The organism is Pseudomonas sp. 11/12A (assembly GCF_000800055.1).
GTDB lineage: Bacteria > Pseudomonadota > Gammaproteobacteria > Pseudomonadales > Pseudomonadaceae > Aquipseudomonas > Aquipseudomonas mohnii.
Genome location: NZ_JUGV01000001.1, coordinates 2,336,963 through 2,393,277, shown reverse-complemented (window position 1 = coordinate 2,393,277; position 56,315 = coordinate 2,336,963). Strand labels below are relative to the sequence as shown.

Genomic DNA, 56,315 nt, shown 5'->3' with positions numbered 1-56,315 from the left:
TTCAGCGTCGGGCTCAGCGGCTGGCAGCCTTCGAACAAGTGACTTTCGATCATCATGCCGATCAGCGAGCGATCGCCTTGCAGGCGCTGTTCGAGCACATCGTTGAACACCGCCGGTTGGCGCAGCGGATCTTTGCCGCTGTTGGCGTGGCTGCAGTCGACCATGATCCGTGCCGGGATCTTCAGTCTGGTCAAATCGCCGTGCACTTTGGCGACGCTGGCCCGGTCGTAGTTCGGCCCGCCATGACCGCCGCGCAACACCAGGTGAGTGTCCGCGTTACCCGGGGTCTGGATGATCGCCGGATGCCCCTGGCTATCGACGCCGAAATGACGGTGCGGATGCGCGGCCGAGCGCATGGCGTCACTGGCGACCCCGACCCCGCCGTCGGTGCCGTTCTTGAAACCGACCGGCATGCCCAGGCCGCTGGCCATTTCGCGATGGATCTGCGATTCGGTGGTCCGGGCGCCGATGGCCACCCAACTCAGCAGGTCGTCGAAGTAACCGGCGGCCATGGGTTGCAGCAACTCGGTGGCAACCGGCAACCCCATGAGGAGCATTTCACGCATCAGTTCACGGGACAGGGTCAGGCCGCCTGCCATGTCGTCGCTGCCGTCCAGGTGCGGATCATAGGCCAGGCCTTTCCAGCCGACGGTGGTGCGAGGTTTTTCGACGTAGGCGCGCATGACCAAGAGCATTTCGTCGCTGACTTCGGCGGCGAGTTGGGCCAGGTTGCCGGCGTATTCGAGCGCGGACTTAGGATCGTGGATCGAGCAGGGGCCGACGATGACCAGCAGACGGGAGTCTTCACCGTTGAGGATCGCCCGAACCGCCTGGCGATGAGCAGCGACTTGCTGGCTCAGGGCGTTGGTCAGTGGCAATTGCTGTTTGAGTTGCAACGAGCTTGGCAGACGCAGGGTCAGCGCTTCGTTGGCAGGACTGAGGGTGGACAGTGGCAGAGCAGAGACGGACGAGTTCATGTTCAGGCTTCCTGGGCAGGTGGCGGGTTCGTTCCCGCGCACTCGGCCCTACTGGGGTGTTCGACAATTGGCCGGATTGGCTACGTGTGTGTGCTTGCCACCTGTGGGTGACCGATCGGAGGCGGCAGGCTGTCCCGAGCGGAGGGTGGTAAATCGCCAGGCGGTAAAACTGTCGTAACGGTAATAAGTGGCGTAGTTCATTGTGTTGATCCTCAAGATGTCTGGTGTGTTGCAGAAAATGTCAGGTGCTGAAAAAACAAAACCCCCGGTCGGGAGGCCGACCGGGGGTTGAGAATTCTCTGGTGGCGACCCGTCTAAAGTGGGCGCCGGGTGGGTATCAGGCGCGCCAGTGGCTAAACCAATACCCAAAATAAAAGCTGACCGGAGCACAAATGTCGTTCACCCGGGCAGCCGCAACCGAGCGCGGGGCGCTGGCGGTACGAAGCGGTGAGAGGGCGTTGATCATGGTGTATCTCCGATGGATGGTCCGAGCTTACTAGAGCCAGGTACAAGGATTCAATCAGAAATTGCTATCGATGATTCAGGGCATTCTCAATCAGTTGAGCGCCTTGGAGGTTGTGACACACTCTGCGTTTCCGAATACATCAAGTCACAAGGACGGAACATGCCGCCTCTGATCATCGCCGCCGCCCAATCGTCTTCCATTGCCGGCGACCTTGCCGGCAATATCGCCCGGCATCAACGCTTCATACAGATAGCAGCCGAGCATGGCGTGCAATTGCTGGTGTTCCCTGAGTTGTCGTTGACCGGTTACGAGCGCGGACTCGCAGCACAGTTGGCGCTCGCGCCGGAGGCTGCCGTGCTGCAACCGCTGCGTGATTTTGCGCAGGAAGTCGGGGTGACGACGGTGGTCGGGATGCCGATCCGTCTGTCGGACGCTGCTCCCGTATTGATCGGAGCGCTTGTGCTGGGCGCCGACGGCTCACTCGGGGTCTATAGCAAACAGCATTTGCACCCGGGAGAGGAGGTCGCATTTGCACCCGGATATGGCGGCAAGACGCTGCTTGTCGGTGCCGATACTGTCGCCCTGGCGGTGTGTGCAGACTTTACCCATGCCTCCCATGCCGCTGCGGCTGCGCAGCAAGGGGCTGACGTGTACGCGGCCGGAGTGTTGATCACCGAAAAGGGCTTTGGCCCGGATACGGCGTTGTTGAAAGGTTATGCGCAAACCCATTCGATGGTCGTGCTGATGGCGAACCATGGAGGCGCCACGGGAGGTTGGGAGTCGGCGGGGCGCAGCGCAATTTGGTCGGCGGGCGGCGCCTTGATTGCAGCTGCACCGGGTGCCGGTGACTTGATGGTCGTTGCTCGACGCGATACTGACGGATGGAACGGACAAATCGTACCGGTCAGGGAGGTTTGATGGGCTTCGAATGGTGCGCGGCGACGGAGGGTGATCTCGATTTCTCGCGCGAACTGACTCGCAGGAACATGCTGCGCTATTACATTCGATACGACCTGTTATGGCTGGACGAGGCGTTCGACGCCGCCTGGATGGGGCGTGAAAACCGGATCATCATGCGTGATGACAGTCGAGTGGGGTATGTCAGTCTGAGTCGGGATCCCCGGGCGCTTTACATCCGCGAACTGCACATCGTCGAAGCATGCCGAGGGCAGGGGGCCGGTTCCTGGGTGATCGATCAGGTATTTGCCATGGTTCGCCAGGAACGACGCCCGGCATTGCGTTTGACCGTGTTTGAAAATAATCCGGCGCGAGCCTTGTATGAAAGAAAGGGCCTACAGTTGGTGGGCGCGGACGAGTGTTTCCTGAGAATGCAGCGCGATGTCGAGGGTTAGCATCGCTGAAACACGCTTGCCACAAGCCTTTCAAGATGTATTGAAACTTTTTATATGGCGCTTGCCGCTAGGTCTGCCAGTTGCTTTTTGCTAAGGTGTCGGCAACCCAATAAGACCATATCGCGAGGTGTCTGCTTGATTAGGGTTCTAGTAGTCGATGACCATGATCTCGTTCGTACAGGCATTACTCGAATGCTGGCTGACATCGATGGCCTGCAAGTGGTTGGCCAGGCTGAATCGGGTGAGGAATCCCTGCTCAAGGCGCGTGAGCTGAAACCTGATGTGGTATTGATGGATGTCAAAATGCCCGGTATCGGTGGCCTTGAAGCCACGCGCAAATTATTGCGCAGTCATCCGGACATCAAAGTCGTAGCCGTGACCGTGTGTGAGGACGATCCGTTCCCTACACGGCTGTTGCAGGCCGGTGCTGCCGGGTACCTGACCAAGGGCGCCGGGCTGCCGGAAATGGTCCAGGCCATCCGCCTGGTGTTCGCCGGGCAGCGCTATATCAGTCCTCAGATTGCCCAGCAATTGGCGATCAAATCCTTCCAGCCGACCAACGATTCTCCATTCGATGCCTTGTCGGAGCGGGAGATACAGATCGCGCTAATGATCGTCGGCTGCCAGAAAGTCCAAATCATCTCCGACAAGTTGTGCCTGTCGCCGAAGACCGTGAACACGTACCGTTACCGCATTTTCGAAAAGCTTTCGATCAGCAGTGATGTCGAGTTGACGCTATTGGCGGTTCGTCACGGCATGGTCGATGCCAGCCTCTGAAATGACTGATAATTTTGATCCAGGCGCCTTTCTGTCGACCGTCAGCGGGCGTCCCGGTGTGTATCGCATGTTCGACAGCGATGCGCGCCTGCTCTACGTCGGCAAGGCCAAGAACCTCAAGAATCGCCTGTCGAGCTACTTCAGAAAAAGCGGCCTGGCGCCCAAGACCGCTGCGTTGGTGGCGCGAATCGCTCAAGTCGAAACGACCATTACGGCCAACGAAACCGAAGCCCTGTTGCTTGAGCAGACGCTGATCAAGGAATGGCGTCCGCCCTACAACATCCTGCTGCGTGACGACAAATCCTACCCCTACGTTTTCCTTTCAGACGGCCAGTTTCCGCGCTTGAGCATCCATCGCGGCGCGAAAAAGGCCAAGGGCAAATATTTTGGTCCGTACCCCAGTGCCGGCGCGATTCGGGAAAGCCTGAGCCTGTTGCAAAAGACCTTTTTCGTCCGGCAGTGTGAAGACAGCTACTACAAGAACCGTACGCGCCCTTGCCTGCAATACCAGATCAAGCGCTGCAAGGCGCCTTGTGTCGGTCTGGTGGAGCCTGAGGTGTACGCCGAAGACGTACGACACTCGGTGATGTTCCTCGAAGGTCGCAGCAATGCACTGAGCGACGAGTTGTCCGCTGCAATGGAAGAGGCGGCGATCAATCTCGAGTTCGAGCGCGCCGCGGAGTTGCGCGACCAGATCTCGCTGCTGCGTCGGGTTCAGGATCAGCAGAGCATGGAAGGCGGGACGGGCGATGTTGATGTCATCGCGGCGTTCGTCAATCCGGGCGGTGCCTGCGTTCACTTGATCAGCGTTCGTGGTGGGCGAGTACTGGGAAGCAAGAACTTCTTTCCGCAGGTCGGTATCGAAGAGGACGTTTCCGAGGTCATGGCGGCGTTTCTCGGTCAGTATTTCATCAGCAATCCTGAGCGCGACTTGCCGAGCGAGTTGATCGTCAACGTGGTTCATGACGACTTTCCGACACTTATTGCGGCCATTCACGAGCTGCGTGGTCGCGAATTGACCATCAGCCACCGGGTGCGTGGCACGCGAGCACGCTGGCAGCAATTGGCTGTGACCAATGCCGAACAGGCACTGGGCGCGCGCCTTGCCAACCGCCAACACGTTGCCGAGCGCTTTGAAGCCCTGGCGCAGGTGCTGAAACTGGACGAGCCGCCCCAGCGCCTTGAATGCTATGACATCAGCCACTCCAGCGGCGAGGCAACCGTCGCCTCTTGCGTGGTATTCGGCCCTGAAGGCCCGATCAAGTCCGATTACCGCCGCTACAACATCGAAGGCGTTACGGCGGGTGATGACTACGCGGCGATGCACCAGGCGCTGACCCGGCGCTTCAGCAAGCTGAAGGACGGGGAGGGCAAACTGCCGGACATTCTGCTGGTGGATGGCGGCAAGGGGCAGTTGTCCATGGCGCGAGATGTGCTGAATGAGCTGGCGGTACCGGATCTGATCCTGCTCGGTGTGGCCAAGGGGGCAACGCGTAAAGCCGGTTTCGAAACCCTGTACCTCAATGACGCCGCTCACGAGTTCACGTTGCGCGGTGATTCCCCCGCACTGCATTTGATCCAGCAGATTCGCGACGAAGCTCACCGCTTTGCTATTACCGGGCATCGCGCCCGTCGTGGCAAAACCCGACGTACGTCTACACTGGAGGGCGTTGCCGGCGTTGGACCGACACGTCGCCGCGATTTGTTGAAACATTTTGGTGGATTGCAGGAGCTGTCTCGTGCCAGCATCGACGAGATCGCCAAAGCCCCCGGGATCAGTAAAAAGCTCGCAGAGTTGATTTATGCAAATCTGCACAGCGAGTAGAATGCCACCTCACCTCGTAGCCAGTTGTGCCGATGAATATCCCTAATCTGATTACCGTTCTACGCGTCCTGCTCATCCCGATCTTTATTTTACTGTTCTACCTGCCTTACCAATGGAGCTACGTGGCGTCAGCCTCTGTCTTCGCATTTGCCGCTGCCACGGACTGGCTGGACGGGTATCTGGCCCGCCGTCTTGAGCAAAGTACCCCGTTCGGTGCTTTTCTCGATCCCGTTGCCGACAAGTTGATGGTTGCCGTTGCCCTGGTGCTGTTGGTGCAGGAACACGGCAACCTCTGGCTCACGTTGCCGGCTGCCGTCATCATCGGTCGAGAAATCGTTGTATCTGCCCTGCGGGAGTGGATGGCCGAACTCGGTGCCCGCGCGCACGTCGCGGTGTCCAACCTGGGCAAATGGAAAACCGCCGCGCAAATGCTGGCGCTGGTGATCCTGCTGGCCAATCCGTCGGATTTCAGCTTCTGGGTCCTGATGGGGTATGCCTTGCTGATGGTGTCTGCCGGTCTGACATTGTGGTCCATGGTCCAGTACTTGCGGGCTGCCTGGCCGCATCTGAAGACCGACGTGGAAAAAAAATAAAACTTTTTTGAATCAAGGGGTTGACGGGGCTTCTGAATTCTATAGAATGCGCCACACCAAGACGCGGGAATAGCTCAGTTGGTAGAGCACGACCTTGCCAAGGTCGGGGTCGCGAGTTCGAGTCTCGTTTCCCGCTCCAAACATAGCGCTGCATATTTCAACTGAAGTGTGCGGCGATCGAAAAAAGGACCTTCGGGTCCTTTTTTCGTTTCTGCAGGAATCACTCAAGTCCAGCACCACCCAGTGTTTTAAGTCCCGACTTGAATTCGGACGCGCACTGAATCGGTTTGTTGCTGGAGCAGCCTGGATAGTGAGATGAGCATCTCGCGCTGAAGCCCTGCAGACTGGGCCTGAGGGCAGGGCGCCATGGAGCGCACTCGAGATCTTGGCCTTAGAGCGTTGTCGCAAGGCAAGCCCGAGGCCGCCCGGTCCACGAACCCCGGGCGGACCTGGGTTTTTTCGCACGATCAGTGGCGAATCATCACCGGCTTCAGCTCGGTGCAATCCTCAATAAAGGCGCGACCAAGCGCTCGGCCACCATGTTGATCAAGCTGATCATCGAGCAGGTGCAGTGTTGGTGTCCGAGGGGTTCTGTTACGCCTGTTCTAGGCTTCGGTGTGTCGGGCAGCGCCAAGCTTGGATGGGCTCGGCGGCGCCGTCCGAATCATGACGCTGATGATGGTCAGCGCGGCGATCACCACCCCGGGGGAAGTCGCCAGCAGTACTCCGGTGGTGCCCGCGCCTGCCGCGAGAAGTTGCCCGGCCGCGAGCGGTCCGGCCACCGAGCCCAGTCGACCGACGGCCACGGCCGCACCGACACCGGTGGCGCGTACAGCGGTTGGATAGGAGGGCGGTGCCGAAGCATAGAGCACCAGTTGCGCGGCCATGACGAACAATCCGGCGGCGAAACCCGCGATGGCCATGGGCACGATGCCCGCCGACAGCCCGACCCCAGCCAGCGCCGCTAACAATCCCGCGTACACGAACAACACCACTTTGAGGGCATTGCAACGGTCCAGCAGCACGCCGCCGAGCAGCGACCCAAGTGCACCGCCGATGTTGAATAGCATCTGCACGATGCCCGCCTGGGGTTTGCTGAAACCTTGTTCCAGCAACAGTGAAGGCAGCCAATTAAGCAGCATGTACATCACGGTCAGGGTGAAGAAGTAGCTGAGCCACAACGCCAGCGTAGTTCGCGCACGCCCTTCACCGAACAGCGCCTGGCCGGTAGAGGAGCGCGCGCTGAGGGGGCTTTCGAGCTGCTGGCGAAAGGCATTGGATTCAGGCAGCAGCAGGATCATTAACGGCACGGCCAGCAAGGGCGCCAGGCCGCCGATGACAAACGTTGTCTGCCAGTGTTCACTGGAAAACATCGCCACCACCGCCGCCATTGCGCCACCCAGTGGCACGCCACAGTACATGACGCTGATGGCGGTGCCTCGGTTGCGTTCGCTTACCGCTTCGGCGCACAGGGCGATCAGGTTGGGCAGCGCGGCGCCCAGTCCCAGGCCGGTCAGAAAACGCACCAACAGAAGGCTTGAGTAGGTCTCGACAAACGCGGTGCTGAGGGAAAACAGCCCGAACAACAGCACGGCGAGCACCAGGATTTTCTTGCGTCCGATTCGGTCGGCGACCCAGCCGCCGAAGAACGCTCCTGGCAGCAGGCCAATGATTCCGATGCTGAATACCCAGCCGAGCATCTTCGGGTCCAGCGCAAAACTCTGGCGCAACCCTGCGGCGGCCGTTCCGGCGGCTTGCAGATCGAACCCCTCGATCAGCGCAACGATAAAGCACAACGCAATAGTCAGCGTCGAACGACGAGATGGACTGTCCATGGGCAAACCTCATTGTTGTTTTTGTTGTGGTGGCGAGCGCGATTGGCTGCTGGCAATTAAGATAACAAAGATAACTAAAAAATGAATGTCGTATAGAAAAATAAAAAAACATCAAAAAAACACAATAAATTCAAATGTTTATTGTAGGTTTCAATATGGAACAGAAAAATAGATATGAATATTAATGTTCGATTATCGGCTATTGGCTGTTGACGAGAACCGTCGGCTGTTTCCATTCTTTGTCCGCGAAGCCGAGAGAGCCGAGTGTGTGTCACCCCAAAAACAACAACAAAAAATGGACATCGAATATGCCAGAACTCCCTTTGAAGGCCGCCGTTACAGTGGCGTCCACCCCCAGTGTGTCGAACCGCACTCCACACCTGATCAGCGCGTTGCTGATGTTGAGTGTCCTGCCCGCCCCGTTGTGGGCGGCGGGATTTATCGATGACAGCCACGGTACCTTGACCTTGCGCAATTACTACTTGGACCGTGACTACAAGGACGACGGTGCGAAGACCGCCGCGCGGGAATGGGCCCAGGGATTCATCCTCAACCTGGAATCGGGCTATACCCCAGGCCCAGTGGGTTTTGGCCTGGATGTACGAGGGCTGATGGGGGTCAAGCTCGACTCTTCACCGGACCGCAGCGGTACCGAGTTGTTGCCGGTTTCGGCCAGCGACAAGCGTGCCGCCGATGAATATTCGCGCCTGGCGCCAACCGCCAAGCTGCGGTTTGCACAAACCACTGTGAAGACCGGTGACGTGTCGATCTTCCTGCCGTTCGCCTTTGCCAGCCCGTCGCGTCTGTTGCCGCAAACCTTTCGCGGCACCACCTTGAGCTCCAGGGACATCGACGGCCTGACCCTCAATACCGGCTACATCGACCGCATCAACAAACGTGACTCCACCAACTACCAGGCCATGACCATCGCCGCGCCCAACCGGCGCTTCAACGCGACCGCAACGACCTCACACCTGGCTTACGTCGGCGGTGACTACCAGGTCAATAAAGACCTCAGCCTACGCGCCTATCACTCGGAGGTGGCGGACCTCTACCAGCAGGACACCCTCGCGTTGCTGCACAATTTGCCCTTGGGCGATGGCGTCCTCACCAGCGACTTGCGCAGTTTCTTCAGTCGAGAGGACGGCAGTGCCAAAGCGGGGAACGTGGACAACCGCAATCTCTCGGCGCTGTTTGGCTACCGCCTGGGCGGTCACCGGTTCAGCCTTGGCTATATGCATTCCAGTGGGGAAACGGCCACGCCTTACATCTCCGGGACTGAGCTGATGGGCATGAGCGAACTGACCATGAGTTCGGACTTTCTCAACGCCAAGGAGCACACCTGGCAGGCGATCTACGACTATGACTTCGCGGCATCAGGTGTGCCGGGCCTGAGGAGCCGGCTGCGTTATGTACGCGGTGACAACATCGAGCTGGCGGCTTTCAATGCCGAGGATCGCAAGGAGCGCGAGTTCCAGATGGAGCTGGGCTATGTGATCCAGAGCGGCCCGTTGAAGGACGTCGGGCTGGTGGCGCGCAAGTCGATCTACCGCAACGACTTCCCGGGCGGCGCGGCTTTTCGCGATGAAAACCAGACCCGTTTCCTGGTGCTCTATACCCTGGCGCTCTGGTAAGCCTGTCAGTCCTGATACACCTTCTTCAGCAAGCGCAGCAGCTCTTCACGTTCCTGACCGTCAAGGGCTGCGGTGGCGTCAAGGTCACTCTGTGCGGCGATCTCTTTGAGCTCTTTGAGCAGGGTTTCGCCGGTCTTGCTGAGGAAGATTCCGTAGGAGCGCTTGTCCGGCTTGCAGCGCACGCGCACCGCAAGGGCGCGGCTTTCCAGCTTGTTTAGCAGGGGCACCACCTGGGGTGGCTCGATCGCCAGGGCCCGAGCGAGGTCCGCCTGCATCAGGCCGGGGTTCTGCTCGATGATCGCCAGGGCCGAGAACTGAGCGGGGCGCAGGTCGTGATCGGACAGTCGAGCGATCAGGTTCTGGAACAGCTTGAGCTGGGCGCGACGCATGGCGTAACCGATCAGGTCGTCCAGAGCCGAATCCAGCGGCACACGCTCCTTGGTGATGTCCGGTGGGGCCTGGTTGGCGTCGGCGATGTGGGAAGGCTTGGCCATTAACAGTGCAATCCTCAAAGATGGAAATTAAGAAGGCTATCTAGTTTGACGAGATTGGCGAGATCTGGCTATGCCGTCTTTTCAAAGCGCCTGAAAAGCTTAGGTCTTACAACGTGAAAAAAATGGTTATCGAGCATAATAGTTAATTGACATAACTAAATTTGCGGTTTAATTTCGAATCATCTTCACACCAAGAACAAGAGCGTACCGCCATGAGCAATTACGAAGGCCGTTGGACCACCGTCAAGGTTGAGATCGAGGAAGGCATCGCCTGGGTCATTCTCAATCGCCCGGAAAAACGCAACGCCATGAGCCCGACCCTGAACCGGGAAATGATCGACGTGCTGGAAACCCTGGAGCAGGATCCGGCCGCCGGCGTGCTGGTATTGACCGGTGCCGGCGAAGCCTGGACCGCCGGCATGGACCTCAAGGAATACTTTCGCGAGGTGGATGCCGGCCCGGAAATCCTCCAGGAGAAAATCCGCCGCGAAGCTTCGCAATGGCAGTGGAAACTGCTGCGCATGTACGCCAAGCCCACCATTGCCATGGTCAACGGCTGGTGCTTCGGCGGCGGCTTCAGCCCCCTGGTGGCGTGCGACCTGGCGATCTGCGCCGATGAAGCCACCTTTGGCCTCTCGGAAATCAACTGGGGCATCCCGCCGGGCAACCTGGTGAGCAAGGCCATGGCCGACACCGTGGGCCATCGCCAATCGCTGTACTACATCATGACCGGCAAGACCTTTGGCGGGCAGAAAGCCGCCGAAATGGGCCTGGTCAATGAAAGCGTGCCCCTGGCTCAACTGCGTGCAGTGACCATCGAACTGGCGCGTAACCTGCTGGAGAAAAATCCGGTGGTGCTGCGCGCCGCCAAGCACGGCTTCAAACGTTGCCGCGAGCTGACCTGGGAGCAGAACGAAGATTACCTCTACGCCAAGCTCGATCAGTCGCGCTTGCTCGACACCGAAGGCGGTCGTGAGCAGGGCATGAAGCAGTTCCTCGACGACAAGAGCATCAAGCCCGGCCTGCAGTCGTACAAACGCTGAGGCCTGTCAGCGAACGGCGGGGGTTTCTCGCTGTTCGCTGCCGCGCCCTGACGCTACGGTGACACCGTTTCAATGCATTCCCGATAAAGACAATAAAGAGGAATCACCATGCTGGACGTGCCCCTGTTGATCGGCGGCCAGTCGTGCCCCGCCCGCGACGGTCGAACCTTCGAGCGTCGCAACCCGGTGACCGGCGAGGTCGTCTCGCGGGTTGCCGCCGCGACCCTGGAAGATGCCGACGCAGCCGTCGCGGCTGCCCAGGCAGCGTTCCCCGTCTGGGCCACGCTGGCCCCCAACGAACGTCGCACCCGGTTGCTCAACGCTGCCGAGCAACTGCAGGCGCGCAGCGCCGAATTCATCGCCGCCGCCGGCGAGACCGGCGCCATGGCCAACTGGTATGGCTTCAACGTTCGCCTGGCGGCCAATATGCTGCGCGAAGCGGCGTCGATGACCACCCAGATCACGGGTGAAGTCATTCCTTCCGATGTGCCTGGCAGTTTTGCCATGGCCCTGCGTCAGCCTTGCGGCGTGGTGCTGGGTATCGCGCCCTGGAACGCTCCGGTCATCCTTGCCACTCGCGCCATAGCGATGCCTCTGGCCTGCGGCAATACCGTGGTACTCAAAGCCTCGGAATTAAGCCCGGCGGTGCACCGCCTGATTGGCCAGGTATTGCAGGACGCCGGTCTGGGCGATGGCGTGGTCAACGTCATCAGCAATGCCCCGGCGGATGCCGCCGCGATTGTCGAACGGCTGATAGCCAACCCGGCTGTGCGGCGGGTCAACTTCACCGGTTCCACCCACGTTGGGCGGATTGTCGGCGAACTCTCGGCGCGTCACCTCAAGCCGGCCTTGCTGGAACTGGGCGGCAAGGCGCCGTTGCTGGTGCTGGACGACGCGGACCTGGACGCGGCGGTTGCTGCGGCGGCGTTTGGTGCCTACTTCAACCAGGGGCAGATATGCATGTCCACCGAACGCTTGATCGTCGACACCAAGGTCGCCGATGCGTTTATCGCCAAGCTGACCGCCAAGGTCGCGACCCTGCGCGCGGGCGATCCTGCTGCGCCGGATTCGGTCTTGGGATCGCTGGTGGACGCCAGTGCCGGTACGCGCATCAAAGTCCTGATCGACGATGCCCTGGCCAAGGGGGCGCGGCGGGTGGTGGGCGGTCAACTGGACGGCAGCATCCTGCAGCCGACCCTCATCGATGGCGTCACCGAAGACATGCGTTTGTACCGAGAAGAGTCCTTCGGTCCAGTGGCGGTTTTGCTGCGTGGAGACGGTGATGAAGCACTGCTGCGCCTGGCCAACGACTCCGAATTCGGGCTGTCGGCGGCGATCTTCAGTCGCGACACCGGGCGTGCGCTGGCCCTGGCGCAGCGGGTAGAGTCGGGCATTTGCCATATCAATGGCCCGACCGTTCATGACGAGGCGCAGATGCCCTTTGGCGGGGTCAAGTCCAGTGGTTACGGCAGCTTTGGCGGCAAGGCCTCGATTGAGCATTTCACCCAATTGCGTTGGGTGACCTTGCAGAACGGACCACGGCATTACCCGATCTGAGCCAGCGTGCCCGCTTCGTGCAGGTCATACATAACAATAACAACGCGGCATCCACGATTCGCCCCAGCGGCGTCCGTAGGCATGCCCTTTGGAGGACATCCCTGTGAGTTCCGAATTCAGATCGCAACCCCAGCCCGAGCAACCTGCGCCGAGATACCGCGAGGTGTCCATCGGCCGTGCGCCGGTGGAGGTTACTGAAGAGCAGGGCGTGCTGCATATGCGTTCCCTGGAGCCGCTGGCCGCGTTGCCGGCGCGCTTGCTCGATCGTCTGGTGCATTGGGCCCGGGTGCGTCCCGAACAGACATTTATTGCCGCACGCCAGGCCGGTGGCGATTGGCGCCGTGTCACCTATAGGGAAATGTTGGAGAGCGTGCGGGCGATTGCTCAGAGCCTGCTGAGTTATGGGCTCTCGGCGAATAAACCGCTGGCGCTGCTGTCGGGCAACGACATCGAGCATTTGCAGGTGGCCCTCGGTGCCATGTACGCCGGTATTCCTTACTGCCCGGTGTCGCCGGCGTATTCGTTGTTGTCCCTGGATTTCGCCAAGCTGCGGCATGTATGCGACCTGCTGCAACCGGGGCTGGTGTTTGTCAGCGATGGCGCGGCCTACCAGCGCGCGATCGACGCCGTATTGCCTGCCGAGACGCCGCTGATCACCGTGCGCGGTCAAGTGTCCGGGCGCGCCCAGGTCAGCTTCGCCAGCCTGCTGCAAACCCCGGGCGGCAGTGCCGCCGACCAGGCATTCAATGCCACCGGCCCGGACAGCATCGCCAAGTTTCTTTTCACCTCGGGCTCGACCCAATTACCCAAGGCGGTCATCACCACCCAACGCATGCTCTGCGCCAACCAGCAAATGCTCTTGCAGACATTTCCGGTGTTCGGTGAAGAGCCCCCGGTGTTGGTGGACTGGCTGCCGTGGAATCACACCTTCGGCGGCAGCCATAACGTGGGCATCGTGCTCTATAACGGTGGCACCTTTTACCTCGACGATGGCAAACCCACGGCCCAGGGGTTTGCCGAAACCCTGCGCAACCTCAAGGAAGTGTCGCCCACGGCCTATTTGACGGTGCCTAAGGGCTGGGAAGAATTGGTCAACGCCCTGGAACAAGACGCCGAGTTGCGCGAACGCTTTTTTGCGCGAATGAAATTGTTTTTCTTCGCCGCCGCCGGCCTGTCGCAAAGTGTCTGGGACCGCCTCGACCGTGTGGCCGAGCTGCACTGTGCAGAGCGCATTCGCATGATGGCCGGGTTGGGCATGACCGAAGCCGCACCGTCCTGCACCTTCACCACCGGGCCATTGTCCATGGCCGGCTATATCGGTTTGCCGGCGCCAGGCTGCGAGGTGCGCCTGGTGCCGGTGGACGGCAAGTTAGAAGGGCGCTTTCGCGGGCCGCACATCATGCCGGGGTATTGGCAGGCGCCCGAGCAAACCGCCGAGGCGTTCGACGAACAGGGCTTCTATCGTTCGGGCGACGCGCTCAAGCTCGCCGACCCCCATCAGCCGCAACTGGGGCTGATGTTCGACGGGCGAATCGCTGAGGATTTCAAGCTGTCTTCAGGGGTGTTTGTCAGTGTCGGTCCGCTGCGCAATCGCGCAGTGCTCGAAGGCTCTCCCTATGTGCAGGACTTGGTGATTACCGCGCCGGACCGTGAGTGCCTGGGAGCCCTGGTGTTCCCCAGGCTCTACGAGTGCCGCCGGCTGGCGGGCTTGAACGCTGACGCCAGCGACGCCGAAGTGCTGGCAAGTGCCCCGGTGCGCCAGTGGTTTGTCGACTGGTTGCAGCGGCTCAATCGCGTGGCAACCGGCAATGCCAGTCGCCTGGAATGGATTGCCTTGCTCGACGAGCCAGCGTCCATCGATCGCGGAGAAATTACCGACAAAGGTTCGATCAACCAGCGCGCGGTATTGCAATGGCGCGCGGCCAGGGTCGAGGCGTTGTATCGCGGTGAAGATGCCACGATTCTGCGTGCCGGGCCCAAGCCTTGATCGGTGTGGGGCAGTATTCGGCGTTTGCCGATGCGGCGATTTTCGAGGCGGTGCGCACACCTTGGGTCGATCTTGGCGGCTCCTTGTCCCAGGTGTCGCCCATCGACCTGGGGATCAAGGTTGGCCGTGAGGTGTTGGCCAGGGCTGGGATTGACCCCCTGGCGGTGGACAGCGTACTGGCCGGCTCCATGGCCCAGGCCAGCTTTGATGCCTACTTGTTGCCTCGGCATATCGGGTTGTACGCCGGTGTGGCGCAATCGGTTCCTGCTCTCGGGGTGCAGCGCATCTGCGCCACCGGGTTCGAGCTGTTGCGCCAGGCCGCTGAACAGCTGCGCGATGAGGTGCAACTGGCCCTTTGCGTGGCCAGTGAATCCATGTCACGCAACCCGATTGCGGCCTACACCCACCGGGATGGGTTTCGTCTCGGCGGCGAGGTGCAATTCAAGGACTTTCTCTGGGAGGCTCTATACGACCCGGCCCCGGGACTGGACATGATCGCCACCGCCGACAACCTTGCGCGTCGCTATGGCCTGAGTCGCGAGGCCGTGGACCGTTACGCCTGCGATAGCCATCAGCGCGCGTTGCAGGCGCAGCGTGACGGCGCCTGGGTTGAAGAGATCGTGGCGGTAGATAACCAGGTGTTCGAGCTCGAGGGGTATCGGCCGAGGGGCATCAGCCTGGCGCGTCGGGCCAGTGCCGTCACCCAGGACAGCCACCCACGGCCCACCGACCTTGCGGCCCTGGCGCGCTTGCGTGCCGTGCATGCCGATGGAGTGCAAACCGCCGGCAACAGTTGCGCGGTGGTCGATGGTGCGGCGGCAGCGCTGGTGGGGCGTGCTTCGGCCTGCACGCGTCCGGCGTTGGCCCGGCTGCTGGCCAGCGCGGTGGTCGGGGTGGCTCCGGAGTTCATGGGGATCGGCCCGGCGCCGGCGATCCGTCTACTGCTGCAGCGCAGCGGGTTGAACCTGGGTGACATCGACCGTTTCGAGATCAACGAAGCGCAGGCTGCCCAGGTACTGGCGGTGGCCCAGGAACTGGAGCTGGACAGCGCCCGGCTCAACGTCCAGGGCGGCGCACTGGCAGTGGGGCATCCACTGGCCGCCACCGGCCTGCGTTTGGTCATGACGCTGGCCCGGCAGTTACGTCAGCACAACCTGCGCTACGGGATTGCCGCTGCGTGTGTGGGCGGTGGACAGGGCATGGCGTTGTTGATCGAGAACCCGGCGTATCGCGCCTGACCTTTTAAGCGGCATTACTTCTTCTTATCCGATGAGGTTTCCCATGTGGAACTATCAGGCGCCCCTGCGCGACATGCAATTTGTGCTTGAACACTGGCTGCAAGCACCCCGGGCGTGGAATCGTAGTCCAGCGTTCGAGGCGTTGGACATGTCATTGGCCGTTCAGGTATTGGCGGAAGCCAGTCGGTTCAGCCAGGGCGTACTGGCGCCCTTGAACAGCAGCGGTGATCGTCAAGGTTGCCGCTGGGTCGCAGGCCAAGTCAGCACGCCAGAGGGTTTTGCCGAGGCCTATCGGGCTTATGTAGACGGTGGCTGGCCCGCGTTGGCATGCGCCGAAGGGCTGGGTGGCCAAGGCTTGCCGCAACTGCTCGACGCGGCGCTGCAAGAGATGCTGTACGCCAGTAATCACGCTTGGGCCATGTACACCGGGATTGCCCACGGCGCCTATCTCTGTCTCAAGACCCACGCCGCGCCCTGGTTGCAGGCGCGCTACTTGCCCGAGATCGTCAGTGGTCATGTCTTGCCCACCATGTGCCTGACCGAGCCGCAGGCCGGCAGCGATGTCGGGCTGCTGCGTTGTCGCGCGATCCCCGAAGGCGACGACAGTTATCGCCTGCATGGCAACAAACTGTTTATTTCCGGCGGTGAGCACGACCTCACGGCCAATATCCTGCACCTGGTGCTGGCGCGTCTGCCAGATGCGCCGCCGGGCAGTCGCGGCATTTCACTGTTTCTGGTACCCAAGCGACTGGACGATGGTCAAGCCAATGGTGTGCGGTGTGACGGCATTGAGCACAAGATGGGCATCAAGGGCAGTGCCACGTGCTCCCTGGTGTTCGACGGCGCCCAGGGCTGGCTGATCGGAGATGCCCATCGCGGCCTGGCGGCGATGTTCGTGATGATGAACTCGGCGCGCCTGCATGTCGGCCTGCAAGGCCTGGGGCATGTCGAGGCGGCGTGGCAGAACGCCCGGCAGTACGCCGCCGAGCGCTTGCAAATGCGTGCGCCGTTAAGGCCGCAAGGGGTGCCGGTCCAAGCGGCTGACCCCATCCGCTATCACCCGGCCATGCGCCGCGTGTTGCTGGAGTTGCGTACTACCAGCGAGGGTATGCGAGCCATCGGCTATTGGGCCGCGCATTTGCTGGACCAGGCCGAGCATGACCCTGACCCGCAGGCGCGGGAGTGCGCCGGCCAACTGGCGCAGTTGCTGACGCCAATCATCAAGGCGTTTTTCACCGACCAGGGTTTTCGTCAGGCGAGCAATGCGTTGCAAGTCTTCGGCGGTTATGGCTACGTTGCCGAGTTCGCCATTGAGCAAACGCTGCGCGACAGTCGCATCGCGATGATCTATGAGGGCAGCAACGAGATTCAGGCCAATGACCTGCTGCTACGCAAGGTGCTGGGGGATGACGGCCGCGCCTTCGGCCTGCTGCTGGCAGAATTGCGCGCCGAGGCCGAGCACGCTGGCCAATGCGCCGAGGGTGCGGGTTTTGCACGCGCCCTGGGCAGCCTGTGCGACTCGCTGGCCAGTGTGGTCAAGGCCATACGTGAACGGTCGCTGGAGGACATTGAGTACCCCTATCGGGCTGCACCGGACTTTCTCCAGTTATGTGGTGTCGCCCTGTTGGCCATGGCATGGACGCGTGCCGCGCGGGTGTCCAGGGCGTTGCCCGAAGACGATCCGTTGCGTGCCGCCAAGCTGCAAAGCGCCGGGTTCTTTTTCGATTACCTGCCCTCCCGGGTGACTCAGCACCTGAGCGCGATAGACGGTGCGCGCGCAGCGCTGGCGTTCATCTGACGGGGGCAGTCGCTTGCGGTACTATGGCGGCCCACGTTTCTGGAAGCCGCCCGGATGAGTAAACCCGGTCAATTGGTGCTGGTTGCACTGCGCAAAATGATCGCCAGCGGGGAGCTGGCAGCCGGCGAGCGCCTGATGGAAATCCCCACGGCGCAGCTGTTTGGTGTGTCGCGCATGCCCGTGCGCATGGCATTCCGTACCCTCGAACAGGAAGGACTGCTTGTGCCGTTTGGCGGGCGCGGGTATCAGGTTCGCTCAGTCAGCCCAGACGACATCGCCGGCGCCGTCGAAGTGCGTGGCGTGCTCGAAGGCCTGGCTGCGCGTCAAACCGCCGAGCGCGGTTTATCCGATGAAGCGCGTGCGGCCCTTGAGCGCTGTCTGGTTGAAGGCGATCAACTGTTCGAAAAGGGCTATGTGACCGAGGACGACCTCGAGGTCTATCACGATCTGAATATGCGTTTTCATCAGGTCATCGTTGAAGGTAGCCACAACCCGGCGATTGCCGATGCACTGGCACGCAATGATCATCTACCGTTCGCGTCGGTGACCGCGCTGGCGGTGGATCGCGAGGACATGGTTCGCGAATACCGCCGTTTCAACTATGCCCATATGCAACATCACTCGGTGTTTGATGCCCTGATCAACCGCCAGGGCGCGCGGGCCGAAGCCATCATGCGCGAGCACGCCAACGCGACCTTGCGTTATGCCGAGATCTTTAGCGCAGCCACCGCCAGCGCGCGAATGAAGGTCATTTTGCCCACGCCGTGAGGCATTTCAGATATCGAGCACCAGCAGCGGGGTTTTCGCGCGTGAGCAGCAGGGCGTGAACTGGTCGTTGAGGGCTTGCTCCTGCTCGGTGAGGAACAGGTCGCGGTGTTCCGGTATGCCTTCGAGCACGCGGGTCATGCAGGTACCGCATACCCCTTGTTCGCACGACACGGCGATCTCGATACCGTGGCGTTCAAGGACCTGGACCACCGTCTTGTCGGCGGGTATGTCGAAGACCTGACCGCTGCTGGCGACCTTCACCGAAAAAAACCCGTCGAGGCTGCTGTCCACCGGCACCGCCGCGAAGTACTCGCGATGCAGGCAGTCCTCCTGCCAGCCCTGGGCTCGGGCGCTATCGAGCACATGTTGCATGAAACCGCCAGGGCCGCAGACATACAGGTGCACGTTGTCTTCGGGCGCCGCCAGCACCTGGGCGGCTTTCAAGGCCGTGTGGGGTTGCTCATCGAAATGCAGGAATACCCGCTCGGCAAATGCCGACGCCTTGAGGCGCTGTACAAACGCCGCGCGTTCTTCGGCGCGGGCGCAATAATGCAAGTGGAAGTCGGCACCGGCATGCGCCAGCCGTTCGGCCATGCACAGGATCGGGGTGATGCCGATGCCGCCGGCAAACAGCAGGCTGCGTCGGGCGTCGTGTGCCAGGGGGAACAGGTTGCGCGGTTCGCTGATCTGCAGGCGGGCACCCTCATGAATCTGTTCATGCAGGCTTTGCGAACCTCCTCGCGAGGCCGGATCCTTGAGCACGCCGATCAGGTAGCGATGCCGTTCTTCAGGGCGATTGCACAGGGAGTATTGCCGGATCAGCCCGTTCGGCAGGTGCACGTCGATATGCGCGCCGGCACTGAAGGCCGGCAGCGGGTGGCCATCGACGCTGGCCAGTTCAAAGCTGCAAATGTCCCGGGCTTCGTTGTTACGGGAAACCACCACCACTTCGATCATGTTAAGTCCTCGCAGAGTTGTCGCGCTGTTCAGGCGGTGGTCGTGGTGATCAGTTGCGGTTCGACGGCGCGTTCCTTGGCGATCAGTCGCTCCAGAATCTTGCGTGACTGTACGCCGCCGGCATCGATATTCAGCTTGAGCAGGTTACGTGTCGGGTGGGCCAGCAGATTCTGTTGCTGGCGCTCGAGCATCTCCAGGTCCTCGCTGAAAATCTTGCCCTGGCCTTCGCGAATGCTGGCGGTCAGTGCTTCGTCGTGGGGGTTGAAGTTGCGCGCCATGCCCCAGAAATACCAGATCGAGGTCTCGGTTTGCGGGGTGATGAAATCCACCACGATGCTCGCGGCCTTGTGCTCGGGTGCGGCGTGGTAGCCGCCTTTGCCGGCGTGGGCCACGCCTACTTCGATCAGCACATGGCTGGGCGGGGTGAAGCGGCAGATCTGCCAGCGGTCCACTGGTACGTCGTCGGCGAGGTTATTGCCACGTAGGGCCATGCGCCAGAACGGCGGGGCCATGATGTTTTCCATATGTCGGGCGGTCACCACTTCATCGCCTTCGACCGTGGTCACGGGTGGTGCTTCGTCGATTTCCTTCTGGCCGATGCTGGAGGCGTGGACATAGGTTTCGTGGGTCAGGTCCATCAGGTTGTCGATCATCAGGCGGTAATCGCACTGGATGTCAAACAGGCCGCCGCCATAGGCCCACTGGTCACTCACCGCCCACTCCAGGTGATGGATCAGCGCGGGGTCGGCCAGGGTCTGATCGCCGGGCCACACCCAGATGAAGCCATAGCGCTCAACGGCGGCAAACGTCTTGTTGCACGGAAACCCCCGCACCCGCTGCCCGGGCATTGCCACGGTCTTACCGTCACTCCCCATGACCAGTCCGTGGTAGCCGCAGACCAGGTTGCCGTTGTCGACATAGCCCAGCGAGAGCGGTGCGCCGCGATGCGGGCAGAAGTCTTCGACAGCCACAACCGCGCCCTGCTGGCCACGATAAAACACCATTTTTTCACCGCAGATCTGCCGACCCAGAGGTTTTTGCGTAATTTCATCGGGGGTGCAGGCGACGTACCACGTGTTCTTGGGGAACATGACGACTCTCCAGTTAACGGATTGTTTTTATTTAATGGATCCATTAGATGGGCCGTTTGATGGAGAGTCAATCTTTTACCGTTGATTTATCGGGCGATTATCGGATGATTGTGATTCAGTGGATCCATTGGTGGTTGGTTCAGTAGCGAATCATCACCGATTTCAGTTCGGTGTAATCCTCAATAAAAGCACTGCCAAACTCCCGGCCGACCCCTGAAGATTTATTGCCACCAAAGGGAACTGCCGGATCAAGCAGGGTGTGCATGTTCACCCAGACCGTTCCGGCGTTGATGGCAGGTACCATGCGCAGCGCCTTGCTCAGGTCATTGGTCCAGAGGCTGGCACTCAAGCCGTAAGGTGTGTTGTTCATCAATTCCAGTAGCTCTTCTTCGCTGTCGTAAGGGAAGAACGTCGCAATCGGACCGAATGTTTCTTCGTTGAGCAGCGTGTCGTTGACTGTGTTAGCGAGGATCACCGTGGGTTCGACGTAGCAGCCCGGGCGGTCGATAAGATTGCCACCGTGAATGATGGTGTTGTTTTCTGCTCGTGCCTTGGCGAAAAACTCGCCGAGTTTAAGTTGGTGCTGGCGATTGGTGACCGGGCCGAATTCGGTGCGCTCATCCAGCGGTGAGCCAATGTTCAGTGCGCCCAGGCGTTGGGCCAGTTTGTCCATGACCGGATCGATCTGTGAGCGATGGACGAAGAACCGCTCGGCGGCGGCGCAGATTTGCCCTGAGTGCAGGAAGCCGGCTTCGATGATGCCGTTGACCGCCTTGTCCACATCTACATCGCGCAGGAAACCCGCGGAGTTTTTCCCGCCCAGTTCCAGTGTGGCGCGGGTCAGCCCGGCACCCATGGCGCTCTGGCCGACGGCAATGCCCGTCGGCACCGAGCCGGTGAACGAAACCTTGTCAGTGCCTGGGTGTTCGATCAGGCCTTTACCCACCAGACCGCCACCGGTCAATACGTTCAGGGCACCGGCAGGCAGGCCGGCTTCGATGGCCAGTTCGGCGATCCGCAGAATGGTCAGCGGGGTGAATTCGCTGGGTTTGATGATGATGCTGCAGCCGGTCACCAGCGCCGAGGCGAGTTTCCAGATGGCGATCATGGTCGAGAAATTCCACGGCACGATGCCGACGACCACCCCGACGGGTTCGCGAAGGGTGAAGGCGGTATAGCGTTCGCCAGCGAAGGAGGGCAGTGACGGGGTGAGGGTCTGACCGCTGATCTTGGTCGCCCAGCCAGCGTAATAACGCAGAAAATGCGCGGCCTGGTCGACTTCGAAGGCCCGGGAAATCTGGATGATCTTGCCCGATTGGCAGGTTTCGATCTGCGCCAGCTCCTCGCGGTTTTGCTCCAGCAGGTCGGCCAGTTTCATCAGCACGGTTGCGCGAGTCGCCGGTGCCACCTGGGACCAATGCTTGAAGCCGCGGTTGGCCGACGCCACTGCCGCATCGATATCGACAGGGTCTGCGTCGGCGACTCGGGTGATGACCTGGCCAGTGGCAGGGTTGATCACCTCCAGCGTCTGGCTGGAATGACCCTGAACGTAGCCACCGTCGATGAACAGCGCATGGCTTCGACTGAGGAAGGCTTCAACTTGGGGCAGCAGTGGAATATCGCTCATGGGGTTTTCCTGGTCGCGAATAAAGAAAAGCGCGAGGTTAATCCATGGGTTCCAGGCTGGCTTGACTGTGGCTGCCGGAGCCTATGTCTGTGGCTGCCAGCGCCGTAAGGATGTGTTCGGCAGCTTCGGCTCATCGCCTTTGAAAAGTACAATCTTGGCTCTGGAAGGTGCATTTTCTACCAGGATGGGTGTCTCCATACTGGCTCTGCATCCAGCGCCACTCTGCAATTTCGGGAGTCGCCTGGACATCCAATAATAAGCAGGGCCATCCATGAAAAAGCCAAACCCGCTCCTAGAAGACCTGAAGTCCATCCTGCCGACCATCGCTGCAAACGCCTTCCAGGCGGAGCAGGATCGCAAGGTTCCCGACGAGAATATTGCGCTGCTGAAAAGCATCGGTTTGCACCGTGCTTTTCAGCCGAAAGCCTTCGGTGGCTTGGAGCTATCACTGCCCCAGTTTGCCGATTGCATTGCCTTGCTCGCGGGTGCCTGTGCCAGTACCGCCTGGGCCATGAGCCTGCTTTGCACCCACAGTCATCAATTGGCGCTGTTCTCGGCCGAACTGCAGCAGGAAGTCTGGGGCGATGATCCGAATGCCACCGCGAGTAGCAGCATCGCGCCTTTTGGTCGCACCGAGGAAATCGAAGGCGGAGTGCTGTTCAGTGGTGAAATGGGTTGGAGCAGCGGCAGCGACCACGCCGAGTGGGCGATTGTCGGCTTCCGTCGCAAGAACGCCGAGGGCACTCAGGATTACTGCTTCGCGGTTCTGCCGCGCAGTGATTATCAGATTCGTGACGACTGGTTCGCCGCCGGTATGAAAGGCAGCGGCACCAAGACTTTGATCATCGACAATGTGCGGGTGCCGGAACACCGGATCCAGAAAGCCAAGGACATGATGGAAGGCAAGTCCGCGGGCTTCGGTTTGTACCCAGACAGCAAAATCTTCTACTCGCCGTACCGTCCTTATTTCGCCAGCGGGTTCTCCACCGTGAGCCTGGGTGTGGCCGAGCGGATGCTTGAAGTGTTCCGCGAAAAGACCAAGACCCGCGTGCGGGCATACACCGGTGCGGCGGTCGGTGCCGCGACCCCAGCGTTGATGCGTCTGGCCGAGTCGACTCACCAGGTCGCCGCCGCCCGGGCTTTTCTCGAGAAGACTTGGCAGGAGCACGCTGAACACAGTGAACAGCAACGCTATCCAAGCCGCGAAACCCTGGCGTTCTGGCGCACTAATCAGGCCTACGCCACCAAAATGTGCATCCAGGCCGTGGATCGGCTGTTCGAGGCGGCCGGTGGCAATGCCTGGTTCGAACATAACGAGATGCAGCGTCTGTTCCGCGATTCACACATGACGGGTGCCCATGCCTACACCGACTACGACGTCTGTGCACAGATCCTCGGTCGCGAACTGATGGGTCTGGAGCCTGACCCGAGCATGATCTGAACCCGCCTTCATAACAACAATCAGGACGGCTCATGGAAGCCGTCCGGGAGTCTTGCATGACTGATCACAGCGTTCGCGCAGCCACTGAAACCACCTTCGACCCGCGGGCGTTTCGCCGGGCACTGGGCAACTTCGCTACCGGGGTGACCGTGGTGACGGCCGCCACCGCCTCCGGGCGCAAAGTCGGGGTCACCGCCAACAGCTTCAACTCGGTGTCCCTCGATCCGCCTCTGGTGCTGTGGAGTATCGATAAACGCTCCAACAGTCATGAGGTGTTCGAGCAGGCCAGCCATTTCGCGGTCAATGTACTGGCCGCGGACCAGATCGATCTCTCCAACAACTTTACCCGGCCCAAGGAAGATCGCTTCGCTGAAATCGAGTACGAATCCGGGGAGGGTGGCTCTCCGGTATTCGCCGATTGCTCGGCGCGTTTTCACTGCGAGAAGTACCAGCAGGTGGACGGTGGCGACCACTGGATCATGATCGGCAAAGTAGTGGCCTTCGACGATTTCGGTCGCTCGCCATTGCTGTATCACCAAGGCGCCTACTCCATGGTCTTGCCTCATACGCGCATGACCAAACGCGATGAAAGCCAGCCGCCGAGCAGTCATTTCCAGGGACGCCTTAGCCACAACTTGTACTACCTGATGACGCAGGCAGTGCGGGCTTACCAGTCGAGCTATCAGCCCCGGCAGTTGTCCACGGGCCTGCGTACCAGCGAGGCGCGGATGTTGATGGTATTGGAAAACGACGCCAGGCTCAGTCCCGGCGACCTGTTGCGCGAGGTGGCGATGCCGGTCCGGGAAATTGATGAGGCGATAGCCAATCTAAAACGCAAGGGGCTGGTCAACGATGATGACAGTCGCGTCAGGTTGACCGCTGCGGGTATCGAGCAGACAGACGATTTGTGGGCCATCGCACGGGAGCAGCAGGACAAGGTATTCGCCGATTTCAGCGACGAACAGATCGAAACCTTCAAGTCGGTATTGAAGACGCTTGTCAGCCGCTGTTGATCCTCCAGGCATTTCTGCGGCACTCAAGGGCGCCGTTTGCATTCATGGCAGGCAGGAGCAAACGGCGCTGCAGCGTCGTACAAGCAATTCTCTTCAGCTTCCTGTCAGATCCAGTCCTTAGACTCGATGAACAAAGGACTGGCTGATGTTTTTCAAGAAACATAAACAGATGCTTGAACTCGCTGAGGCTTTGCAGCGCCTGCTGGCCGGCGAGGCTTTTGAGGTGAAGGGGCTTGGCGCCTGCCCGCAGTTGCAGATGTGCCTGGATGAGTTAGTCAGGCAAAGCGCTGAGGTTGCGCATCAACGGCTGGCCGCCGAGTCGCAGACCCGGGACCTGAGCCTGCAGCTTGAACGCAGTGAACAGTCGCTTGCCGAGCGTTGTCAGCAACTGGAGCAGGTGCGCGCTCGTGAACAATCACTTGAAGTCGAGTTGAACCGGCGCGTTCTGGATGCCCGCCAACATGAACAGGATGCGAAAATCTGGGACCTGTTGCAGTCAACGCTCACTGAAGGTTGCTGGGACATCAATGTGGTCAACGGCGATGTCCAGGACCCTGCCAGCTGTATGCGCTTCTCCAGCCAGTTCCGCCTTCTCATGGGCTACGGCCCCCAAGAGTTGCCCGACGGCTGGGATGCACAAGTCGGGATCACTCATCCAGATGACCTGCCAAAAATCATGGCGATCTTTGATCGTGAGATTCTCAGTCCACAGGGCAGTGGCGAGTATGTCTTTGAGTACCGGATGCGCCACAGGACCCGCGACTACATCTGGTGTCGCGAACGTGGTCGTGCGGCCCGTGACGAGCAGGGGCGTTTGACCCGCGTCATCGGCGCAGTACGTGACATCAGTGATGAGCGTTCGGCCAGGGAAACCCACCGTCAGATGCTTGAGCAGAATCAGGCGACCTACGGGCAAATCGCAACCGTCGTGAGTGTCATTAAAAGCATTGCGGACCAGACGAACCTGCTGTCGCTGAACGCCGCGATCGAGGCGGCAAGGGCAGGAGAGATCGGGCGGGGGTTCTCGGTGGTGGCCGACGAAGTCCGAAAGCTGGCGGAATGTACCCGCCAGGCCACGCATCGGATTCAGACCATGTTGCTTGAACACAAACAGTAGTTTGGCTCAGGAGCTGCGCAGTGCAGCTCCTGAAGGTCATCAGAACGGTACGGCCACGGTGAGTTGGCTGTAAACGTTGGTGCCATTGCCGCCCACCTGATTCCCGCCGTTGCTTTCGTCTTTGTTCGGCTTGTACAGGCCCAACAGTGGAGTGACGATCAGGTGCTCACTCACAGCCCATTCGGCGTACAGATCCAGCTCGCGACCATCGAGGTTCAGTGCGTCGCTTTTGTGCAGTGTCTTGTAGTCAAAGAACAGTGCGCCGACCGTCACCACGTCGACCGGTTTGACCTTCAACGCGACATGTTGGACCGAGGTGTTGCTATTGAAGGGGCCGGAATAATTGGATGCCACTTCACCCTGGAACCAGGTGCCATAGCCGCGGTTGAAGCCGTTGAACATCGAATCCCAGTTCTTTGAATAGCGGCTGTAGCGGTAAGTCAGGTCGGGCGACCAGGGCAAATCTGCGAAGGTGTAGCCGGCTTCGGTGTACCAGGCTTTTTCGTTGCCGGCGTCCTTGTCCTGCCAGGCATATTCGAAAGCAAAGTGGGCGTTTTCTATCCCGGCATTGCCCGCGCCGCGAAGGCTATAGATGTTCATGCCTTCGCGTTGCTTCTGGAAGTCGCTGGCATAGCGGTCGTCAACGTCGATGCCGTGGATGTAGGTCAAGCCCAGGGTACCCGGTGCGGCGGTGTATTCCAGTGTGCCTGCGGCCATTTCGGTGTTGGCTTGTGAGCGATTGTTGGACTTCATCCACATCAGGCTGCCGTGTACGCCGTCTTTGCCCCCCAGGCGAACGACAGCAGTCTCGTCGAAAGCATGTCGAGCGGCCAGGTAGTAGGCGCCTCCTCGATTGAGCTTGCCGTCGGCAGGTCCCTTGCCAAAATTAAGGCCGTCGTCGTTGATGATGAAACCGTCGCCGAGGGTGATGATCTGGCGGCCGAACGACAGGTCTACGCCGTCCTTGCCCAGGACTGGAAAGAGTTCGCCCGAACGCCATCCTGCAAAGGCTTCGTCGAATTTCGTGGTGCGTTCGGTGCCATCCGTAATGCCCGCCGCATCACCGTCCCCCCAGGTGCCCGAACTGACCAGGTTGGCTGTTCCATAGACGCTCCCCGCGCTGCCAAGTGTCTGATCGATACTGAGTCCATATTTGATAAAACCTTCGCGCCAACTGGAGCCACCGGTGGTGCCGTCATAGTTTTTCCGGCTGTTAAACATCCCGTAGACAGCCAGGAAGTTGCCTGTGACTTTAGTGTCTTCATCGGCGTAAAGCTCGTAGGCGTAGGTGGACGAGTTAGCGGTCAACAGCGCGACGCCCAGGCCAATGGCCTTGGAAAGCGATCGTGTTTTCAGCGTTTGCTCCATTGTTACGTTCCCCAGCATTGTTGGTCGAGGGCGCATTAGGATGACTGGGAGCGAGGGAAGTCTTTGATCTGCGTGCCACGCAATTGACTCTGCCAGCCAGGCAGTGCTCCTTGGCAGGCAGCAACAAAACCGGCGGCAGACATGGGCAAGACGACGGACCGGGACGAGCGCAAAGTGATCCTGAACACGAGGCCGTTTCGATCAGGGACTGGCTGGGGAGGGCTTCATCGCCGGCTCCTTGAACGGCTCGATACATCCATCAAGAAATCCGCTTTCGAGGATCCGCACCATGTCGATCAATGACCGGCTCACACAGCATCTGAAACGGGGCAGCGTTGGTTTTCCAACCGCGTTGGCCAGCACCATCGGCCTGATCATGGCCAGCCCGGTGATTCTCACCGCGACCATGGGCTTTGGTATCGGCGGCAGCGCATTCGCGGTGGCCATGCTGATTGCGGCAGTCATGATGCTCGCCCAGGCGACGACCTTTGCCGAAGCGGCGTCGATCCTGCCAACCACCGGTTCGGTCTACGACTACATCAATTGCGGGATGGGGCGCTTCTTCGCGATCACCGGCACGTTGTCGGCGTACCTGATCGTGCATGTGTTCGCGGGCACCGCGGAAACCATTCTGTCCGGGGTCATGGCGCTGGTGAACTTCGAGCACCTCAATACCCTGGCGGAGAATGCCGGCGGCTCCTGGTTGCTCGGGGTAGGGTTCGTCGTCGTGTTCGGGGTTCTCAATGCGTTCGGCGTCAGCGCCTTTGGTCGCGCCGAGATCATTCTGACCTTCGGCATGTGGACCACGTTGATGGTGTTTGGCGTGTTGGGGCTGATCGCGGCACCGGCGGTACAACTGGATGGCTGGTTCGGCGTCTCTCTGGTGGGTACTGACTTGATCACCATTCTGTCGCTGGTGGGCATGGCCATGTTTATGTTCGTCGGTTGCGAGTTCGTGACTCCATTGGCGCCGGACTTGCGCAACTCGGCCAAGGTCATGCCCAAGGCCATGATTCTGGGACTGTTGAGTGTTGCCGCCTGCATGTTCATCTATGGCGCCGCGATGAAGCGTCAGGTCGAAAACGTGTTGCTGGATGCTGCCACGGGCGTGCATCTGCTCGATACCCCCATGGCCATTCCGAAGTTCGCCGAGCAGGTCATGGGGCATGTCGGCCCGATGTGGCTGGGGATCGGCTTTCTGTTTGCCGGTGCCGCCACGATCAACACGCTGATGGCGGGCGTGCCGCGAATTCTCTACGGCATGGCGGTGGACGGTGCGTTGCCCAAGATGTTCACGTACTTGCACCCGCGTTTCAAAACTCCGCTGTTGTGCATTCTGGTGGCGATGCTGATTCCGTGCCTGTATGCCCTGTGGTTGGGCGGCAACACCGATAACATCATGCACCTGGTACTGGCGGCGGTCTGTGCGTGGAGTTTTGCCTACCTGTTGGTGACGCTGTCCGTGGTCATCCTGCGGATTCGTCGTCCGGATCTGCCACGCGCTTATCGCTCGCCATTCTTCCCGTTGCCACAGATTCTCTCCAGCGTCGGCATCTTGCTGGGCATGTGGTTCATTACCCCGCCAGGGATGAACCCGGCGGATATCTACGTGCCGTTCGGGGTGATGCTCGGGATAACGGCGTCGTACGCCCTGTTCTGGACCTTGGTGGTGCAGCGAGTCAATCCATTCAAGCCAGCTTCGGTCGAAGAAGTGCTGGCCAAGGAGTTTTCCCATGAGCTTGGCAACCCTCACAACGGGTATCTCGACCATGCTGCAAAAACTGTCTGAGATGTTCAGTGCCCAGCGGGCCCCGACAGGTTACCGACCAGGGGTCACGCTGGAGTACCTGCGGCGTAACCTCGCAAGGGAGGGTTTTACCTCGACAGGCCCGGCCGAGGCCGTGCTGATTCTGGAAGAAGCCGACCTTCAGATCGACATTGTCGAGCGCACCGAATCGCAATTGCTGATGCACCTGGTGATGACGCAATTCATGATCAGGGTGCCCGCCTCAGTGGAGGGCAATGCTCGCTTCGAGTTGCACCATGGCGGGTCGATCCGGCGCACGGGGTTGAAGTGTCGGCAACGGGCGGGAGACCCCGCTTTGGCAGCCAGGCTCCAGGCCCGCCTGGAAGAAGACCAAGCGTTGCATCAATCGTTGATGGTGCTTGATTTCAAAACCCTGCAAATCGATCTGGACGGGCCTCAATGGCAGGTTCGGCTGGAACATATGGGCGGTAGCGAGGTGGTCAACCGAATGCCGGCCTTTCGTCGTTACATCGCCCTGAGCGGCGAGCAACGTCAGGAACTGCTGAATGTGCTGGTGGGGTTTCAGCGGGTATTGAACGGACTCTGAATTCAGGAGTTGGCACCATAAGTGCTTCTGTAGTCGGTACCACGGATTTGTTGCGTCTATATAGATAACATGTTAACTATTAGCCAACAAAAACAAGATGCCACTGCGGAGATGCCCATGAGCACCTATCAGTCTGCGCAACATGGATTAGAAAACTGGACTCGGGATTTGCGAGCGGCCTGTGGCCATTTCGACACTGAACTGGCCTACAACCGTTCGCTGTTCATCGGCGAGGTTTCCAAACAGTCCAGGGGCGGTCTGTCACTGGCCAATCTGCGTACCAACGCCGGTTTGATCTCCCGCGACCGGCCCAATGCCGATCACGATAACGATCAACATTGTTTCCTGGTCAGCCAGCGCAGTGGCTATTGTCAGATCACCCAAAATGGCCAGGTCATTCAGTTGGCTCCGGGTGATATGTTGTTGATGGACTCCACAGGGTCGATCGAGATCAGCCCTTTCGGGCTTATCGAACATGCCTCGCTGTCGCTCTCGCGCAACGAGGTGTACAAACACCTGGGAAGCGCTTCGAGAACCTTCGGCAAGATTTCTTCCAGCAAGGCCTGTGGCCGTATGCTTCATGTGTTGATGGATCAACTGTGCAGGGAAGGGCAGATCGGGCAGGATTCGAGTGCAGAAGGTGAAGCCCTGCAATCAGCCTTTGTCTCGTTGCTCGGTTCCGCCTTCGAAATGGATGACACGCAGGGTGACAGCGCTGCATCCCTGCAGGGCAATAATCTGCGTAGCTATGTCCAGAAAGTCATTGAGGAATCCTTGACTCAGCCGGGGCTAAGCCCGGTGGGTCTTGCCAGCCGCTTGAACATCTCGGTTCGTCATTTGTACCGGTTGTTCGAAGAGCAGGACGACAGTGTCTGCCGCTACATTCAGCGTGCGAGACTCAAACGAAGCGCGGATGACCTGACGAATCCGTTCTTGAAGAGTGAGTCGATCACATCGATCGCATACAAGTGGGGGTTCACTGATTCCGCTCACTTCAGTCGATCGTTCAAAAAACAGTTCGACCTCTCACCCAAGGACTTCCGCTCGACCCATTTGCAACAAGCGGTCGGGGCCGCGTAGGTCGTTAATCTATTAACGAATTGACGTTGACCAAGGTGCTGGATAAGCTGGCGAAGGCTTCCTGCCGACGGGCAGGAAGCCACCGCTAGCACTGATGTCGCTGGCCATGACTTGTCAGGACCGAGCACTGAGTCCTTATTTTATGAGTCAGGGAAAACGATGTCATGAAACCGCTCACCCCGTCGGCCAGTAATATTTGCGCAGTAGCGGTCGAACACTTTGCCGATCACGGTTACGACGCCTCGTCCCTCAACGAGATCGCCGTCCGGGCGGGCATGCGCAAGGCGTCGCTTTACGCGCATTTTGTCAGCAAGGATGACCTGTTTCAGACGGTCTTCGAGATCGCCCTGGAACATGAGCATCAGTACATCAGCACCTGTTTCAAGGAAGAGGCCCGGCACACGGATATACCCGGTCAATTACACCTCGAACGTTTGATCGGACGCTATGACGTGTCGGCGCATCTGCGTTTTCTATTGCGCACGGCCTACTTCCCGCCGGCGGATATCCGCACAGTGATTACCACGGGGTTCGAGGGTTACCTGGGACGAATTCGCCGGTGCTTTCAGAGCGCCGCGCATGACAAATACCAGTCGGCGGGGGTTCAGCCTGAGCAGCTCGAAGTGTTCTGCGACGCCTATCTTGGCATTGTCGACAGCCTGCATGTGGAGCTGATTTATGCGACGCCGCAGGGTTACGTCAAACGGCTTGCAGCCCTGTCGCGTGTCTTCAGGGATTCCCTGTCGATGCTCGAAGGTGCAAGCCGTGGCTGATGGGGTCCAGGCGGTTCAGGTCGTTTGCCCGAGGTGCGAAATCACACCTCGGGCAAGGTCGATCCACCGTCAACGACGATGGTCTGTCCGGTGATGTAAGTCGCCAGGTCAGACGCAAGAAAGAGCATGGCCCCGGCAATATCCTCGGCAGAGCCGAGTCGTCCCAACGGTACCCGGCTGGCAATGTCGCCATTGACCTGATCGTCGCCCAGATTGGCCATGGCTGGCGTGGCAATCATGCCGGGCTCGACACCATTGACGCGCACGCCATGACAGGCCAGTTCCAGAGCGGCGTTGCGGATGAAGCCGTTGACCCCGGCCTTCGACGCCGCGTAATGGCTCAGCCCTGGGTAGGCCACCCGTGGACCGGTGACCGACGAGGTGACCAGCACGCAGCCAGCACCCTGATGCTGGAACATCGGCAAGGCTGCCTGGGTCAGCCAAAACAGTGCCGAGAGATTGACTGCCAGCGTGCGCTCGAGAATCGGGGGGGTGATCTCGGCGAACGGCGTCAGCGGAAAGTAGCCGGCGTTATGGATCAGGATATCCAACCGCCCCCAGTCTCGCTCCAACCCTTGAACCAGTTTGGCTACCGCTGTCGCGTCGGCCAAATCAATGTCCACAGCCTCAACCTGGCACGCTCGCGCCTTCAAGTCTGCAGCGACCGCCTGAGCTTGAGCCAGACGAAGATCGGCGATCATCACTCGCGCCCCGCGCAATGCGAAGGCTTCGACGATTGCCCGGCCAATGCCCTGCGCGCCACCGGTCACCAGTACCGTTTTCCCGCTGAAATTGAAGTCTTCACGCATGGGCGGCCTCCATGTGAGCGTAAGCCAGCGTTGGCACATCGACGATGCTGGAACCCCCGTCGGCGACCACGGTCGCCCCTGTGATGATCGAGGCGTCGGCGCTGGCGAGAAAGCGACAAACCCTGGCGATTTCGTCGGCGCTGGCAGGACGCCGCAAGGGCACATCGGCACAAACCCGATCGTAGGCTTGCTGCAGTGTGTCGCCATAGAAACTCATCAATGGCTGCATTTCCTCATCGGCCATCGGGGTCGTGACCCAGCCCGGACAAACCGCGTTCACCCGCACGCCGCGTGGCCCGTAGTCCCTGGCCAGTGAGCGGTTGAGCCCAAGCAATGCGTGCTTGGCAGTGGTGTAGCCGCACACTTCGGGTCCGGCGGCCAGCGAGGCGATGGAGCCGATCAGCACGACGCTGCCAGCCTGCTCGATCAGCAGCGGCAGGCAGGCCCTGGCACTGTAGAACGCGCTGTCCAGATTGCTGCGCAGCGATGCTTCCCAGGTTTGCGGACTGGTCTGAGTCGCGCTCCCCAGGCCATGACCGCCGGCGCAGGCCAGCAGTACATCAAGTCGACCGAAGCGCTCACGAATCTGCGCAACGAATCCTTCCCACGTGTCCGGACAGGCCGCATCGCCGACCAGGATCAGGCCGCCGGTTTCCCGAGCAACCTGCTCCAGAGGCTCGCGTCGACGACCGACCAGGACCAGATGGGCACCTTCGGCCGCATACAGCCGCGCGCAAGCTGCACCGATGCCCGTTCCGGCCCCGGTGATGACAATCGTGCGTGACTCAGGCATCGGGATACTCCGTGCGATTGAGGACCTGGCAGTAGGAGCTGACCGGAAAGTTCGACAACTCATCGAAGGACGCGCCGGCGTAGCCGAAGATCTTGCCGTCGCTGCGGTGCTGTTGCAGGTCGATCAATACCAGGCCCAGGGTGGGGATGATCTTTTCGCGCCAGACGAACAGGTACAGTTGCTCGGCGATCTTGTAGTAATGGCAACGGTCGGTATCGCACAAGCCTTGCTCGACGCCCTTGAGGCACTGCCAGGCATAGAACTGATCGTTGAGATAAATGTGCTCGTACACTTCGCTGGGGCTATAGCGATACAGGTTGCGCAACCCGACCAATTCTCGGGTCGGCGCGTGTGGGCATTGGCCTTCTTGCCAGGGGCGGTCGAGACTGCCCTGCAGAAATTGCACCTCAACCGACGTCAGGGGCTTACCGGCAAGCGCGCGGCTGTACAGTCCTTCCTGTGTTTCTGCCTGAGTCGGCATGCTCGCGATCACGGCGGTGAACGACGACGTGGCGGTGTCCAGGACCAGGCTCACCGACCACGCCTGACCGGCTTCGCGCTTGATGAAATCGACCAGATACAGGCCAGGACGCACGGACGTGGCGCGGTACGCGGCAGATCCGCTGGAGTGACCGTCAGCGGCCTTCCAGCTCAGTTCTGCTGTTTCGAAGCGATGCTCGATCTGCCAGCCGTTAGCGAAGTGCAGCGTGAAGGTCTTGCCGTTGAGATCGGCGAGGTTGGGCAGGATAAAAGCTTCTGGGGCGAAACCGTCGGCGAGGGCACCTACGGTGATCCAGTCAGATTGTGTGGTCATTGCATGGCTCCGGTTGAATGAGTTGACAACCTGGATCATGCGGCCGGGACAGTGGTTCGCCTATCAACCAGATGGTTGAACCGGCTTACAGAAACAGCGCCCCCACCAGTTCGGTGCGGCTGGTCACGCCGGTCTTGCGGAACAGGTTGATCAAGTGGGTCTTGATGGTGGGAAGACCGACATCCAGCTCCTGGGCCAGTTGTTTGTTGCTGGCGCCCTGGCGCAACAACAACGCGATCTGACGCTCTTTGGGGGTCAGTCCTGACAGCGAATCTTCATAGGGCTGCATGTTGGCAACCGCCATTTGCAGCAGCGCCTGCAAAGCACTGAGTTGAGCCAACTGATCTGCGGTGAAAGCACCTTGTGCAGCGGTGCGCAACAAGGAGATAGCGGCCTGAGGCTGGCCGGAGCGATGGGCAAGTATCTCCACTACGTCGACGACACCGTAGCGTTGCAGGAAGTCTCGATAGCGGCGACTGTCACGGGTGGGCTGTCGGGCCATGGCGAAACCAAGAGGCACCACGGCCAGACCGCTTGATTGACAATTGCGCGGTTGCAGCGGATCGAATTGACGATAGTTGTCCAGATAATCGCGATGCATTTCACCGCTCATCTGGTGCAACCGGAAGTCGCGGGCTTGCAGCTGTCGGTCGACACAATAAAACGCGGCCTGGCTGGCAGGAACGATTTGAGTGAAAGCCTGCAGGCAATGGCCAGCGACTTCCTGGGCAGGGATGGCGTTCATGGTCGGTAACTTCGCCAAAAGGCTGCCGGCGTGAGCCGGCAGCGGGTAACGGTCAGGCAACCGCGAAATAATGCTTCACGAAGCTTTCGCTGACAATGTCCCAGAGCACAGGCGTGCCCTTGGTCACGAACCAGCTGTCGCCGGCCTTGTAGCGAGTGCTCTGGCCCGTGGATTCGTCAGTCAAAACCACTTCGCCGGTGACCACGGTGGCTTGTTCTGAAAATGGGTAGACCATGCGGAATTTGCCTTGGGTGGTGCCGAAATACGCACTGCTGACTGGATCGGTCGGTGCGCCAAACGTCATTTTCCCAAAGGCTTTGACTTCGCCTTCGAGGATTTCGGAGCCGAGGTCGGCGACAGTGCCCCAGGCGTCGAGCTCGGACAGTTGGATGTCTTTCTTGAGAGTGGTAACGGGCATGGCAGTTCTCCTGTGAATGAAAGGGTGGGGATCAACGGCGACCGTTGAAATAGCCCGAGAGTTGGTGAAGGCTTTTGCCGGCCGTCAGCAGCAGCGGGCGGATGTGATCTTTGCCCATGATTTGCGCATGTTTGACCGAGCTGATCAGGTCGTAGCGGGAAGACCCTTCACTCATGCCCTCCGCCAATACCTTGCAAATGATGTGGCTGGGCGTCACCCCGAAGCCGGCGTAACCCTGCACAAAAAAGGCGTTGGGACGACCGCCGAGCGTGCCGATTTGAGGGAAGAGATTGGCCCCGGTCGCCATCGGACCACCCCATGCCAGGTCGATTTTCACGTCCTTCAGGTACGGGAAAATTTTCAGCATCAGGTTGCGGTTCCACGCCTTCAAGTCCTGCGGGATGTGCTCGACAAAGGGCGTCGCGGCACCGAACAGCAGACGGTTTTCATTGGTGACACGGTAATAGTCGATCACCGGCCGAATATCGCTGTAGGCGCCGCGTATTGGACTGATGCGGTTAATCATTTCGTCCGATAGCGGTTCGGTCATCAACTGGAAGGCGTAGGTGTTCAACGTGGTCTTGTGCAATTCCGGTTCCAGTTTGTTGAGGAAACTGTCACAGGCCCACAGTAACTTGGAGGCTTTCACCGAGCCCCGGCCCGTGCGTACGGTGATGCGTTCGCCATAACTGACTTCCAGGGCCGGGCTGTGTTCGTAGATGCGCACACCGTGCCCGACCAGCGCCTTGGCTTCACCCAGCAACAGATTCAGTGAGTGAACATGCCCGCCGCCCATGTGCAGCAGCGCGCTGGTGTAAGCATCGGAGCCAATGATCTGCTTGACCTCGGACCCTGCCATAAAACGGATTTCGTCCTTGGTATTGATCGACTTGAAGTCTTTCTCCCAGGCGCGCAGGGTCTTTTCCTGGCGGGCGTTGAAGCCCATGTAGCCATAGCCGTTGCAGAAGTCAGCATCGATTGAGTATTTGGCGATTCGATCCTTGATGATTCCGGCGCCCAGCTCACTGATCTCAAAGATCTCGCGCAGCCCTTGCTCGCCCACGTGCTTCTTGATCTTTTCGAGATCGTGGCCGATGCCCGCCATGATTTGTCCGCCGTTGCGGCCAGTACCACCAAACCCCAGGTAACGCGCTTCCAGCACCACGATATTGGTGATGCCTTTTTCAGCCAGTTCCAGTGCCGTGTTGATGCCGGAGAAACCGCCACCGATCACGACGACATCCGCCTCCACGTCTTGCTCAAGGGTCGGAAAGCTGAGGTTGTATTTTTTGGTTGCCGAGTAGTAGGTTGGCGTTTCGATATTGATCATGGCGCAGCCTGGAATAGTGAAGGAAAACTCAACTGCAGGGCCTACAAGAAGCTCTGTACCTGTTGGGTGGTATTAAGTGCCTTCCGACCGGTAGGTGTCTTGATCCTGTGTGCCGTGGGTTTTGACCGTGGCTGCCAGAATTGGAGAGGCTCGCTGTCCGCGCGAGTGTCCGATCAAGCGCAACGGGATTTCACGACGCTTCGTAATGATCAGGAACGCGCAATGCTGAGCGGAGGATGATAGAGTTTAGTTAATTTATTAACTAACGATGAGTTCGAACGTATTCCGATGTCCAGGCCGCGCCAATCTTTGACCCTCACATTGCTCCAGGCTCGCGAAGCCGCAATGGGTTTTTTTCGTCCCTCTTTGAATCAGCACGGGTTGACCGAGCAGCAATGGCGGGTCATTCGCATCCTCAGTCAGCACGAGGAGCTGGAAATCAATCGCCTGGCGGAGCTGGCATGCATCCTCAAGCCGAGCATGACCGGCGTGCTGGTGCGCATGGAGGCCGCAGGCATGGTCGAACGGCGTAAGGCGGAGCAGGATCAACGACGAGTGCTGGTGCGGCTGGCGGAAAAGGGGCGGGCCTGCTTCAGCTCGATGAGTCAGTGTATGGAAGCGAATTATCAGCGGCTGCAGGCTGGTTTTGGCGAGGAGAAGTTGCAGACGTTATTGACGTTGCTCAACGAGTTGAAAGCGCTCAAGCGCTAGCGGGAAACGATGGCTGTCATCGGCTTCGATCCATTGGCCATTGACGTAAGCCTGTGCGCGCAGCAGTTTCAAATCGTTGAGTCTCGTCGGCTATCTCGAAGGAATCAGTACACGCCGCCGGAGCTGGTAGGTGCCGGAGCATCTTTGAAGGTGGCGGCGAGGGTTTGCAGGCCGCGCATCAATACGGTGGTGTCGACGCCGACAGCCACGAACGCCGCGCCCAATTCGATGTAACGCCTGGCCAGTTTCTGATCGGCGCTGAGAATGCCGGCCGCTTTGCCGGCTTTCTGGATGCGGGCGATGGCGTCCTCGATCGCGGCCTGAACGTCGGGATGGCCGGGATTGCCGCGAAAACCCATGGAGGCGCTCAAGTCCGCCGGGCCGATGAAGACCCCGTCGACACCCTCTACCGCCGCAATCGCGTCCAGATTGGCCAGGCCCTCTTGATTCTCTATCTGAACCAGCAGACACATTTGCTCATCGGCCTTGTCGAGGTAGCCGGGGATACTGTTCCAGCGCGATGCGCGGGCCAATGCACTGCCTACGCCGCGAACGCCGCTGGGTGGGTAGTGGATGGCTCGGACCAGTTCCCGTGCCTGTTCCGCGCTTTCGACCATGGGCACCAGCAACGTTTGCACGCCAATATCGAGTACTTGCTTGATCAATGCTGTATCGCCAATGACCGGGCGAATTACCGGATGGCTGGGGTAGGGCGCCACGGCCTGGAGCTGGCCGAGCATACCGCGCAGGTCGTTGGGCGCATGTTCGCCATCGATCAACAGCCAATCGAAACCGGCGTTGGCCGCCAGTTCTGCGCAGTACGGGTCGGCGAGCCCGAGCCAAAGACCGATCTGCGCTTCACCGCTTTGCAGGCGTAGCTTGAAGGTGTTAACAGGCATATCCATCGTGCGAGTCTCCGGTCAAACGAAACGACAGGCAATAGAGCCCAGCATGTCGTAATCAACATGGAAGGTATCGCCAGGGTTTGCGGCCACAGGACGGGTGAAGGAACCGCCCAGGATGATTTGTCCGGGTTGCAGAGTGACGTCGTAAGCCGCCAGTTTGTTGGCGAGCCAGGCCACACCCTTCGCCGGGTGATTGAGCACCGCGGCGGAGACACCGGATTCTTCGATTACGCCATTGCGGTAGAGCACGGCTGGCACTTTGCGCAAGTCGATCTCCGTCGGACGCACCGCGCGACCGCCCATGACCACGCCGGCGTTGGCGGCGTTGTCGGAGATGGTGTCGAACACTTGGCGAGTTGCCTTGGTTTGCGGGTCAACCTGCTGGATGCGCGCGTCGATGATTTCCAGCGCCGGGATCACCCATTCGGTGGCGTCCAACACATCAAAGACCGTCACGTTCGGGCCTTTCAGGGGTTTGCCCAGAATGAACGCCAGCTCGACTTCTACCCGCGGCACGATAAAACGTTCAAACGGAATGTCGGTGCCTTCGTCGAAGAACATGTCATCGAGAAGAGCGCCGTAATCCGGCTCGGTGATGTTGGACGACACCTGCATGGCCCGCGAGGTCAGGCCGATTTTGTGCCCGACCAGTTTTCTGCCGTCCTTGATTTTCTGCGCGACCCAAGCGCGTTGAATGGCGTACGCGTCTTCGATGGTGATAGCCGGATGATCCAGGGAAAACTGACGGACCTGCTCGCGCGAACGCTCGGCGTGCTCGAGGCGGGCGGCGGCTTGCTGAATGAGTTGTTGGTCAAGCATGACATTGATCTCTTACTGAGGGTTGACGATGGCGGCCTGGGTGCGCAGCACCAGAAAACCACCGAGTGCGATGAGAAGTGCCAGGACGTAAAGGGCCAGGCTGGCACTCTGGGTTGTGTCGCGCATCCAGCCGATCAGATAGGGCGCGAAAAACGATGCGATGCTTCCGAAGGAGCTGATCAGGGCAATGCCGGCGGCTTGGGTGTTGTTGGAAAGAAAGGCGGGCGGGAACTGCCAGAACATCGGCAACGCCGCGCTGGCCCCCATGCCGGCGAGGACCAAACCACTGAGCACCCACGTCGGGTTGGTGGGTGAGAGTCCGGCGACAGCGATACCGACAGCAGACATCAGCAAGGGAACGCAGAGGTGCCAACGTCGTTCACGCAGACGATCGGACGAACGCCCACAGCCGATCATAAAAAAGCAACCGGCCAGATAAGGCACGGCACTGAGCAGGCCGACCTTGCCGTCGCTGCCGATCCCTGCTCCGTGAATCAGCGTAGGCATCCAGAAGGCGAGGGTGTTGACCGCCAGCATCACCGCGAAATACACCGCCACCAGCAGCCACACCTGCGGGTTAGTGAGAATGGCCGATAGCGAGGTGATCGATTTGCGGTGTTCTTCTTTGTTCAGTTGCTCGCGCAGTTGTTGCTTCTGCTGCAAGGTCAGCCACTTGACCGTCTCGAAGCTGTCCGGCAAGCACTTGAGCACCACCAGCCCGAGCAGGATGACGGGCGTACCCTCGATGACGAACATCCATTGCCAGCCGCGCAGGCCGCCAAAATCATGAAAGTGTTCGAGGATGCCACCCGAGAGCGGGCCACCGATGACACCGGCCATCGGCACCGCGATTGCAAACAGTGCAGTTATTTGCGCTCGGCGGCCGGCCGGATACCAGCGGTTGAGAAACACCAGTATGCCCGGGAAAAAACCGGCCTCGGCCACCCCCAGCAAGAAGCGAAGGACATAGAACCCCATAGCACTGTCGATCAAAAACATGCAGGTCGACAACGCCCCCCAGACGACCATCAGCGTGGCAATCCAGCGTCTCGGGCCAACACGGTCCAGGGCCATGTTGCTGGGTACGCCAAACAGCGCGTAGGCGATGAAGAACAGACCGGCGCCAAGGCCATAGACCGTGTCGCTGAAATTCAAGTCGGCGCTCATCTGCATCTTCGCGAAGCCAATGTTGATGCGGTCGAGGTGAGCGAAGAGGTAGCAGATCAACAACAACGGCATCAGCCGCCAGGTGATGGTGCTGTGGGTTCGGTCGCGTGCGAGGGTGTTGAGGGTGTCGGCGGTATTGGCTGTGCTCATGGTTTTATACTTTTTGTCTGAGGGGCCGATGGAACGAACGGGCAGGCCGGGTTAGCGGGCTTGGGCTTTGAGGAAGGCGTGGACGTTGTTTTCCTTGAAGTTGAGTTGCTCGTGCAGTTCGATCATTTCGAATGACAAGGCCAGCAGGCGCTGAGCCTGAAGGTCGGCGAAGTGCCGGGTAATAACGTCGAAGAGTGTTTGCGCGACTTTCTGGCGCGTGGCCAGATCACGGCCATGACCGACCTTCAAGGTCATGTGGACGAAGGCGTAGTCATGCTTGCCGTCGGCCATGCGCCAGGTGTCCAGGCGCACGCCCCGGCTACGGATTCCACCCAGGGGGAACACGCCACTGTTACCCAGTGTTTCGTGGACTTTTTCGAACAGCCCGGGCAAGTCGGCTTGCTGTTCAATGTTGTCGGTGTACTCAGCAATGAAGTGGGGCATGAACGGCTCCTTGAGGCCGCGCGGGAGGGACGCGCGGCCGTACAGTCAAACAGGGAAAATGGCGTTGAGCTGGCCGGTGCCTGAACTACCGAAGGGTTCGGTAATGATTTCGGCGGGCTTGTCGTAATTCGGTCCGCCAAGCAAGCCGAGGAGCATGGCGGTGTCATGCATCTTGCCTTCGCCGAAACAGTGCTCGGCGTAGTCCGGGAGCATGGCGCAGAACTCTTTCCAGCGACCCTGGCGCCAGAGATTCACGACGTGCAGGTCGACTTGTTTGTCGAACTCACGGGTCCAGTTATGAATGTTGGCTTCGGCATCGCGATCATCGGAAAAGCGGTGCGACAGCGATCCGGACGCCAGCACGAGGACCTTGCGGTCACTCTTCTCGATGGCACGGCGTACGGCGGCGCCGAAGGTGAAGCTGTCTTGCAGGCGATGCCAGGCGCACCAGGCGGCAATCGAAACGACATTGAATTTCTGGTCTTGCGGTACTCCCATGTGCATATAGCGCATCGGCACCAGGGTTCCGTATTCCAGCTCAAGGCTGGGAATGTTGTGAGCCAGGGTGCGCACGTCGGCGGCGTTGGCCTCGGCGGCGATCAACTCGCCCAATTCAGGACAGCCCGGGTACTCGTACTCCATGTTTTTAATGAAGTGCGGTAATTCGTTGCTGGTGTAGATGCCTTTGAAATGCTCGCCACAGTTAACGTGGTAAGCGCTGTTGACCAGCCAGTGCACATCGAACACCACGGCAGTATCGGCACCCAGCTCACGGGCGCGACGACCGATTTCCTTATGCCCGGCAATGGCCGCTTCACGGCAGCCATGGTGTTTGCCGGGAAGCTCCGACAAGTACATCGAGGGGACGTGGCAGATTTTCGCGGCCAGGACGACTTCGCCCATGATGATTCTCCTGAAATTGTTGTTATGCGTTTAAATCCGACATTCAGCGAAGCCGCGACAGGCCGATGCGCGACCCTCGCGGACTTCAGCAATCGATAGGCCGGTTACAGTCCCCACCGGGGAATGTGATGGCTGCCCATCGAGATGCAGATGTTCTTGATCTCGGCGAACACTTCAAAGCTGTACTGGCCGCCTTCACGGCCCGTGCCGGAGCCTTTCACACCACCGAACGGCTGGCGCAGATCGCGCACGTTCTGGCTGTTGATGAACACCATGCCCGCTTCGATGCCATAGGCCAGGCGGTGCGCCTTGCCAATGTCCTGGGTCCAGATGTAGGACGCCAGGCCATACTCTGTGTCGTTGGCCAGTTGCAGGGCTTCGGCTTCATCCTTGAACGGGATCAGGCACACCACCGGGCCGAAGATCTCTTCCTGGGCAATGCGCATCTTGTTGTTGACGTCGGCGAACACAGTCGGCTGGATAAACTGGCCTTTGCTCAGGTGTGCAGGCAAGTTCGCCGGACGCTCAAGGCCGCCAGCGAGGAGGGTGGCGCCTTCTTCGATACCGATCTTGATGTAGCCGGTGACCTTGTCGTAATGGGCCTGGGTGATCATCGAGCCGACCTGGGTTTTCGGGTCTTGGGGGTCGCCGACGATCAAGCGTTTGGCGCGAGCGGCAAACTCGGCCACGAACTGCGGGTAAACGCTTTCCTGGATAAAAATCCGGCTGCCGGCGGTGCAACGTTCGCCGTTGAGCGAGAAGATGGTGAACAGCGCCGCGTCCAGGGCTCGCTCAAGGTCCGCATCTTCGAATATCAGCACCGGCGACTTGCCGCCCAGCTCCATGGAGTACTTTTTCAGGCCTGCGGTCTGCATGATTTTCTTGCCGGTGGCGGTGCCGCCGGTGAAGGAAATTGCGCGAACGTCCGGGTGCCGCACCAGGGCATCTCCTGCCGTCGCGCCATAGCCCTGAATAACGTTCAGTACACCCTTGGGAATGCCCGCTTCGACGGCCAGGCGACCCAGTTCGTTTGCGGTCAGCGGCGACAGCTCGGACATTTTCAGAACGGCGGTGTTGCCCAGCGCCAGGCACGGCGCGGTCTTCCAGGTGGCCGTCATGAACGGGACGTTCCAGGGCGAAACCAGGCCGCAAACACCTACCGGTTGATAGAGGGTGTAGTTGAGCATCTGGTCATCGACCGGGTAGCTGTGCCCGTCCATGCGCGTGCAGACTTCGGCAAAAAAGTCGAAGTTATGCGAAGCACGTGGAATCAATACATTTTTGGTCTGGTGAATTGGCAGGCCGGTATCGAGGGTTTCCAGTTCGGCCAGGTGCGGCACATTTTGCTCGATCAGTTCGCCAAGCTTACGCATCAGCCGGGCACGTTCCTTGGCTGGCGTGTTAGCCCACTTTGGAAACGCTTCCTTGGCTGCGGTCACCGCCTGAGCCACTTCATCGGCACCGCCGCTGGCGACCTCACCAATCGCTTCACCGGTGGCCGGGTTGTAATTGACGAACACATCTTTGCTTTCGACCTCGCGGCCGTTGATCCAGTGTTTGATCATGGTGCTCAAGCCTCTTTGTGCGCGGAGAAGAATTCCGCTTCGCTGACAATCCGATTGACCAGGCGACCTACACCTTCAACTTCCACGATGACTTCATCGCCCGGCACCACATCGGCCAGACCTTCAGGCGTGCCCGTGGCGATCATGTCGCCCGGCTGCAGGGTCATGAAGCTGGACAGGTATTCGATCAGGTAGGGGATGTCGAAAATCATGTCCCTGGTGCTGCCTTCCTGACGCAGTTCACCGTTGATCCAGGTGCGCAGCTTCAGGTTGCCCGGGTCCGGCACGTCGGCCACATCGACGATCCAAGGACCGACGGGGGTCGTGGCGTCGCGATTCTTCACCCGCAAGTTGGGCCGGTAGTAATTTTCCAGGTAGTCGCGGATCGCGTAGTCGTTGCACACGGTGTACCCGGCCAGGTACTCCAGGGCATTTTCACGCTTGACGTTGCGTGCCGGCTTGCCGATGACGGCAACGAGCTCACACTCGTAGTGCATGTACGCGACGTTGTCGGGGCGCCATGTCACCTGGTTGTGGCCGGTGTAAGTCCCCGGGGATTTGATGAATGCCAGCGGTTCGGTCGGCGGCTTGAATGCGAGTTCTGCGGCGTGGTCGGCATAGTTCAAACCCAGGGCAAACATGCTACCGGTCGCCGGTGGCAGCCATTGCACCTGATCTTCGGCCAGCAGGCGACCGTCAGCCAGGCGTACGGCGTTATTGTCTTCGACATGGGCGAGGTGGACTTCGCCTTCAAAGTGTATGCGGGCGTGTTTCATGGAGGCTCCTGTTACTCGGCCACGATGTGGTTGGCGAGGCGGCCCAGGCCGCTGATTTCGACTTCGACGGTGTCGCCCGGCTGCACATCGACGCGATCTTCCGGGGTTCCGGTGATCAGGACATCGCCTTCGTGCAGGGTCATGAACTCGCTGATTTCGGCGATCAGCAAAGGAATGTTGCGGACAAAGTTGGCCGTGGTGTTTTGCTGGCGAATCACGCCATTGACGTACAGCTTGATGGCCAGACTGTGTGGGTCGGCGAGTTGTGTGGTCGGGACCAGTTCGGGGCCGATGGCACAGAAACCATCACGGCATTTTGCTTTGACAGCAGGGCGGTAGTAGCTGTCTTCCGGCAGGCTGAATTCATTGACGATGGTGTAGCCGGCCACGTAAGCGAGTGCCTCGTCTGGACGGACCCGGCTGGCTGTCTTGCCGATCACAACCCCTAATGCTGGCCCAGGCTGCAGACGTTCGCCATTTCCCGGATGCACGACATCGGCACCGTGCTGATTGCGCGTGTTGGGCGTCTTGATGAACAGCACCGGTTTGATTGGCGGCTTCTGATAAGGCGGCTGTTCGAATTCGGCGAGGCGCTGTTTCAGCAGTCCCTGATAGTTCAACGCGACACCGAAAAGGGTGCCGGTCGCGACGTCATGCAAGGCACGGCTCATGCTTTTCTCCTGGCAGAGCCATGAGGGCTCTGTGATTTCGTTAATGTGTTAACAGTTATAATTAATATATTAACTATCGTCAAGCGTGGCAGACTGTCCGCACAGTGGTTGTGGGACCGATTTGGGTGCAGGATGAAAGCGACTGCGATGCGTGAATCAAGAAAAATGAGTAGTGTGCGATGACCGACCGTCAACCGATCCCGAACATCAACATTGGCCAGGTATACGATCAGCGTTATAGCGACGCTGAAGTCCATTACGACAAATTGGGTAACCTGGCGGGTTTCTTCGGCCGTAACATGCCGGTTCACCGGCATGACCGGTTCTTCCAGATTCACTACGTAAAAAGCGGAACAGTGCGGGTGTATCTGGATGATCAGCAATACGTTGAGTCCGGGCCGATGTTCTTCCTGACCCCCCCCACCGTCCCACACTCCTTTGTGACCGAGCCCGACAGCGACGGGCACGTGCTGACGGTGCGTCAGCAATTGGTATGGCAACTGATCGATGCCGATTCCAGCCTGGCGCCGGCCGGAGCGAAATTGCCGGCGGCGTGTGTCGCGCTGGCTCATTTGGGGCCGGAAGATGCCGGTGATGTCCGCCGCCTGGAATATCTGTTCGAGGAACTGAGCGAGGAGGTGATCGCTGAGCGTTCCGGGCGTAGCGCCGCCCTGGACAGTTTGACGCGATTGATCATGGTCAGCCTGTTGCGGCTGTGCTCCAACTCGTTGAAAGCCACGCCTGCCAGGCACGAGGATCTGAAAATATTCCATCGTTTCAATGAGCTGATCGAAGTCCACTATCAGCAGCACTGGCCATTGTCGCGTTACGCTGAAGGCATCGGGGTGACAGAAGCACGACTCAACGATGTATGCCGACGGATCGCCGACCTGCCTTCCAAGCGTTTGATCATGGAGCGGTTGATGCAGGAGGCCAAACGATTGCTGTTGTTCACGGGCAGCTCTGCGAACGAAATCTGCTACCAGCTCGGGTTCAAGGATCCGGCCTATTTCAGTCGTTTTTTCCAGCGCTATGCAAAGCTCACTCCGGGGGAGTACCGCCAGCGTCAATCGGGTTTGCGTTAAGCAGGGCATAGGTATTTTTGCGTCGGTCTTGTTGATCTTGTCCGGATCATCATGGCCACGGCCGCTGTTTGACAGAATGGCTTTTACGGGGAACGGATTGTACTTTTCACAGGCGCTGCCGCTGGGCGAGGTCCACTGGGGGCACGTTGTGAAAACGCTATCAAGCGAATAAACGAGTGTTGGTCCGCAGCTTGCCCCCGTTGGCTGGCGACACTAAGCTGCCGACTCGTCCATTCAAGTAGTTTCGTCATGGCCAACCCCAGACCTTCTTTGACATTGACCTTATTGCAAGCGCGCGAAGCCGCAATGGCCTTCTTCCGGCCTGCACTCAACAAACATGACCTGACTGAACAACAGTGGCGGATCATTCGGATACTGCGCCAGCAGGGTGAACTTGAAAGCCACCAACTTGCCGATCAGGCCTGCATTCTGAAACCGAGCATGACGGGTGTTTTGAGTCGCCTGGAACGTGATGGCCTGGTGCGTCGACACAAGTCCAGCCAGGATCAGCGTCGGGTGCTTGTGGCGCTCACCGAGCGCGGCCAGCAATGCTTTGTCTCCATGAGCGAAGGCATGGAAAGCAACTACCTTAAGATTGAGGAGCAGTTTGGTGCGGAAAAAATGGAGCAGCTAGTGGCGCTGCTCAATGACCTGAAAAATATCAAGCCTTGACGGCGGACTGATCACGCGAAGGGGTGATAATCAATTAACATGTGAACATTATTTGCCGCTGACGGAATCTCTGTCGTGAATGACTTCCAAGCACCTGCGTCGTCTCGTTGGCCGTACTCCATTCGGGCGCTGCGCCATCGCAACTTTCGCCTTTACTTCATTGGCCATGCGATTTCCACGCTGGGCACCTGGGTACAGATGGTGGCGCTGTCCTGGCTTGTCTACCGTCTTACAGGCTCCGCAGCCCTTCTGGGTATCACGACCTGCGCCAGTTTGTTGCCGCAGTTGCTGGTCGGCCCGATCGCCGGTGCATGGATTGATCGACATGATAAACGTCGACTGCTGTTGTTCACTCAGACGCTGCTGGGTATCCAGGCACTGCTATTGGCACTGCTGACCTACAGCGGCCATATTGGCGCCAACCTGATTGTCATCATGTCATTGGCACTGGGTGTGCTGAACGCCGTGGACACGCCGCTGCGCCAATCGCTGCTGAGCCGGTTTGTCGACAATGTCGAAGACCTGCCGAATGCCCTGGCATTGAATGCCACTCTATTCACTTGTTCTCGTTTTGTCGGTCCGCCGCTGGCCGGGTTACTGATCGGTATGGTCGGCGAGGCGGGTTGTTTTGCATTGAATGCACTGTCTTACGCTGCACTCATCTTCGGCCTGCTGGCCGTTCGCATGAGCGCAGGCGTGCGTGCCAACGGCACCATGGGCAACATCTTTCGCGAAGGCCTGGCCTACGCCCTTCAAACGCCGTCGGTGCGCGGCCTGATCCTGGGGGTATTGGTCGTAAACGTTAGCGCTTCCAGCTACGCCGTATTATTGCCGGTGTTCGCTCGCGATATCTTTTCCGGTGATGCCAGGACGCTGGGCTGGCTTTGGGGGGCCGCGGGATTCGGCTCACTGCTTTCGACGCTGCTGCTCGCCGGTCGCCAATCCGCCGAGCAACTGCAGCGTTTGATTATCCTCACAGCCGCATTCAGCGCTATCGCCTTGTTGGTGTTTGCGGCCAGCAACCACCTGGCGTTGTCGTTGGTTGCAATGGCCGTATTGGGTTTCGGCGTAACGATCAACAATGTCGGCACCAACATCCTGCTGCAAAGCCAGGCGCCGGAAGTGTTGCGTGGTCGGGTGGTGTCGATCTACACCTCGACACGCTTTGGCTTCGATGCGATTGGAGGCCTGATCGCCGGCCAGTTGGCCGCAAGGTTTGGTGGCCCCTGGGCAATGCAAATAGCCGGCACCTTCCTGTTGATTTACTGTGCGTGGCAATTGATTTCGCAGCGCATAACCGCTCGGCAGAGCGCTCAGGCAAATGACAGGGCGACACTCTGATCGGATAGACATAAACCTCAACGTATGCCCAAGAGACAAGGCCACAGCATGAACGAACTTGTACGACAGCAATCCACCATCACCCTGAGACTGGCCATGCAGGCGCTGCAATCGGCTTTGGACAGGGCCGAAGAAGAGCAAGTACGCATCAGCATCGTGGTCGTCGATGCTGGCGGGCAACCGATTCACAGCGCGCATATGGACATGGCGCCCAGGCAATCGCGGGATATCGCGCTGAACAAAGCGCTAACTGCCGCAGGGTTTGGCATTTCCACCAAGGCTTGGCAGGAGCGTCTGGAAAAATGCTCGGAAGGCGTCCGTCAGGGGTTACCGCTGCAGCGCAACATGGCGATGTTCGGTGGGGGAGAGCCCTTTTTGCATGATGGACAGGTGATTGGTGCCATTGGTGTTTCCGGCGCCTCCGAAACCATCGATGAGTGTTGTGCCCGCGCCGCCGTTGAACAGGTCCGAGCGCTGCTGATTTCATCCTGAAGTCAGCCTGGAAGCTGCTCGTGCTCTACGTGATGCTGTGCGAGATGGTCGATTAATTCAGCCGTGGGTGACTTCCTCTGTGCTGAAGCTGTTTTGCCGGGGCTCGAACGAACCGCTGTCGTCGTTGCGCTTGAGGCCCAGTGGCAGCAGAAATAGCGGCAACAGGTTGGCAACGATCAAGGTTGCAAAAAACGGCAGGCGCGAGGGCAGTGTGAACAGCGGGTAGAGCAGCACCGGGCCGAGAAACATCGACAGATAAAGTGCCTGTTCCGCGATGCCGCCGGCCCCCATCACATCGCCATTACGGGTCATCTTCGGGATACTGGTAAACACCCAGGCCACCACGAAACTGGTGAAAAAGCCCTGTATCACTTTTGCCCCAATCGCCCACTCGGCGCTTACACCCGGAATGAACACCAGGACTTCCAGGCCGACACCGATCAACGCGCTGGTCACCACACTTAACGGGCCAATCAAGCGCAGGTTGAGAATGAAGCCTGCGAACAGTCCAGCCACCACACTCGAGAGAATTCCGACAGTGGAAATCACCCCGATCGTCGCAGGTGCCACATTCAACACGTTAATCAGGTAGGTCGGCGTAATGGTAATCAGCCCCAGCGCCACGGTCAGCGGTGCGCCGACCGCGAGCGCCAGACGCAGCACCGACGGGTCGGCATAGATCCGGAACACCTGTGACAGCGGTTTGCGCTCCACGCGGTTGGCAAGGTTGATCGATGGCAGCAGCGGGGTGGCCAGCAACAGCAGTAACAGCACTACCGCATGCCCGCTGAACGCTATGCGCCATTCTTCATGAGCACCGCCGATATAGGGCGACACCGCGAAAATCGCGATCGCACCACCCAGTGGTGAAGCCACCGACCAGAACGCCAGGGCACTGGTGCGTCGTTTGCCCGCCGTGGTGTGGATCAACAGGGCCAACGCACTCAGCACCACGCAGATGTAGCCGGCGCCTTCGATCACTCGAAGAGTCAGCAATACGAAGAAGTTTTCGCTGCGGCTGGCGGCGTAGCTGGAGAGCGCCGCGACCAGTAACCCCGAGATAATCGCGCGCCGCTCGCCCACCCGCGCCACGGCCCAGTTGACAATGGGCGAGGCCAGGGCGGCGACGATGGCCACCGCCGAGACCACCCAACTGGCGTGAGAGGGGCTGACCGAATAGGCCTTGGCAATGTCGGCGATCAACAGAATGGTTTTGCCATGGCACGCCGCAATGATCACGGCGAATGCGAGGGTGAGAATAATCGAGGGCCAGCTACCGGCACGCATAGGAAAATCCTTGATGGTTGGGATGGGGGCCAGGCTCAGCGCCGGGCAATGTTGATGACTTGAAGGTCGCTGAAGGCGTCATAGCCGCGTAGCCCGCCTTCGTAGCCCAGGCCGCTCCATTTGTAGCCGCCCTTCGGTGCGCCGGGGTGCACGTCCAGATGTTGGTTGACCCATGCCAGACCGGCGTCGAGGCGTCGCGCAATGGCTTCGCCCCAGGCAACGTCCCGGGTCCAGACCGAGGCGCCGAGGCCGAAGGGACTGGCATTGGCCTGGCGGATCGCATCCTCGACATCGTCGAAGGCAATCACCGGCAGCACCGGGCCAAACTGCTCTTCATCGACGAGCGCGACACCGGCGCCTATGCCGCTGACGATGGTCGGAGCGAAGAAGTAGCCGGGGCCATCAGGCTGTGTGCCGCCGGTATGAACCACAGCACCGTGGGCGCGGGCGTCGGCCACCAGAGCCTTGACCCGCTCCAGTTGCTGGCGATTGGTCAGCGGACCCAATTCGGTGTCGGGGTCCAGGCCGCTGCCCAGGCGGGTTTTTTCGGCGCGTGCCACCAGTGCGGCAACCAGCGGTTCGAACAGGCTCTGGTGCACGTACAACCGCTTGATCGCAAAGCACACCTGGCCGCTGTTCCAGAACGCGCCCCAGAACAGCGACTCGGCGATGGCAGGGATATCGGCGTCCGCCAGCACCAGTGCCGCGTCATTTCCGCCCAGCTCCAGGGTCAGGCGCTTCAGATCGTCGGCGGCGCCTGCATACAGGTTCTTGCCGGTGGCAACACTGCCGGTGAAGGTGATATGCCGAACCTGCGGATGACGGCTCAACCGCTCACCGATTGCGCCGTCACCGGCCACAATGTTCAGTACGCCGGCCGGGAATACATCCTTCAACAAATGCCCCAGCAACAATGTGGATAACGGCGTGTGCTCCGACGGTTTGGCCACCAGGGTGTTGCCGGCGTGCAGCGCCGGAGCGAGTTTGAGCACGAGCAGGATGATCGGCACGTTCCAGGGGGTGATGGCTGCGACGACACCCAAGGGGCGTCGCTCGATACGCACCAGGCGCTGTTCATCATCGCGCAGTACTTCGGCGGGTGGTGTATCAAAGCTGGCGTAGTGATCGAACGTAGCCGCTGCGCCAGCCACTTCGCCAAGGGTGAAGCGCACTGGCCGTCCTTGCTCGAGGCTGATCAGTTCAGCGATCTGTTGACTGTTTTCCCGCAGTATTGCCGCGGCCAGGGCCAGTGCATGGCGTCGCGCCTGCGGGTCGGCAGCCCAGGCGGCAAACGCACGTTGCGCCGCTTCAACCGCTGCATCGACCTGAGCTTCGCTGGCACGCGCGGCGTAGCCGACGACCTGTTCGGTGGCAGGATCGAGCACCTCATCCAGGTGTTCAGCGGTTTGCAATTGCCCATCGATCAACAAGGCATAGTGGGTCATGGTAAAGGTCCTCAAGCGTCGGTAAGAATGGCGTCGGCGATTTTCTCGGCGATCATCAGGGTCGGCAGGTTGGTGTTGGCGGCTGGAATGCTCGGCATCACCGAAGCATCGGCCACCCGCAAGCCCTGTACGCCATACACTTTGCCGGCGTGATCGACCACGGCCAGCGGGTCATCGGGTCGACCGATACGGCAGGTGCCACTGGCATGCCAGACACCACCGACGTGGGTGCGCAGGTAGCGCTCAAGCGCCACGTCGTTGGCCAGGAGTTCGGAAAGTAGCGGTCCATCGGTCGAGGCCTGGGCGAAACGGCTCAAGCGCGGCGGGCCACTGAATGCGGCTACCGCCGGGTCGGCGAACACACGGGCAAGTACACGCAACCCTTCGCGCAATCGATCCAGATCGCGCCGGTCCGACAGCAGGTTGAACTCCACCGCCGGGTAATCCATCGGGTCGACGCTGCGTAACCGCAGGTGGCCAGTGGAGCTCGGTTTATTCACCCACAGCACCGCACTCGCGGTACCGAGCGCGGCATTGGGCGCGATGCCCAGGTATAAATCCGCCGGCACGCCGGGCGCGACACCGGACGAAACACGTGCGGCGAGCAAGTGGGCGGCACCGGGCTCGTCGCTCGGTGCGAGCGGGTCGTGCAGGGTAGCGGTGAGTCCGATCGAACTGTGGTCCCAGAGGTTGCGCCCAACGCCTGAACGGTCGGCGACGACCGCAATGCCCAGATCGCGCAGTTGGTCCGCCGGGCCGATACCGGCGCGCAACAGAAACGCCGGTGATTGCAGCGCCCCGGCGGTCAGGATTACCTCGTTGCCCGATACCTCCAGCCGCTTGCCGTCGCGCAGGACTTGCACCCCGGTCACCCGGTTGCCGCTCAGGATCAGTTGTCGCACCGGGGTGTCGGTCCACAGGGTCAGGTTGCTGCGGGCACGCACTTGGGGGGTGAGGTAAGCACGAGCGCTCGACACCCGTTGGTCATGTTCGATGGCTACGGTCGGGGCGAAGTAACCGTCCTCGAACCGCCCGTTCTGATCGACGATATTGTTCAGGCCCAGGGCCTGCAAGGCTTGCGCGGAGGCGCGGGTGAAACTGCCCCAGTATCGTGAGTCGACGCGGGCAATCGGCAGCGGACCCTCATGGCCGTGTTGCTCCGGGTCGCTCTGGCCGAAGTCGAGGTCGCGCTCCAGCTTGCGAAAATACGGCAGCACCCCTTGCCAGTTCCAGCCATCGGCGCCTTGTTGCGCCCACTCGTCGTAGTCGCGAGGCAAGCCTCGGTTGGCGACCATCATGTTGACGCTCGAGCCGCCGCCGAGAATGCGCCCCTGTTCATACACCTGGGCGTCTCGCGGGATGTCCGGGTGTTCGCTGGCGCGCAAAATGGTCAGGTCCGGCCAGAAATACCGCTCGCCCGCCAGACGCGGGCGCCAGGGTTGCAGGCCGTCGAGGATTTCCGCCGGGGTGTTGCTGTCGGGTGTGTCGGCGCCGGCCTCGATCAATAACACGCGTCGGTCGGCGCGTGCGGACAGCCGATTGGCAATGACACTGCCGGCGCTGCCGCCCCCGACGATGATGTAGTCGTAATGTTCAATGCTCATGCCTGCTCCTCGGGACGGTCAGACCGTCCCTTGCAAAATCGAAAGGGCGGTTCAGAAACCGACAGTCAGCGAGGCGACCAACGAGCGTGGCTGCCCTTTGTAGTACTGCGGCGCACCGTAGAAGTCGGGGTTGGTCGGGTCGGCGTTGATGGTTCCGGACTTGACGCCGGAGAGGTATTGCTTGTCGAAAATGTTGTTGGCGTTAAGGCTGATGGTGGTTTCCTTGAGCCCGCTGACCAAGTCCTTGAAGCGATACCCCAGGTTCAGGTCGAAGATTGTGTAACCGCCGATTTTCTGGGTGTTCGCCAGGTCGCCGTAGTAGCTGCCGGTGTAACGCCCGAGGAAGTTGGCGTAGAACGCTTGGTTGTCATAGCCGATGCCCGCGCTGACCAGGCGATGGGGGGCGTCGAAGAGTTGATTGCCCTGGGTGTCGGCGGTGAGACCGGCGGCGCTGTAATCCGAGTCCTGGGTCGAGCTGAGCCAGGTGAATGAGCTGAAGTAGTTGAAGTTGGCCGGCAGCTTGCCGTTCACCGCTAGTTCCAGGCCCTTGGTGGTGACGTTGCCGGCGTTGAAGTACTCGGTCACGCCGGTCACCGGTGAATAGGCGGCCTGGCGGTCCTTGAACTTGTCGTAGAACACTGCGGCACTGACCAGCGTCGTGTCAGTGCTGTAGCGCCAGCCGATCTCCTGGTTCCAGGTCAACTCGGGTTTCTGCTTTTCGCCGCCGTTGATTCGGCCGTAGACCGATGCGATGGCCGGTACGCGCATATTCGAGGTGGTGTTGTAGTAGAGCTGGTTTTGCTGATCGAGCTGGTAGCTGAGGCTCAGGCTGGGCAGGAAACGGTTGTAGTCTTCGGTGTTGTCGTAGCCGCTAAGGCGGTCCGCACCCTTGAGCTCGGTGTGTTGCCAGGCCAGGCCAGTGGTCAGGGCGAGCGCGCTGTTGATGTTCCAGGTGTCCTGAACCCAGAGTTTCTGCGTGGTGATCTGATTTGCCTGGTTGGTGTTGTAGACGATATTGCCGCGGCTATCGCGGATCGAGTCGCTGCCATCGATGCTGGCCGGTTTGCCGTTGCTTTTGATCGGCGTGAACACGAACTGATTGCGCGCGTGGGTGTAGTCGGCCCAGAGCCCAAGTTGCAGGACGTTGTTCTCGGCAAGGGTCAAATCCAGGCTATTGCTCGAACCGATACGGTACTGGGTCGGGAACAGTTGCAGCGATGCCGGCACCACCGGGTCCAATGCATCGCCGTCAAGGTTGACGTCAGTGCCCAGCTTGCGTTCGTTTACCGCCGCCGTGGCGATGGACGCCGTGCCTTCGGTGACGCGTACGTAGTACGGATTGATCTTCAACTGGGCGCCGTCGGACAGATTGAACAGGCCGTTGAGGCCATAGGTCTGGATTTTGAAGTCGGCCCGTGAGTTTTCCGCGCTGCTACCGGGCACGGTGATGTCGGCCACGCCATCGGTGCCACCCTCGGTGGGGTAGACATTGCGCGGGTAGCCGTGGTCGTAATCGTTGGCCCGGTACTGCGCCAGGGTCGGCGACAGATAGGTGTTGGTGCGCATCAGGAAGCTGGAGAACAGCGCATTGATCTGGTTGCCATCGCCCCATTTGTATTGCAGGTTGCCTTCGTAGCGATTGGACGACAGCTCACCGTCCGAGTCGTCCCACAGATCGCCAGTGGTGCGCGATGCCGACAGCCACGCTGACAGGCCCTCGTACTCGCCGGTATTGACCCGCACGAATGAGCGATAGAGGTTGTTGCTGCCGATGTTTTGCTTGTACAGAACGCCGCTTTCCTTGGTCGGGGCGACTGATTTGATCTCGACGCTGCCGCCGCTGGCGGTCAGGGTCGGTGCGTTGATCGAAGCGGAGCCGTACAACACCGACACCGATTCATAGTTCTCCGGGTCACCGAGGAAGTCCGCGTGGGGTGTCAAGAACTGCGGGTCGTTCAGTGGAATGCCATCGCGGGTAAAGCCCAACTGATCTTGCGAGAACCCGCGAATGTTCAGCGAACCTTCGGTGATGCCGCTGGAATCGCCGCCGCTTGAGTGCACCCCCGGCAGGTACTTCAGTGCGCCCGTGACCGCGCTGTCCAGGCCGACAAATTTCTCCAGTTGGGCCTTGCTCAACGTGGCTCTGGATTCAGGTGCCTTCTCTTTTTTCGCATCGCCGACAAAGGTTTCGGCGGTCTCGCTCTGCCCCTGCACGACAACGGTGTCGAGCACTGAGTCCCGGGTTTGCGCAGTGGCATAACCCGATATCAGCAAAGTGCCGGACACCGAAATGGCCAGGCTTGTGTGTTTGAATCCACTCAGATATTGCATACGTCTAGTTCCACGGTTTGAAAACGATGGGAACAGCGTTGCAAGCGATATGCCATTAAATTAAATGCATAAAAAACAATAAGTTATATGTATTTTTCGGCGAATGCTGCTGGGCGTTCAGCAGGTGTGCGGGAAGGGTGCTGCTGGCGCAGCAGGCAAAAAAAGGGCCGTCTCCATGCAGAGGACGGCCCGCAAGAACCAGAGGAATTTTATCGCGCAGTAATCACTGACAGCTTGGTGATGCCGGCGCGTTCGATCGATGCCATCGCCCGCGCCACTTCGCCATAGTTCACCCCGTCATCGGCCTGCAATTGCACCCGCACGTCGGGGTCCTTGGCCTTGGCCGCCTGCAGGTTGAGTTCCAGCAAGTCCGGCTGGATCTCGTCCTTGTTGATGAACAGCTTGCCGGCCGCATCAATGCTCACCACCAACGGGTCCTTTTGCTCGACCGGTGCCACGGCTTCGGTCTTGGGCAGATTGATCGGAATGGCGTTGGTCAGCAGGGGGGCGGTGACAATGAACACCACCAGCAGTACCAGCATCACGTCCACCAGCGGTGTCACGTTGATCTCGCTCAGCACCTCGTCGCTGTCTTGCGTGGAGAAGGCCATCTCAGGAAGCCTCCTGCACTTTGTGCGCGTTGCCCGGGACCGCCACCTTGCGGGTGACCGGATTCACCTGGACACGGAATGCGTTCTTCTGCGCGAGGCTGTAGAAATCATGGGCGAAATCGTCGAGGTCGGCAGCGGTCAGCTTCAGTCGCCGCAGGAAGTAGTTGTAGACCAGCACCGCGGGCACGGCGACGGCAATCCCCACGCCAGTGGCGACCAGGGCGGCCCCGATGGGGCCGGCGACGGTTTCCAGGCTGGCGGAACCGGCCGCGCTGATGCCTTTCAAGGCTTCCATGATGCCCCACACGGTGCCGAACAAACCAATGAACGGCGACGTACTGCCAATACTCGCGACCACCGCCAGCCCGGTTTCCAGCGACCGGCGTTCCCTTACGATCTGTTGGCGCAAGGCGCGTTCGAGGCGGTCCTGATGATTGATCGCCTGACTCAGGTCAGCCGCATGCGGTGTTTCACCGACCTGGATCGCGGCATAACCGGCCTGTGCCACGCGTGCCGCGGCACCGGGTTGGGTGTCGGCCAATGCCGCAGCCGAGCCCAGGCTCGGCGCGGCCCAGAACTGTTTGTGGAACCTGCGATCCTGCGCTTTCAGGCGACCGAATTGCACGCCCTTGAGCAGGGCCAGGCCCCAGGTGGCGACGGAAAATACCACCAGCAGCCAGATGACCGCGCTTTCGATGGATTCAAGTGGAGAGGCCAGTAACGTCATGATGTTTTCCCTCGGCATGGGGCGCGATGAGTACGCCCCTCAGTCATTAATTGATTTTGAAATCGATGGGCACGCTGACCCAGCCGACCTGGGCGACATCGCCCTGTTTGGCCGGTACGAAACTCCAGCGTTTCACGGCATTCAACGCCGCGTCGTCGAGTTGCTGGCGACCACTGCTTTTCTGGATCTGGATCTCACCCGGTTTGCCGCTTGGCAGAACCTGGACCCGTAACAGCACCGTGCCTTCCCAACCGCGACGCTGCGCCAGCGACGGGTACTCCGGCGCCGGGTTCTTCAGGTACGCCGCATTGGCCGAAGCCGGCGTCACCGGAGCGGGTGCCGCAGGGGCGGGCGGTGCTGCGACCGGTGCTGGCGGTTGTGGTGGCGCCGGCGGTTGCTCGACCGCTTTGGGTACAGGCTTGGGCGCCGGCTTGACCACGGGCTTGGGTTTTGGAATCGGCTTGGGCGCTGGTTTCGCGGCCAGTTCGTCGACGATGGGCGGCGGTGGTTCGACCACGGGTGGCGGTGGCGGTGG

Annotated in this window: 52 protein-coding genes and 1 tRNA gene (2 of these 53 running past the window's edge); 25 read left to right on the top strand and 28 right to left on the bottom strand. The window is 60.0% G+C overall.

Annotated features, from left to right (window positions below):
- Positions 1-977: the 5' portion of a 3-deoxy-7-phosphoheptulonate synthase gene (locus tag GQ39_RS11005; RefSeq protein WP_047529709.1), read on the bottom strand. 112 nt of this gene lie to the left of the window's left edge; the window shows 977 of its 1,089 coding nt (coding positions 1-977); the start codon lies at positions 975-977; the stop codon falls past the left edge of the window.
- Between the two features lie 625 nt (positions 978-1,602).
- Between GQ39_RS11005 and GQ39_RS11000 the strand changes: the two genes are divergently transcribed.
- The 6 genes from GQ39_RS11000 (at position 1,603) to GQ39_RS10975 (ending at position 6,129) form a co-directional block, all read left to right on the top strand.
- Positions 1,603-2,361 (top strand): carbon-nitrogen hydrolase family protein, encoded by a 759-nt coding sequence (locus GQ39_RS11000; RefSeq protein WP_047529708.1) that lies wholly within the window; start codon positions 1,603-1,605, stop codon positions 2,359-2,361.
- On the top strand, positions 2,361-2,795 hold the full coding sequence (locus GQ39_RS10995) for a GNAT family N-acetyltransferase (protein WP_047529706.1): 435 nt from the start codon (positions 2,361-2,363) through the stop codon (positions 2,793-2,795). Before GQ39_RS11000 ends, GQ39_RS10995 begins: the two co-directional genes overlap by 1 nt.
- A 135-nt stretch (positions 2,796-2,930) precedes the next feature.
- Complete coding sequence (gene gacA / locus GQ39_RS10990; protein WP_047529704.1) at positions 2,931-3,572, top strand: response regulator transcription factor GacA; 642 nt, start codon at positions 2,931-2,933, stop codon at positions 3,570-3,572.
- A 1-nt stretch (position 3,573) separates the two neighbouring features.
- Positions 3,574-5,397, top strand: coding sequence for an excinuclease ABC subunit UvrC (uvrC, locus tag GQ39_RS10985; protein ID WP_047538741.1), 1,824 nt, complete (start codon positions 3,574-3,576; stop codon positions 5,395-5,397).
- A gap of 32 nt (positions 5,398-5,429) precedes the next feature.
- Positions 5,430-5,990, top strand: coding sequence for a CDP-diacylglycerol--glycerol-3-phosphate 3-phosphatidyltransferase (gene pgsA, locus GQ39_RS10980; protein ID WP_047529703.1), 561 nt, complete (start codon positions 5,430-5,432; stop codon positions 5,988-5,990).
- A gap of 63 nt (positions 5,991-6,053) precedes the next feature.
- Positions 6,054-6,129 (top strand) — tRNA-Gly (locus tag GQ39_RS10975).
- Positions 6,130-6,595: 466 nt separating this feature from the next.
- Here GQ39_RS10975 and mhpT read toward each other — a convergent pair.
- Positions 6,596-7,825, bottom strand: coding sequence for a 3-(3-hydroxy-phenyl)propionate transporter MhpT (mhpT, locus tag GQ39_RS10970; protein ID WP_047529701.1), 1,230 nt, complete (start codon positions 7,823-7,825; stop codon positions 6,596-6,598).
- A 308-nt stretch (positions 7,826-8,133) separates the two neighbouring features.
- Here mhpT and GQ39_RS10965 point away from each other — a divergent pair, with 308 nt between their 5' ends.
- Positions 8,134-9,459: an OprD family porin gene (locus GQ39_RS10965; RefSeq protein WP_047529699.1), complete on the top strand. Its 1,326-nt coding sequence runs from the start codon at positions 8,134-8,136 to the stop codon at positions 9,457-9,459.
- Positions 9,460-9,464: 5 nt separating this feature from the next.
- Here GQ39_RS10965 and GQ39_RS10960 read toward each other — a convergent pair whose 3' ends face one another.
- A complete protein-coding gene (locus tag GQ39_RS10960; protein ID WP_047529697.1) occupies positions 9,465-9,953 on the bottom strand; it encodes a MarR family winged helix-turn-helix transcriptional regulator in 489 nt (162 codons plus the stop codon).
- Between the two features lie 212 nt (positions 9,954-10,165).
- Here GQ39_RS10960 and GQ39_RS10955 point away from each other — a divergent pair, with 212 nt between their 5' ends.
- The 6 genes from GQ39_RS10955 to GQ39_RS10930 all read left to right on the top strand — a co-directional run bounded on the left by GQ39_RS10955 (position 10,166) and on the right by GQ39_RS10930 (position 18,344).
- Positions 10,166-10,996 (top strand): p-hydroxycinnamoyl CoA hydratase/lyase, encoded by an 831-nt coding sequence (locus GQ39_RS10955; protein ID WP_047529695.1) that lies wholly within the window; start codon positions 10,166-10,168, stop codon positions 10,994-10,996.
- Positions 10,997-11,104: 108 nt separating this feature from the next.
- Complete coding sequence (locus tag GQ39_RS10950; protein WP_047529693.1) at positions 11,105-12,553, top strand: aldehyde dehydrogenase; 1,449 nt, start codon at positions 11,105-11,107, stop codon at positions 12,551-12,553.
- Positions 12,554-12,656: 103 nt separating this feature from the next.
- Positions 12,657-14,540, top strand: a complete 1,884-nt coding sequence (locus tag GQ39_RS10945) for a feruloyl-CoA synthase (protein ID WP_047529691.1) — start codon at positions 12,657-12,659, stop codon at positions 14,538-14,540.
- Entirely contained in the window at positions 14,537-15,778 is a 1,242-nt protein-coding gene (locus GQ39_RS10940) for a thiolase family protein (protein ID WP_047529689.1), read from the top strand. Before GQ39_RS10945 ends, GQ39_RS10940 begins: the two co-directional genes overlap by 4 nt.
- A gap of 43 nt (positions 15,779-15,821) precedes the next feature.
- A complete protein-coding gene (locus GQ39_RS10935; protein WP_047529687.1) occupies positions 15,822-17,576 on the top strand; it encodes an acyl-CoA dehydrogenase in 1,755 nt (584 codons plus the stop codon).
- Between the two features lie 54 nt (positions 17,577-17,630).
- Complete coding sequence (locus tag GQ39_RS10930; RefSeq protein ID WP_047529686.1) at positions 17,631-18,344, top strand: GntR family transcriptional regulator; 714 nt, start codon at positions 17,631-17,633, stop codon at positions 18,342-18,344.
- Between the two features lie 6 nt (positions 18,345-18,350).
- On the opposite strand, the gene GQ39_RS10925 is transcribed toward GQ39_RS10930, so the two are convergent.
- The 3 genes from GQ39_RS10925 to GQ39_RS10915 form a co-directional block, all read right to left on the bottom strand.
- Positions 18,351-19,301, bottom strand: coding sequence for a PDR/VanB family oxidoreductase (locus GQ39_RS10925; RefSeq protein ID WP_047529684.1), 951 nt, complete (start codon positions 19,299-19,301; stop codon positions 18,351-18,353).
- A 29-nt stretch (positions 19,302-19,330) separates the two neighbouring features.
- Entirely contained in the window at positions 19,331-20,392 is a 1,062-nt protein-coding gene (locus GQ39_RS10920; RefSeq protein WP_047529681.1) for an aromatic ring-hydroxylating oxygenase subunit alpha, read from the bottom strand.
- Positions 20,393-20,531: 139 nt separating this feature from the next.
- Complete coding sequence (locus GQ39_RS10915) at positions 20,532-22,019, bottom strand: aldehyde dehydrogenase family protein (protein WP_047529679.1); 1,488 nt, start codon at positions 22,017-22,019, stop codon at positions 20,532-20,534.
- Between the two features lie 271 nt (positions 22,020-22,290).
- Between GQ39_RS10915 and GQ39_RS10910 the strand changes: the two genes are divergently transcribed.
- From GQ39_RS10910 to GQ39_RS33610, 3 genes are all read left to right on the top strand, one after another.
- Complete coding sequence (locus GQ39_RS10910; protein WP_047529678.1) at positions 22,291-23,460, top strand: p-hydroxyphenylacetate 3-hydroxylase oxygenase component; 1,170 nt, start codon at positions 22,291-22,293, stop codon at positions 23,458-23,460.
- Between the two features lie 56 nt (positions 23,461-23,516).
- Positions 23,517-24,473, top strand: coding sequence for a p-hydroxyphenylacetate 3-hydroxylase reductase component (locus GQ39_RS10905; protein ID WP_047529676.1), 957 nt, complete (start codon positions 23,517-23,519; stop codon positions 24,471-24,473).
- Positions 24,474-24,618: 145 nt separating this feature from the next.
- Positions 24,619-25,590, top strand: coding sequence for a methyl-accepting chemotaxis protein (locus GQ39_RS33610; RefSeq protein ID WP_047529674.1), 972 nt, complete (start codon positions 24,619-24,621; stop codon positions 25,588-25,590).
- Positions 25,591-25,629: 39 nt separating this feature from the next.
- On the opposite strand, the gene GQ39_RS10895 is transcribed toward GQ39_RS33610, so the two are convergent.
- On the bottom strand, positions 25,630-26,958 hold the full coding sequence (locus GQ39_RS10895; RefSeq protein WP_047529673.1) for an alginate export family protein: 1,329 nt from the start codon (positions 26,956-26,958) through the stop codon (positions 25,630-25,632).
- A gap of 289 nt (positions 26,959-27,247) precedes the next feature.
- Here GQ39_RS10895 and GQ39_RS10890 point away from each other — a divergent pair, with 289 nt between their 5' ends.
- The 4 genes from GQ39_RS10890 to GQ39_RS10875 all read left to right on the top strand — a co-directional run bounded on the left by GQ39_RS10890 (position 27,248) and on the right by GQ39_RS10875 (position 31,165).
- Entirely contained in the window at positions 27,248-28,747 is a 1,500-nt protein-coding gene (locus GQ39_RS10890; protein ID WP_047529671.1) for an APC family permease, read from the top strand.
- Positions 28,728-29,312, top strand: coding sequence for a DUF3156 family protein (locus GQ39_RS10885; RefSeq protein WP_047529669.1), 585 nt, complete (start codon positions 28,728-28,730; stop codon positions 29,310-29,312). Before GQ39_RS10890 ends, GQ39_RS10885 begins: the two co-directional genes overlap by 20 nt.
- Before the next feature lie 117 nt (positions 29,313-29,429).
- Positions 29,430-30,392, top strand: coding sequence for a transcriptional regulator FeaR (gene feaR, locus GQ39_RS10880; RefSeq protein ID WP_047529668.1), 963 nt, complete (start codon positions 29,430-29,432; stop codon positions 30,390-30,392).
- A gap of 164 nt (positions 30,393-30,556) precedes the next feature.
- Positions 30,557-31,165 carry a TetR/AcrR family transcriptional regulator gene (locus tag GQ39_RS10875; RefSeq protein ID WP_047529666.1) on the top strand — a complete coding sequence of 203 codons (609 nt, stop codon included), beginning with the start codon at positions 30,557-30,559 and terminating at the stop codon, positions 31,163-31,165.
- Between the two features lie 41 nt (positions 31,166-31,206).
- On the opposite strand, the gene GQ39_RS10870 is transcribed toward GQ39_RS10875, so the two are convergent.
- From GQ39_RS10870 to GQ39_RS10845, 6 genes are all read right to left on the bottom strand, one after another.
- Positions 31,207-31,974: an SDR family oxidoreductase gene (locus tag GQ39_RS10870; RefSeq protein ID WP_047529664.1), complete on the bottom strand. Its 768-nt coding sequence runs from the start codon at positions 31,972-31,974 to the stop codon at positions 31,207-31,209.
- Entirely contained in the window at positions 31,967-32,767 is an 801-nt protein-coding gene (locus tag GQ39_RS10865; protein WP_047529662.1) for an SDR family NAD(P)-dependent oxidoreductase, read from the bottom strand. The genes GQ39_RS10870 and GQ39_RS10865 overlap by 8 nt, the downstream gene beginning before the upstream one ends.
- Positions 32,760-33,581 carry a molybdenum cofactor biosynthesis F family protein gene (locus tag GQ39_RS10860; RefSeq protein ID WP_047529660.1) on the bottom strand — a complete coding sequence of 274 codons (822 nt, stop codon included), beginning with the start codon at positions 33,579-33,581 and terminating at the stop codon, positions 32,760-32,762. Before GQ39_RS10860 ends, GQ39_RS10865 begins: the two co-directional genes overlap by 8 nt.
- An 85-nt stretch (positions 33,582-33,666) precedes the next feature.
- Positions 33,667-34,326 (bottom strand): helix-turn-helix transcriptional regulator, encoded by a 660-nt coding sequence (locus tag GQ39_RS10855; RefSeq protein WP_047538738.1) that lies wholly within the window; start codon positions 34,324-34,326, stop codon positions 33,667-33,669.
- 52 nt (positions 34,327-34,378) lie between these two features.
- Positions 34,379-34,744 carry a cupin domain-containing protein gene (locus tag GQ39_RS10850; protein WP_047529659.1) on the bottom strand — a complete coding sequence of 122 codons (366 nt, stop codon included), beginning with the start codon at positions 34,742-34,744 and terminating at the stop codon, positions 34,379-34,381.
- Positions 34,745-34,775: 31 nt separating this feature from the next.
- Positions 34,776-36,074, bottom strand: coding sequence for an NAD(P)/FAD-dependent oxidoreductase (locus tag GQ39_RS10845; protein WP_047529657.1), 1,299 nt, complete (start codon positions 36,072-36,074; stop codon positions 34,776-34,778).
- A gap of 288 nt (positions 36,075-36,362) precedes the next feature.
- On the opposite strand from GQ39_RS10845, the gene hpaR (GQ39_RS10840) reads away from it, so the two are divergent.
- Complete coding sequence (gene hpaR, locus GQ39_RS10840) at positions 36,363-36,785, top strand: homoprotocatechuate degradation operon regulator HpaR (protein WP_047529655.1); 423 nt, start codon at positions 36,363-36,365, stop codon at positions 36,783-36,785.
- Between the two features lie 104 nt (positions 36,786-36,889).
- On the opposite strand, the gene hpaI is transcribed toward hpaR (GQ39_RS10840), so the two are convergent.
- From hpaI to GQ39_RS10800, 8 genes are all read right to left on the bottom strand, one after another.
- Positions 36,890-37,690, bottom strand: coding sequence for a 4-hydroxy-2-oxoheptanedioate aldolase (gene hpaI, locus GQ39_RS10835; protein ID WP_047529654.1), 801 nt, complete (start codon positions 37,688-37,690; stop codon positions 36,890-36,892).
- A gap of 15 nt (positions 37,691-37,705) precedes the next feature.
- On the bottom strand, positions 37,706-38,509 hold the full coding sequence (hpaH, locus tag GQ39_RS10830; RefSeq protein ID WP_047529652.1) for a 2-oxo-hept-4-ene-1,7-dioate hydratase: 804 nt from the start codon (positions 38,507-38,509) through the stop codon (positions 37,706-37,708).
- Between the two features lie 12 nt (positions 38,510-38,521).
- A complete protein-coding gene (locus GQ39_RS10825; protein ID WP_047529650.1) occupies positions 38,522-39,826 on the bottom strand; it encodes an MFS transporter in 1,305 nt (434 codons plus the stop codon).
- A 51-nt stretch (positions 39,827-39,877) separates the two neighbouring features.
- On the bottom strand, positions 39,878-40,270 hold the full coding sequence (locus tag GQ39_RS10820; RefSeq protein ID WP_047529648.1) for a 5-carboxymethyl-2-hydroxymuconate isomerase: 393 nt from the start codon (positions 40,268-40,270) through the stop codon (positions 39,878-39,880).
- A gap of 45 nt (positions 40,271-40,315) precedes the next feature.
- On the bottom strand, positions 40,316-41,173 hold the full coding sequence (gene hpaD / locus GQ39_RS10815; protein WP_047529646.1) for a 3,4-dihydroxyphenylacetate 2,3-dioxygenase: 858 nt from the start codon (positions 41,171-41,173) through the stop codon (positions 40,316-40,318).
- Positions 41,174-41,277: 104 nt separating this feature from the next.
- A complete protein-coding gene (hpaE, locus tag GQ39_RS10810) occupies positions 41,278-42,738 on the bottom strand; it encodes a 5-carboxymethyl-2-hydroxymuconate semialdehyde dehydrogenase (RefSeq protein ID WP_047529644.1) in 1,461 nt (486 codons plus the stop codon).
- A gap of 5 nt (positions 42,739-42,743) precedes the next feature.
- On the bottom strand, positions 42,744-43,514 hold the full coding sequence (locus tag GQ39_RS10805; protein ID WP_047529643.1) for a fumarylacetoacetate hydrolase family protein: 771 nt from the start codon (positions 43,512-43,514) through the stop codon (positions 42,744-42,746).
- Between the two features lie 11 nt (positions 43,515-43,525).
- Positions 43,526-44,185, bottom strand: a complete 660-nt coding sequence (locus GQ39_RS10800) for a fumarylacetoacetate hydrolase family protein (protein ID WP_047529641.1) — start codon at positions 44,183-44,185, stop codon at positions 43,526-43,528.
- Positions 44,186-44,364: 179 nt separating this feature from the next.
- Between GQ39_RS10800 and hpaA the strand changes: the two genes are divergently transcribed.
- The 4 genes from hpaA (at position 44,365) to GQ39_RS10780 (ending at position 47,775) form a co-directional block, all read left to right on the top strand.
- Positions 44,365-45,270, top strand: a complete 906-nt coding sequence (hpaA, locus tag GQ39_RS10795) for a 4-hydroxyphenylacetate catabolism regulatory protein HpaA (protein ID WP_047529640.1) — start codon at positions 44,365-44,367, stop codon at positions 45,268-45,270.
- A 249-nt stretch (positions 45,271-45,519) separates the two neighbouring features.
- Entirely contained in the window at positions 45,520-45,942 is a 423-nt protein-coding gene (gene hpaR, locus GQ39_RS10790) for a homoprotocatechuate degradation operon regulator HpaR (RefSeq protein WP_047529638.1), read from the top strand.
- A gap of 75 nt (positions 45,943-46,017) precedes the next feature.
- Positions 46,018-47,283 carry an MFS transporter gene (locus GQ39_RS10785; RefSeq protein ID WP_047529637.1) on the top strand — a complete coding sequence of 422 codons (1,266 nt, stop codon included), beginning with the start codon at positions 46,018-46,020 and terminating at the stop codon, positions 47,281-47,283.
- 48 nt (positions 47,284-47,331) lie between these two features.
- Positions 47,332-47,775 carry a GlcG/HbpS family heme-binding protein gene (locus tag GQ39_RS10780; protein WP_047529636.1) on the top strand — a complete coding sequence of 148 codons (444 nt, stop codon included), beginning with the start codon at positions 47,332-47,334 and terminating at the stop codon, positions 47,773-47,775.
- A gap of 57 nt (positions 47,776-47,832) precedes the next feature.
- Here the strand turns inward: GQ39_RS10780 and GQ39_RS10775 are convergent, their stop codons facing one another.
- The 7 genes from GQ39_RS10775 to GQ39_RS10745 all read right to left on the bottom strand — a co-directional run.
- Positions 47,833-49,062 carry an MFS transporter gene (locus tag GQ39_RS10775; protein ID WP_081997891.1) on the bottom strand — a complete coding sequence of 410 codons (1,230 nt, stop codon included), beginning with the start codon at positions 49,060-49,062 and terminating at the stop codon, positions 47,833-47,835.
- 35 nt (positions 49,063-49,097) lie between these two features.
- Positions 49,098-50,507 (bottom strand): aldehyde dehydrogenase family protein, encoded by a 1,410-nt coding sequence (locus tag GQ39_RS10770; RefSeq protein WP_047529634.1) that lies wholly within the window; start codon positions 50,505-50,507, stop codon positions 49,098-49,100.
- An 11-nt stretch (positions 50,508-50,518) separates the two neighbouring features.
- A complete protein-coding gene (locus tag GQ39_RS10765; protein ID WP_047529632.1) occupies positions 50,519-52,111 on the bottom strand; it encodes a GMC family oxidoreductase in 1,593 nt (530 codons plus the stop codon).
- A 51-nt stretch (positions 52,112-52,162) separates the two neighbouring features.
- Complete coding sequence (locus tag GQ39_RS10760; RefSeq protein ID WP_047529630.1) at positions 52,163-54,442, bottom strand: TonB-dependent receptor family protein; 2,280 nt, start codon at positions 54,440-54,442, stop codon at positions 52,163-52,165.
- 209 nt (positions 54,443-54,651) lie between these two features.
- Entirely contained in the window at positions 54,652-55,053 is a 402-nt protein-coding gene (locus tag GQ39_RS10755) for an ExbD/TolR family protein (protein ID WP_047529628.1), read from the bottom strand.
- A 1-nt stretch (position 55,054) separates the two neighbouring features.
- Positions 55,055-55,780: a MotA/TolQ/ExbB proton channel family protein gene (locus GQ39_RS10750; RefSeq protein WP_047529626.1), complete on the bottom strand. Its 726-nt coding sequence runs from the start codon at positions 55,778-55,780 to the stop codon at positions 55,055-55,057.
- A gap of 46 nt (positions 55,781-55,826) precedes the next feature.
- Positions 55,827-56,315, bottom strand: the 3' portion of a protein-coding gene (locus GQ39_RS10745) for an energy transducer TonB (protein ID WP_047529625.1). It continues 315 nt past the right edge of the window; the window shows 489 of its 804 coding nt (coding positions 316-804); its start codon lies off the right edge, out of view; the stop codon is at positions 55,827-55,829.

What these genes read in the sequence shown, in the direction of transcription:
- GQ39_RS10885 (WP_047529669.1), top strand. Translation starts at nt 28,728, where the DNA reads ATGCTGCAAAAACTGTCTGAGATGTTCAGTGCCCAGCGGGCCCCGACA.
- GQ39_RS33610 (WP_047529674.1), top strand. Translation starts at nt 24,619, where the DNA reads ATGTTTTTCAAGAAACATAAACAGATGCTTGAACTCGCTGAGGCTTTG.
- hpaR (WP_047529655.1), top strand. Translation starts at nt 36,363, where the DNA reads ATGTCCAGGCCGCGCCAATCTTTGACCCTCACATTGCTCCAGGCTCGC.
- GQ39_RS10950 (WP_047529693.1), top strand. Translation starts at nt 11,105, where the DNA reads ATGCTGGACGTGCCCCTGTTGATCGGCGGCCAGTCGTGCCCCGCCCGC.
- GQ39_RS10995 (WP_047529706.1), top strand. Translation starts at nt 2,361, where the DNA reads ATGGGCTTCGAATGGTGCGCGGCGACGGAGGGTGATCTCGATTTCTCG.
- GQ39_RS10775 (WP_081997891.1), bottom strand. Translation starts at nt 49,062, where the DNA reads ATGCGTGCCGGTAGCTGGCCCTCGATTATTCTCACCCTCGCATTCGCC.
- GQ39_RS10755 (WP_047529628.1), bottom strand. Translation starts at nt 55,053, where the DNA reads ATGGCCTTCTCCACGCAAGACAGCGACGAGGTGCTGAGCGAGATCAAC.
- mhpT (WP_047529701.1), bottom strand. Translation starts at nt 7,825, where the DNA reads ATGGACAGTCCATCTCGTCGTTCGACGCTGACTATTGCGTTGTGCTTT.
- hpaR (WP_047529638.1), top strand. Translation starts at nt 45,520, where the DNA reads ATGGCCAACCCCAGACCTTCTTTGACATTGACCTTATTGCAAGCGCGC.
- GQ39_RS10955 (WP_047529695.1), top strand. Translation starts at nt 10,166, where the DNA reads ATGAGCAATTACGAAGGCCGTTGGACCACCGTCAAGGTTGAGATCGAG.
- GQ39_RS10910 (WP_047529678.1), top strand. Translation starts at nt 22,291, where the DNA reads ATGAAAAAGCCAAACCCGCTCCTAGAAGACCTGAAGTCCATCCTGCCG.
- hpaE (WP_047529644.1), bottom strand. Translation starts at nt 42,738, where the DNA reads ATGATCAAACACTGGATCAACGGCCGCGAGGTCGAAAGCAAAGATGTG.
- GQ39_RS10820 (WP_047529648.1), bottom strand. Translation starts at nt 40,270, where the DNA reads ATGCCCCACTTCATTGCTGAGTACACCGACAACATTGAACAGCAAGCC.
- GQ39_RS10780 (WP_047529636.1), top strand. Translation starts at nt 47,332, where the DNA reads ATGAACGAACTTGTACGACAGCAATCCACCATCACCCTGAGACTGGCC.
- uvrC (WP_047538741.1), top strand. Translation starts at nt 3,574, where the DNA reads ATGACTGATAATTTTGATCCAGGCGCCTTTCTGTCGACCGTCAGCGGG.
- GQ39_RS10750 (WP_047529626.1), bottom strand. Translation starts at nt 55,780, where the DNA reads ATGACGTTACTGGCCTCTCCACTTGAATCCATCGAAAGCGCGGTCATC.
- GQ39_RS10765 (WP_047529632.1), bottom strand. Translation starts at nt 52,111, where the DNA reads ATGAGCATTGAACATTACGACTACATCATCGTCGGGGGCGGCAGCGCC.
- GQ39_RS10905 (WP_047529676.1), top strand. Translation starts at nt 23,517, where the DNA reads ATGACTGATCACAGCGTTCGCGCAGCCACTGAAACCACCTTCGACCCG.
- hpaA (WP_047529640.1), top strand. Translation starts at nt 44,365, where the DNA reads ATGACCGACCGTCAACCGATCCCGAACATCAACATTGGCCAGGTATAC.
- GQ39_RS10805 (WP_047529643.1), bottom strand. Translation starts at nt 43,514, where the DNA reads ATGAAACACGCCCGCATACACTTTGAAGGCGAAGTCCACCTCGCCCAT.
- GQ39_RS10825 (WP_047529650.1), bottom strand. Translation starts at nt 39,826, where the DNA reads ATGAGCACAGCCAATACCGCCGACACCCTCAACACCCTCGCACGCGAC.
- GQ39_RS10855 (WP_047538738.1), bottom strand. Translation starts at nt 34,326, where the DNA reads ATGAACGCCATCCCTGCCCAGGAAGTCGCTGGCCATTGCCTGCAGGCT.
- GQ39_RS10920 (WP_047529681.1), bottom strand. Translation starts at nt 20,392, where the DNA reads ATGTTCCCCAAGAACACGTGGTACGTCGCCTGCACCCCCGATGAAATT.
- GQ39_RS10965 (WP_047529699.1), top strand. Translation starts at nt 8,134, where the DNA reads ATGCCAGAACTCCCTTTGAAGGCCGCCGTTACAGTGGCGTCCACCCCC.
- GQ39_RS10935 (WP_047529687.1), top strand. Translation starts at nt 15,822, where the DNA reads ATGTGGAACTATCAGGCGCCCCTGCGCGACATGCAATTTGTGCTTGAA.
- GQ39_RS10875 (WP_047529666.1), top strand. Translation starts at nt 30,557, where the DNA reads ATGAAACCGCTCACCCCGTCGGCCAGTAATATTTGCGCAGTAGCGGTC.
- GQ39_RS11000 (WP_047529708.1), top strand. Translation starts at nt 1,603, where the DNA reads ATGCCGCCTCTGATCATCGCCGCCGCCCAATCGTCTTCCATTGCCGGC.
- GQ39_RS10865 (WP_047529662.1), bottom strand. Translation starts at nt 32,767, where the DNA reads ATGCCTGAGTCACGCACGATTGTCATCACCGGGGCCGGAACGGGCATC.
- GQ39_RS10845 (WP_047529657.1), bottom strand. Translation starts at nt 36,074, where the DNA reads ATGATCAATATCGAAACGCCAACCTACTACTCGGCAACCAAAAAATAC.
- GQ39_RS10890 (WP_047529671.1), top strand. Translation starts at nt 27,248, where the DNA reads ATGTCGATCAATGACCGGCTCACACAGCATCTGAAACGGGGCAGCGTT.
- GQ39_RS10930 (WP_047529686.1), top strand. Translation starts at nt 17,631, where the DNA reads ATGAGTAAACCCGGTCAATTGGTGCTGGTTGCACTGCGCAAAATGATC.
- GQ39_RS10850 (WP_047529659.1), bottom strand. Translation starts at nt 34,744, where the DNA reads ATGCCCGTTACCACTCTCAAGAAAGACATCCAACTGTCCGAGCTCGAC.
- GQ39_RS10960 (WP_047529697.1), bottom strand. Translation starts at nt 9,953, where the DNA reads ATGGCCAAGCCTTCCCACATCGCCGACGCCAACCAGGCCCCACCGGAC.
- GQ39_RS10925 (WP_047529684.1), bottom strand. Translation starts at nt 19,301, where the DNA reads ATGATCGAAGTGGTGGTGGTTTCCCGTAACAACGAAGCCCGGGACATT.
- hpaI (WP_047529654.1), bottom strand. Translation starts at nt 37,690, where the DNA reads ATGGATATGCCTGTTAACACCTTCAAGCTACGCCTGCAAAGCGGTGAA.
- GQ39_RS10860 (WP_047529660.1), bottom strand. Translation starts at nt 33,581, where the DNA reads ATGACCACACAATCTGACTGGATCACCGTAGGTGCCCTCGCCGACGGT.
- hpaD (WP_047529646.1), bottom strand. Translation starts at nt 41,173, where the DNA reads ATGGGCGAAGTCGTCCTGGCCGCGAAAATCTGCCACGTCCCCTCGATG.
- GQ39_RS10760 (WP_047529630.1), bottom strand. Translation starts at nt 54,442, where the DNA reads ATGCAATATCTGAGTGGATTCAAACACACAAGCCTGGCCATTTCGGTG.
- pgsA (WP_047529703.1), top strand. Translation starts at nt 5,430, where the DNA reads ATGAATATCCCTAATCTGATTACCGTTCTACGCGTCCTGCTCATCCCG.
- hpaH (WP_047529652.1), bottom strand. Translation starts at nt 38,509, where the DNA reads ATGCTTGACCAACAACTCATTCAGCAAGCCGCCGCCCGCCTCGAGCAC.
- GQ39_RS10895 (WP_047529673.1), bottom strand. Translation starts at nt 26,958, where the DNA reads ATGGAGCAAACGCTGAAAACACGATCGCTTTCCAAGGCCATTGGCCTG.
- GQ39_RS10870 (WP_047529664.1), bottom strand. Translation starts at nt 31,974, where the DNA reads ATGCGTGAAGACTTCAATTTCAGCGGGAAAACGGTACTGGTGACCGGT.
- GQ39_RS10770 (WP_047529634.1), bottom strand. Translation starts at nt 50,507, where the DNA reads ATGACCCACTATGCCTTGTTGATCGATGGGCAATTGCAAACCGCTGAA.
- feaR (WP_047529668.1), top strand. Translation starts at nt 29,430, where the DNA reads ATGAGCACCTATCAGTCTGCGCAACATGGATTAGAAAACTGGACTCGG.
- GQ39_RS10915 (WP_047529679.1), bottom strand. Translation starts at nt 22,019, where the DNA reads ATGAGCGATATTCCACTGCTGCCCCAAGTTGAAGCCTTCCTCAGTCGA.
- GQ39_RS10800 (WP_047529641.1), bottom strand. Translation starts at nt 44,185, where the DNA reads ATGAGCCGTGCCTTGCATGACGTCGCGACCGGCACCCTTTTCGGTGTC.